Annotated in this window: 45 protein-coding genes and 1 tRNA gene (1 of these 46 running past the window's edge); 27 read left to right on the forward strand and 19 right to left on the reverse strand. The window is 65.5% G+C overall.

From position 1 onward, the window contains the following. Positions 1-209 precede the first annotated feature (209 nt). Complete coding sequence (locus GM910_RS01765) at positions 210-1,157, forward strand: IS110 family transposase (protein WP_201285390.1); 948 nt, start codon at positions 210-212, stop codon at positions 1,155-1,157. Between the two features lie 183 nt (positions 1,158-1,340). On the opposite strand, the gene GM910_RS01770 is transcribed toward GM910_RS01765, so the two are convergent. Next, positions 1,341-3,941: an Rne/Rng family ribonuclease gene (locus GM910_RS01770; RefSeq protein ID WP_159585785.1), complete on the reverse strand. Its 2,601-nt coding sequence runs from the start codon at positions 3,939-3,941 to the stop codon at positions 1,341-1,343. A 673-nt stretch (positions 3,942-4,614) separates the two neighbouring features. Between GM910_RS01770 and GM910_RS01775 the strand changes: the two genes are divergently transcribed. The 5 genes from GM910_RS01775 (at position 4,615) to GM910_RS01795 (ending at position 12,559) form a co-directional block, all read left to right on the forward strand. Beyond that, complete coding sequence (locus GM910_RS01775; RefSeq protein ID WP_246225831.1) at positions 4,615-5,814, forward strand: N-acetylmuramoyl-L-alanine amidase; 1,200 nt, start codon at positions 4,615-4,617, stop codon at positions 5,812-5,814. Positions 5,815-6,021: 207 nt separating this feature from the next. Next, the gene (locus GM910_RS01780) at positions 6,022-8,475 is read left to right on the forward strand and encodes a penicillin-binding protein 1A (RefSeq protein WP_159585786.1); all 2,454 of its coding nucleotides are present in this window, start codon (positions 6,022-6,024) and stop codon (positions 8,473-8,475) included. A 132-nt stretch (positions 8,476-8,607) separates the two neighbouring features. Then, positions 8,608-9,736 (forward strand): peptide chain release factor 2 gene (gene prfB, locus GM910_RS01785; RefSeq protein ID WP_159585787.1). Its coding sequence is split into 2 segments (ribosomal slippage): positions 8,608-8,673 and positions 8,675-9,736, totalling 1,128 coding nucleotides; the frame shifts between segments, so codons are not numbered across the junction. Positions 9,737-9,935: 199 nt separating this feature from the next. Next, positions 9,936-11,759, forward strand: coding sequence for a glutamine--fructose-6-phosphate transaminase (isomerizing) (gene glmS / locus GM910_RS01790; RefSeq protein WP_159585788.1), 1,824 nt, complete (start codon positions 9,936-9,938; stop codon positions 11,757-11,759). A gap of 101 nt (positions 11,760-11,860) precedes the next feature. After that, a complete protein-coding gene (locus GM910_RS01795; RefSeq protein ID WP_159586031.1) occupies positions 11,861-12,559 on the forward strand; it encodes a DUF502 domain-containing protein in 699 nt (232 codons plus the stop codon). On the opposite strand, the gene recG is transcribed toward GM910_RS01795, so the two are convergent. Continuing rightward, positions 12,511-14,619 carry an ATP-dependent DNA helicase RecG gene (recG, locus tag GM910_RS01800; protein ID WP_159585789.1) on the reverse strand — a complete coding sequence of 703 codons (2,109 nt, stop codon included), beginning with the start codon at positions 14,617-14,619 and terminating at the stop codon, positions 12,511-12,513. The genes GM910_RS01795 and recG overlap by 49 nt on opposite strands. Before the next feature lie 92 nt (positions 14,620-14,711). On the opposite strand from recG, the gene GM910_RS01805 reads away from it, so the two are divergent. Further along, the gene (locus GM910_RS01805) at positions 14,712-15,005 is read left to right on the forward strand and encodes an FAD assembly factor SdhE (RefSeq protein WP_159585790.1); all 294 of its coding nucleotides are present in this window, start codon (positions 14,712-14,714) and stop codon (positions 15,003-15,005) included. Between the two features lie 13 nt (positions 15,006-15,018). Beyond that, positions 15,019-18,525, forward strand: a complete 3,507-nt coding sequence (gene mfd, locus GM910_RS01810; protein WP_159585791.1) for a transcription-repair coupling factor — start codon at positions 15,019-15,021, stop codon at positions 18,523-18,525. Between the two features lie 1,321 nt (positions 18,526-19,846). On the opposite strand, the gene GM910_RS01815 is transcribed toward mfd, so the two are convergent. Next, positions 19,847-20,530, reverse strand: a complete 684-nt coding sequence (locus GM910_RS01815) for a DsbA family oxidoreductase (RefSeq protein ID WP_159585792.1) — start codon at positions 20,528-20,530, stop codon at positions 19,847-19,849. A 10-nt stretch (positions 20,531-20,540) separates the two neighbouring features. Then, entirely contained in the window at positions 20,541-22,376 is a 1,836-nt protein-coding gene (locus GM910_RS01820) for an extracellular solute-binding protein (protein ID WP_201285391.1), read from the reverse strand. A gap of 266 nt (positions 22,377-22,642) precedes the next feature. Between GM910_RS01820 and GM910_RS01825 the strand changes: the two genes are divergently transcribed. Next, a complete protein-coding gene (locus GM910_RS01825; protein WP_159585793.1) occupies positions 22,643-23,272 on the forward strand; it encodes an invasion associated locus B family protein in 630 nt (209 codons plus the stop codon). A gap of 329 nt (positions 23,273-23,601) precedes the next feature. On the opposite strand, the gene hspQ is transcribed toward GM910_RS01825, so the two are convergent. Then, entirely contained in the window at positions 23,602-23,934 is a 333-nt protein-coding gene (gene hspQ, locus GM910_RS01830; protein WP_159585794.1) for a heat shock protein HspQ, read from the reverse strand. Positions 23,935-24,039: 105 nt separating this feature from the next. Between hspQ and GM910_RS01835 the strand changes: the two genes are divergently transcribed. Continuing rightward, entirely contained in the window at positions 24,040-25,002 is a 963-nt protein-coding gene (locus GM910_RS01835) for an AEC family transporter (protein WP_159585795.1), read from the forward strand. Positions 25,003-25,116: 114 nt separating this feature from the next. Here GM910_RS01835 and GM910_RS01840 read toward each other — a convergent pair whose 3' ends face one another. Beyond that, a complete protein-coding gene (locus GM910_RS01840) occupies positions 25,117-26,334 on the reverse strand; it encodes a UbiH/UbiF family hydroxylase (RefSeq protein WP_159585796.1) in 1,218 nt (405 codons plus the stop codon). A gap of 488 nt (positions 26,335-26,822) precedes the next feature. Here GM910_RS01840 and pcsA point away from each other — a divergent pair, with 488 nt between their 5' ends. The 7 genes from pcsA to GM910_RS01875 all read left to right on the forward strand — a co-directional run bounded on the left by pcsA (position 26,823) and on the right by GM910_RS01875 (position 34,689). Next, the gene (pcsA, locus tag GM910_RS01845) at positions 26,823-27,572 is read left to right on the forward strand and encodes a phosphatidylcholine synthase (protein ID WP_159585797.1); all 750 of its coding nucleotides are present in this window, start codon (positions 26,823-26,825) and stop codon (positions 27,570-27,572) included. Between the two features lie 2 nt (positions 27,573-27,574). Continuing rightward, positions 27,575-28,546, forward strand: coding sequence for a quinone oxidoreductase family protein (locus GM910_RS01850; protein WP_159585798.1), 972 nt, complete (start codon positions 27,575-27,577; stop codon positions 28,544-28,546). Positions 28,547-28,949: 403 nt separating this feature from the next. Next, positions 28,950-30,527 carry an ABC transporter ATP-binding protein gene (locus tag GM910_RS01855; RefSeq protein ID WP_159585799.1) on the forward strand — a complete coding sequence of 526 codons (1,578 nt, stop codon included), beginning with the start codon at positions 28,950-28,952 and terminating at the stop codon, positions 30,525-30,527. Continuing rightward, the gene (locus GM910_RS01860; RefSeq protein WP_159585800.1) at positions 30,524-31,633 is read left to right on the forward strand and encodes an ABC transporter permease; all 1,110 of its coding nucleotides are present in this window, start codon (positions 30,524-30,526) and stop codon (positions 31,631-31,633) included. The genes GM910_RS01855 and GM910_RS01860 overlap by 4 nt, the downstream gene beginning before the upstream one ends. Continuing rightward, entirely contained in the window at positions 31,626-32,540 is a 915-nt protein-coding gene (locus GM910_RS01865; protein ID WP_159585801.1) for an ABC transporter permease, read from the forward strand. The genes GM910_RS01860 and GM910_RS01865 overlap by 8 nt, the downstream gene beginning before the upstream one ends. Before the next feature lie 144 nt (positions 32,541-32,684). After that, positions 32,685-33,770, forward strand: a complete 1,086-nt coding sequence (locus GM910_RS01870) for a BMP family ABC transporter substrate-binding protein (protein ID WP_159585802.1) — start codon at positions 32,685-32,687, stop codon at positions 33,768-33,770. Between the two features lie 271 nt (positions 33,771-34,041). Continuing rightward, complete coding sequence (locus GM910_RS01875; protein WP_159585803.1) at positions 34,042-34,689, forward strand: glutathione S-transferase family protein; 648 nt, start codon at positions 34,042-34,044, stop codon at positions 34,687-34,689. 24 nt (positions 34,690-34,713) lie between these two features. On the opposite strand, the gene GM910_RS01880 is transcribed toward GM910_RS01875, so the two are convergent. The 3 genes from GM910_RS01880 to GM910_RS01890 all read right to left on the reverse strand — a co-directional run bounded on the left by GM910_RS01880 (position 34,714) and on the right by GM910_RS01890 (position 35,713). Further along, a complete protein-coding gene (locus GM910_RS01880) occupies positions 34,714-34,977 on the reverse strand; it encodes a hypothetical protein (RefSeq protein ID WP_159585804.1) in 264 nt (87 codons plus the stop codon). Between the two features lie 174 nt (positions 34,978-35,151). Then, entirely contained in the window at positions 35,152-35,466 is a 315-nt protein-coding gene (locus GM910_RS01885) for a DUF1236 domain-containing protein (RefSeq protein WP_159585805.1), read from the reverse strand. 157 nt (positions 35,467-35,623) lie between these two features. Further along, positions 35,624-35,713 (reverse strand) — tRNA-Ser (locus tag GM910_RS01890). A 257-nt stretch (positions 35,714-35,970) separates the two neighbouring features. Between GM910_RS01890 and GM910_RS01895 the strand changes: the two genes are divergently transcribed. The 8 genes from GM910_RS01895 to GM910_RS01930 all read left to right on the forward strand — a co-directional run bounded on the left by GM910_RS01895 (position 35,971) and on the right by GM910_RS01930 (position 44,139). Further along, positions 35,971-37,170 (forward strand): septal ring lytic transglycosylase RlpA family protein, encoded by a 1,200-nt coding sequence (locus GM910_RS01895; protein ID WP_159585806.1) that lies wholly within the window; start codon positions 35,971-35,973, stop codon positions 37,168-37,170. A gap of 202 nt (positions 37,171-37,372) precedes the next feature. After that, the gene (locus GM910_RS01900; RefSeq protein ID WP_159585807.1) at positions 37,373-38,530 is read left to right on the forward strand and encodes a D-alanyl-D-alanine carboxypeptidase family protein; all 1,158 of its coding nucleotides are present in this window, start codon (positions 37,373-37,375) and stop codon (positions 38,528-38,530) included. 130 nt (positions 38,531-38,660) lie between these two features. Next, complete coding sequence (gene tmk / locus GM910_RS01905; RefSeq protein WP_159585808.1) at positions 38,661-39,335, forward strand: dTMP kinase; 675 nt, start codon at positions 38,661-38,663, stop codon at positions 39,333-39,335. Continuing rightward, positions 39,328-40,392 carry a DNA polymerase III subunit delta' gene (locus GM910_RS01910; protein WP_159585809.1) on the forward strand — a complete coding sequence of 355 codons (1,065 nt, stop codon included), beginning with the start codon at positions 39,328-39,330 and terminating at the stop codon, positions 40,390-40,392. Before tmk ends, GM910_RS01910 begins: the two co-directional genes overlap by 8 nt. 31 nt (positions 40,393-40,423) lie before the next feature. After that, positions 40,424-42,031 (forward strand): methionine--tRNA ligase, encoded by a 1,608-nt coding sequence (metG, locus tag GM910_RS01915; protein WP_159586033.1) that lies wholly within the window; start codon positions 40,424-40,426, stop codon positions 42,029-42,031. Positions 42,032-42,035: 4 nt separating this feature from the next. After that, a complete protein-coding gene (locus GM910_RS01920; protein ID WP_159585810.1) occupies positions 42,036-42,830 on the forward strand; it encodes a TatD family hydrolase in 795 nt (264 codons plus the stop codon). Positions 42,831-42,832: 2 nt separating this feature from the next. Beyond that, positions 42,833-43,651, forward strand: coding sequence for an MBL fold metallo-hydrolase (locus GM910_RS01925; RefSeq protein WP_159585811.1), 819 nt, complete (start codon positions 42,833-42,835; stop codon positions 43,649-43,651). 17 nt (positions 43,652-43,668) lie between these two features. Continuing rightward, the gene (locus tag GM910_RS01930) at positions 43,669-44,139 is read left to right on the forward strand and encodes a YbaK/EbsC family protein (protein WP_159585812.1); all 471 of its coding nucleotides are present in this window, start codon (positions 43,669-43,671) and stop codon (positions 44,137-44,139) included. A gap of 217 nt (positions 44,140-44,356) precedes the next feature. Here GM910_RS01930 and GM910_RS01935 read toward each other — a convergent pair whose 3' ends face one another. Beyond that, positions 44,357-44,635, reverse strand: coding sequence for a hypothetical protein (locus GM910_RS01935; protein WP_159585813.1), 279 nt, complete (start codon positions 44,633-44,635; stop codon positions 44,357-44,359). Between the two features lie 205 nt (positions 44,636-44,840). On the opposite strand from GM910_RS01935, the gene mazG reads away from it, so the two are divergent. Then, positions 44,841-45,653, forward strand: a complete 813-nt coding sequence (gene mazG / locus GM910_RS01940) for a nucleoside triphosphate pyrophosphohydrolase (protein WP_159585814.1) — start codon at positions 44,841-44,843, stop codon at positions 45,651-45,653. Positions 45,654-45,733: 80 nt separating this feature from the next. On the opposite strand, the gene hflX is transcribed toward mazG, so the two are convergent. The 9 genes from hflX to dusB form a co-directional block, all read right to left on the reverse strand. Beyond that, positions 45,734-47,110: a GTPase HflX gene (hflX, locus tag GM910_RS01945; RefSeq protein WP_159585815.1), complete on the reverse strand. Its 1,377-nt coding sequence runs from the start codon at positions 47,108-47,110 to the stop codon at positions 45,734-45,736. Beyond that, positions 47,111-47,359, reverse strand: coding sequence for an RNA chaperone Hfq (gene hfq, locus GM910_RS01950; protein ID WP_159585816.1), 249 nt, complete (start codon positions 47,357-47,359; stop codon positions 47,111-47,113). 133 nt (positions 47,360-47,492) lie between these two features. Next, positions 47,493-48,359 (reverse strand): D-amino-acid transaminase, encoded by an 867-nt coding sequence (locus GM910_RS01955; RefSeq protein ID WP_159585817.1) that lies wholly within the window; start codon positions 48,357-48,359, stop codon positions 47,493-47,495. Positions 48,360-48,403: 44 nt separating this feature from the next. Next, positions 48,404-49,780 carry a Trk system potassium transporter TrkA gene (trkA, locus tag GM910_RS01960; RefSeq protein ID WP_159585818.1) on the reverse strand — a complete coding sequence of 459 codons (1,377 nt, stop codon included), beginning with the start codon at positions 49,778-49,780 and terminating at the stop codon, positions 48,404-48,406. A 162-nt stretch (positions 49,781-49,942) separates the two neighbouring features. Then, the gene (gene ntrX, locus GM910_RS01965; protein ID WP_159585819.1) at positions 49,943-51,304 is read right to left on the reverse strand and encodes a nitrogen assimilation response regulator NtrX; all 1,362 of its coding nucleotides are present in this window, start codon (positions 51,302-51,304) and stop codon (positions 49,943-49,945) included. Then, positions 51,294-53,582, reverse strand: coding sequence for a sensor histidine kinase NtrY-like (locus tag GM910_RS01970; protein ID WP_159585820.1), 2,289 nt, complete (start codon positions 53,580-53,582; stop codon positions 51,294-51,296). Before GM910_RS01970 ends, ntrX begins: the two co-directional genes overlap by 11 nt. A 109-nt stretch (positions 53,583-53,691) precedes the next feature. Beyond that, on the reverse strand, positions 53,692-55,173 hold the full coding sequence (gene ntrC, locus GM910_RS01975; RefSeq protein ID WP_159585821.1) for a nitrogen regulation protein NR(I): 1,482 nt from the start codon (positions 55,171-55,173) through the stop codon (positions 53,692-53,694). Continuing rightward, positions 55,170-56,315, reverse strand: a complete 1,146-nt coding sequence (locus GM910_RS01980) for a two-component system sensor histidine kinase NtrB (RefSeq protein ID WP_159585822.1) — start codon at positions 56,313-56,315, stop codon at positions 55,170-55,172. Before GM910_RS01980 ends, ntrC begins: the two co-directional genes overlap by 4 nt. Further along, positions 56,312-57,358 carry a tRNA dihydrouridine synthase DusB gene (dusB, locus tag GM910_RS01985; protein WP_159586034.1) on the reverse strand — a complete coding sequence of 349 codons (1,047 nt, stop codon included), beginning with the start codon at positions 57,356-57,358 and terminating at the stop codon, positions 56,312-56,314. The genes GM910_RS01980 and dusB overlap by 4 nt, the downstream gene beginning before the upstream one ends. Before the next feature lie 144 nt (positions 57,359-57,502). Between dusB and GM910_RS01990 the strand changes: the two genes are divergently transcribed. Continuing rightward, a protein-coding gene (locus tag GM910_RS01990) for a bifunctional 2-C-methyl-D-erythritol 4-phosphate cytidylyltransferase/2-C-methyl-D-erythritol 2,4-cyclodiphosphate synthase (RefSeq protein WP_159585823.1) crosses the window boundary here: on the forward strand, positions 57,503-57,671 show its 5' end (the start). The gene runs 1,058 nt beyond the window's last position; 169 of the gene's 1,227 nt are visible here — the first part of the coding sequence; its start codon is at positions 57,503-57,505; its stop codon lies off the right edge, out of view.

The following is a 57,671-nucleotide window of genomic DNA, read 5'->3' on the forward strand; positions in this document are numbered from 1 at the left end:
TGCTTGTCTTATGACTTTTTCCGCCGAACGGGCGAATAAGGGACCGCTGGGAGAGGGTAGCCGCCCTCCCTCAGCGGCGAGGGTCGGATCGTTGAAATGCGGACCGTTCGACGGGTCGAGCTAGAGTGAGATCGCCCTCGTCTTTCCCTTGAGGCCTGAACGGATACCCGCAGTTCGGCTGCGGACGACAAGCACAGGACAAGCGAAAGATGACCAATGATACCATCGGCGTCGACATCTCGAAAGACCATCTCGACGCCCACCGCGTGAGCGACGGCGCAAGCCGGCGTTTTGCCAATGACAGCGCCGGACATCAGGCCTTTGTGGATTGGCAGGGCGGCCTCGAAGGCGTTCATGGCGTGCGCGCCGTCTACGAGCCGACGGGCCCCTATCACAGGGCCTTCGAGCGCAGGTTGGCGGCGGCGGGCTTCGCGCTGGTCAAGGTCAACCCGCGCCAGGCAAGACGCTTCGCCGAAGCCACGGGCACGCTCGCCAAGACCGACCGGCTGGACGCCGCCATGCTGGCCCGCATGGGCGCCCTGCTTGACCTTGAGGCACGGCCGGTGCGCAGTCCGGTCCTCAGCGATCTCAAGGACCTGCACATGGCCCGCCAGGCGCTGGTGAAGAACCGCACAGCGGCGAAGAACAGGGCAAAGAACCTGACCCTTCCCATCCTCAAACGCCACAACGCCGAGCAGCTCAGGCAGATCGAGCGCCAGATGGCGGCGATCGACAAGGAGATCATGGCGCTCATCCGGGCCGACCCGGACCTCGCCCGCCGCTTCGCCATCCTCGTCTCGATCCCGGGCATCTCGGCAATCACCGCCTTCGCCCTTCTCATCGACATGCCCGAACTCGGCACGCTCTCAAATGGTCAGGCAGCTTCACTCGCCGGTCTTGCTCCCATCGCACGACAGTCCGGGACATGGACCGGCCGCGCCTTCATCCGCGGCGGCCGGGCCAATGTCCGCCAGGCGCTCTACATGCCCGCCCTCGTCGCCATGCGCTTCAATCCGGACCTCAAGGCAAAATACGACCAGCTCAAAGCGGCCGGCAAAGCCCAAAAAGTCGCCATCACAGCAATCATGCGAAAGCTCGTCCTGCTCGCAAACGCCCTGCTCAGAGACAGCCGAAAATGGACGCCTGCCCTTCCTTGACCAACACGGATACTCTAGACGAAAGCTCGTCCTGCTCGCAAACGCCCTGCTCAGAGACAGCCGAAAATGGACGCCTGCCCTTCCTTGACCAACACGGATACTCTAGAAAGTCAGCCCACAAGCTACTGATCTAGTGGGGCGATTTGTCCCGACAGATGGGTACCATCTGTCAGGATCGCACCACTAGAAGAAGCTCCTCCGCTGCCACCACCCCGTCTTGCGGGGCGCGTCCTTGCCCGTCTCTTCCGTCGAGGACACCACCGGCTCCTGGCTTTCCTGAGATGGCTCGGCGGCCTTGCGACGGGAACGGCGCGGTTTCTTGGCAGGCTCCTCGGCATCGGCCTGGCCGTTGGCCTCGGGAGCCGCTGCAGCGGTATCCGCCTGCGGGGCAGGTTCGGCAGCCGGTACCGTCTCCGCTTCGTCCTCCACCTTCTGCTTGGTGCGGCGCTGGCGCGGCTTCTTGGCCGGCTTCTCCTCGGCCACCTCCTCGCTTACCTCGGCTTGCGGGGAGGCCGCGGCTGCGACGGCGCCGGACTGAGCTTCCACGGGTTCGGCAGCGGGTTCGGCCGATGCAGTGTCGGCTTCCTCCGCCGCCGCTTCACCGGGTTCCTGCGCTTCGCGGCGGCGGCGTCCGCCTCGCTTGCCGCGGTGCCGCTTCTTGCGCTCCCCTTCGCCGTCCTCGTCCGTCGGCTCTTGCACCGCGCCATCCGGAGTTTCCTCCGGCTCCGCGCTTGTGCTCGCCTCCGCAACTGTCTCGGCGACCGGCTCTTCCCCGCCGCGGTCGCGGCCGCCACGCCGCCGGCGCCTGCGTTTGCGCTTGCGCGCCGGCGCATCGCCTTCCTCGCTGGCGGCGGAGGGCCGCTCCTCGGTCTCTTCAGGCTCCTCGCTCTCCTCCTCCACGTCCATCTCCTCAGGCTCCAGAACTGGAGGCGGCACGACGTTCAGATCCGGCAGGATCGGGCGCGTGGCGGCTTGTCCCTTGACGATCGCGTAGTGCTGGCCACCCAGTTCCTCGTCGGTTTCGACGGTGATCGTCACGCCGAAGCGGTTTTCCAGCTCGATCAGGTTGGAACGCTTGTGGTTGAGAAGGTAGAGCGCCGTGGAAGACGGCGTGCGCACGGTGATGTCGTTGCGCGCATCCTTCAGGAGAAACTCCTCGATGGAGCGCACCACCAGAAGCGCGACCGAGGATTCGGAGCGCACATGGCCGGTGCCGCCACAGTGAGGGCAGGGCTGCATGGTGCTTTCCAGCACGCTGGCCCGGATGCGCTGGCGCGACATTTCCAGGAGGCCGAAATGCGAGATGCGGCCCACCTGAATGCGGGCGCGGTCGTTCTTCAGGCACTCCTTGAGGCGTTTTTCCACCGCGCGGTTGTTGCGGTTCTCCTCCATGTCGATGAAGTCGATGACGATGAGGCCCGCAAGGTCGCGCAGGCGCAGCTGGCGCGCCACCTCTTCGGCGGCCTCCAGATTCGTCTGCAGCGCGGTGTCCTCGATGGAGTGCTCCTTGGTGGAGCGGCCCGAGTTGACGTCGATGGCGACCAGCGCTTCGGTCTGGTTGATGATGACGTAGCCGCCGGATTTCAGCGTCACCTGAGGCTGCAGCATCTTGTCGAGCTGCCCTTCGATGCCGTTGCGGGCGAAGATGGGAACCGTGTCGCGATAGGGCTGCACCACCTTGGCGTGGCTCGGCATCAGCATGCGCATGAAGTCCTTGGCCTCGCGATAGCCCTCCTCGCCGGAAACCAGGATCTCGTCGATGTCCTTGTTATAGAGGTCGCGCACGGAGCGCTTGATGAGGCTTCCCTCCTCGTAGACGAGGGCAGGGGCGATGGACTCCAGCGTCAGGCTGCGCACCTTTTCCCAAAGGCGCATGAGATAGTCGTAATCGCGCTTGACCTCCGCCTTTGTGCGGTTGGCGCCGGCGGTGCGCAGGATGACGCCCATGCCCTCCGGCACCTCGAGGTTCTTCACCACGTCCTTCAGGCGCTTGCGGTCCTGCGCATTGGTGATCTTGCGCGAGATGCCGCCGCCGCGTGCCGTATTGGGCATCAGCACGGAATAGCGGCCGGCCAGCGACAGATAGGTGGTGAGTGCCGCTCCCTTGTTGCCGCGCTCTTCCTTGACCACCTGCACGAGCAGTATCTGCCGCCGCTTGATGACTTCCTGGATCTTGTAGTTCCGGCGCACCGGGCGCCGGCGGTTCTGCGCCTCGTCGATCGCGTCCTCGGCGCCGACCGTGTCGACCTCCTCGTCGTCGTTCGTCTCATCGTGGCCGTTGGCGGACGGCGGCACCTCTTCCGAGATCGCCTCGCCCTGCACGGCTTCGGCCTGGGCCGGAACGTCGGCGGCAGCTTCCACCTCTTCCGCTGAGGCAGGCCCATTGTCCTGCGCCTCCGCCTTGGTGCCGCGACGGCCGCTGCGGCGGCGTTTCTTGCCGCGGCCGCTGGAAGCCTGGGCTTCCTTTTCCTCGGCTTCGTCGTCGGCCTTGGCCTCGTCGGCCTCCGCCTTCAGCAACGCCTGCCGGTCGGCAACCGGAATCTGGTAGTAGTCGGGATGTATCTCGCTGAAAGCGAGGAAGCCGTGGCGGTTTCCGCCATATTCGACGAACGCAGCCTGGAGCGAGGGTTCGACGCGGGTGACCCGCGCCAGATAGATGTTTCCTCGAAGCTGCTTCTTGTCCTGTGATTCGAAATCGAACTCTTCGATACGGCTACCGCGTACGACGACGACGCGCGTTTCCTCCTGATGGGAGGCGTCTATCAGCATCTTGTTGTTGGGCATAAAGTCTTGTCTCCCCGACACGATCCGGTTGCCGGGCGGGAGGGTAATGCCTTGGTGCCGCGCCGCATCGGATTGTCATGCCGGATAATTTGAGGGCTGCCGGCCCTGGCCTCCAAGCGACAGGAAGCCCGGCCGCCGCATCCTCGCTGCGGGAGATTCGGGGACAATTCCTGAGTGCGCTTAAAGCCATCGCATTGCCTGGCAGCACCGTTTCAACCAGGATCCGACTATCGGACCCGCTACTTTGCTCTGTTTCAAGAGCCGGCGCAGGATCTCGTCCCGGCCGTTTTCCTCACGTTAAGGGTTTCGGCATCGCCGCAAACACCTTGAAGAAATCCTTTTGAACCATCGTCTTCGCCCGCGTCGCGTCGGCTTCCGAAGCATTTGCCGGGAGCCCGCGCCTCTGGTGCCAAACGGCATCCGGAGACGGGCACTGTGACGGTTCAATGCCGCTTTTATGATTTGACACGAACCATGGCAACCCTGATTCCTTCGTCGGAAGATCATGCCGACGTTGCCTTGAAGCGGTCGAAAGGTTGGGGTAACCGCGCCCTGGCAACCGTGATCAAGGGGGCTCAAGGCAGGAGTGCGCGTGTCGAACCGGCAGAACGCAGGGCGGATCGGATGGCTCCGCTTCCCTTCATATAAGGGCGGCGGGGCCAAGTTGCCACCTATGTGGCTGCTGATGCGCCTCGCGCTGGCGCTTTTCGCTGCCTTTGTGCTGGCCGATTCGGCGGCGGCAGAGGAAAATCAGCAGCCCTTCAGCGCCTATGAGTACAAGATGGCGGGCGACCAGCAGCGCACGCGCATCGTGATGCACTTCGACCGCGAACCGGACGTCAACTGGTTCCTCCTGCGCGCGCCGCACCGGCTTGTCGTCGACCTGCCGGAGACGAAATTCGCCATCGACGAGGCGGAGCTCGCCCCGCGCGGTCTCGTGGCCAAAGTGCGCTACGGCAAGATGGGCGATGGTCATTCGCGCATGATCTTCACTCTGGAAGGCTCTTTCCTGCTCGACAATCTCGCCGTGCTCAAGAACGAAACCTCGCATGGCTACCGGCTTATCGTCGACCTGGTCTCGGCCTCGGAGGAAGCCTTCGAGACGGCGATGCGCGAGCGAATCACCGCCGCACCCGATGCCGGCACGGCTACCGGCACGCCAAGACCGCGACGTGACGACGACCGCTTCACCGTTGCGATCGACCCGGGGCACGGCGGCATCGACGCCGGCGCCAACGGCGCCAACGGCACCTTGGAGAAAACGATCACGCTGGCCTTCGGCCTGGAGCTCAAGAACAAGCTCGAGGAGACGGGGGAGTACAATGTCGTTTTGACGCGCGACACGGACATCTTCCTGCGCCTCGACGAGCGCGTGCGCATTGCTCGCGAGAACGATGCCGATCTCCTGATTTCCATCCACGCCGATTCGATCCGGCTGCGCGGCTTCGGCGGCGCCACCGTCTACACCCTGTCGGACAAGGCCTCGGATGCGGAAGCGGCGGCAACGGCGGCGCGCGAGAATTTCTCGGACGCGCTCGCCGGTATCGTGATGAAGGAGGAAAAGGACGATGTTACCGACATCCTCGCCGACCTGATTCGGCGCGAAACACATGCCTTCTCCATTCACTTCGCCCGCTCGCTGATCGGAGAGCTGACGGACACGGTCAACCTGGTCAACAACCCGTTGCGTTCGGCCGGGTTCCGCGTCCTTCGCGCGCCGGACATGCCTTCGGTGCTGCTGGAACTTGGTTATCTGACCAACCCGAAGGAAGAGGAGCAGATGCGCGACGCGGACTGGCGCGCGAGGGCGGCGGCCAACATCGTCGACGCAGTCGCCGTCTTTGCGGCGGTCAAAGCCAAGGCCGGAGGGTAGCGGACACGGCGCAAGCGTGGCAAAGACACCACGCCGGCTGCTTTTTTGCCGAGAACCGGCGTTTTGATTTTGCGATCGCCCAATTTTACCCACAAGAGGCGGGCAGAGACGAGAAATGGTGATACTTTTCCTCTCCGAGACAGTGACGCAGTCATTGCAGGGGCGGAGGTGTTTGGGTCGGACCTATTCGGCCACACTGGAGCGGGCATGGTACGTCTTCTAGGATATTTCTTCGGCATCGGCGTGGTTCTGGCGCTGCTGGCGGCGGCCGGCGTCGCCATCTATGTGGGCGACATCACCAAGGACCTTCCCGACTACGAGGTGCTGGCGCGCTACGAACCGCCGGTCACGACGCGGATTCATTCTTCCGATGGCGCGCTGATGGCGGAATTTGCCCGTGAGCGGCGCCTTTATCTGCCCATCCAGGCCGTTCCCGACCGGGTGAAGGCGGCTTTCCTTTCGGCCGAGGACAAGAATTTCTACAAGCATCCCGGCATCGACCCGATCGGCCTTACGCGCGCCATCGCCACCAATATCCAGAATATCGGCTCGGGGCGCCGCCCCGTCGGCGCCTCGACCATCACCCAGCAGGTGGCCAAGAACTTCCTTCTGACGTCGGACCAGACCGTCGAGCGCAAGATCCGCGAGATGATTCTCGCCTTCCGCATCGAGCAGGCCTACTCCAAGGACCGCATTTTCGAGCTTTATCTGAACGAAATCTTCCTCGGCCTCGGCTCCTATGGCATCGCCGGCGCCGCACTCACCTACTACGACAAGTCGGTCAGCGAACTGACCATTGCCGAGGCGGCATATCTCGCCGCGCTGCCCAAGGGGCCGTCCAACTATCATCCGTTCCGCAACACGGAGCGCGCCATCGAGCGCCGGAACTGGGTGATCGATCAGATGCGGGAGAATGGCTACATCACCGCGGAAGAGGCCGAGAAGGCCAAGGCGACGGACCTTGACGTCAAGCCGCGCCAGCGAGGCAGCTACCTCTTCGCCGCCGACTACTTCACCGAAGAAGCGCGGCGCGAGATCATTGCCCGCTACGGCGAGGACGCGCTCTACGAGGGCGGGCTTTCCGTGCGTACGACGCTCGACCCCGAGCTCCAGCTTTACGCCCGCAAGGCGCTGCAGAACGGCCTCATGCGTTACGACACGCTGCGCGGCTTCCGCGGCCCGGTCGACCATATCGACATCTCCGGCGACTGGGGCGCGCCGTTGGGCGAGATGAAGTCGCTGAGCGACGTCCCCGAGTGGCGCCTGGCCGTAGTGATCGAGGCTTCCGACAGCGCAGTAACGGTCGGCCTGAAGCCCGGCCGCGAGGTCTCCGGCGCACTGTCCAAGGAGCGCGAGACCGGCACGATCGAGCTCGAGGACATGACGTGGGCGCTGCGCCACGTTGTGGATGGCACGCGGGTCAAGGCGAGTTCACCCGCCGAGGTGTTGCAACCCGGCGATGTCGTCTATGTCGAGCCGAAAGGCGGAGACGAGCCCGGCTGGATGCTGCGGCAGGTCCCGGAGATCGGCGGCGCGGTTGTTGCCATGGACCCGCATACCGGCCGTGTGCTGGCCTTGGCCGGCGGCTTCTCCTTCGCGGCATCGGAGTTCAATCGCGCCACCCAGGCGCAGCGCCAGCCGGGCTCCGCCTTCAAGCCGATCATCTATGCCGCAGCGCTCGACAATGGCTATACGCCGGCCTCGGTGGTGCTCGACGCGCCCATCACCATCCAGATCGGCAACGAGATCTGGGAGCCGAAGAACTATGGCGGCAAGTTCGCCGGGCCGTCGACCCTGCGCGCCGGCATCGAGCGCTCGCGCAACCTGATGACGGTGCGGCTGGCCAACGACATGGGCATGAACCTGGTGGCCGAATATGCCGAGCGCTTCGGCCTCTACGATAAGATGCCGCAGCATCTGGCCATGTCGCTCGGCTCCGGCGAGACCACGGTGATGCGCATGGTCTCGGCCTATGCGGTGATGGCCAACGGCGGCAAATATATCGAGCCGTCGCTGATCGACCGCATTCAGGACCGCTACGGCAAGACCGTCTACAAGCATGACCGCCGCGAGTGCGACGGCTGTAATGCCGAGACTTGGGACGGGCAGGCGGAGCCGGAACTTGCCGACAACCGCGAGCAGGTGCTCGATCCCATGACGGCCTACCAGATCACCTCCATGATGGAGGGCGTGGTCACGCGCGGCACGGCGACGACCGTTTCCGAGCTCGGCTATCCCATCGCCGGCAAGACCGGCACCACCAATGACGAGAAGGACGCCTGGTTCATCGGCTTCACTCCCGATCTCGTGGTCGGTGTCTTCATGGGCTACGACCAGCCGCGCCCGATGGGCAAGGGCTCGACCGGCGGTGGCCTGGCCGCGCCGATCTTCAAGGAGTTCATGGCCTCCGCGCTCAAGGATGCCCGCAAGGTGGAATTCCGCGTTCCCGAAGGCATGAAGGTCATTCCCATCGACCGCAAGACCGGCATGCGCGCCCAGGCCGGGCAACCGGGCGTCATCATGGAGGCCTTCAAGCCGGGCACCGGTCCTGCCGATACCTATTGGGTCATCGACATGGAGGGTGCCGGCGGTGGACCTGCCAGAACCACCTCTCCCCAGGCAAACCGCGCCATCAATACAGGGGCCGGCGGGCTCTTCTGACGCAAAACACCAGCCCTCACGGCCGTTGGCGGCGGCGCGCTCGATGGGCGCGGCCGTCGGCGCTTTACAGCCCGCGCCCGCGCCCATAAGTTCCGCTCCGATTCAAAGATCACTTCCAGGAAAGAAGAAAGCATGCGTACCGAAACGGCAAATCTGGTCGACGAAATCAGGCAGGCCATAAGCCTGCTGAGGAGGTATCTTTGACTGGGACGAGGCGGTAAAGCGGCTCGACTATCTCAACACGCGCGCCGAGGAAGCCGACCTGTGGAACGATCCGCAGGAAGCCCAGAAGCTGATGCGCGAACGCCAGTCCCTGGAAGAAAATATCAATGCTATAAACGGGTTGTCGCAATCTCTTGACGACAACATCGAGCTGATCGAGCTCGGCGAGGAAGAGGGCGACCAGGCGGTCGTTGAAGAGGCGGAAACGGCCATTCGCTCGCTGCGCGGGGAAATCTCGGCGCGGCAGATGGAGACGCTGCTTTCCGGCGAGGCGGACGGCAACGACACCTATCTGGAGGTGCACGCCGGCGCCGGCGGCACGGAAAGCCAGGACTGGGCGTCGATGCTTTTGCGCATGTACACGCGCTGGGCCGAACGCCGGAAGATGAAGGTCGAGGTCCTGGAGGTCCACGGCGGCGAGGAGGCGGGTATCAAATCCGCCACCATCCTGGTGAAGGGCCGCAACGCCTATGGCTGGCTGAAAACCGAATCGGGCGTGCACCGCCTGGTGCGCATCTCGCCTTTCGACAGCAACGCCCGCCGTCACACTTCGTTCGCCAGCGTGTGGGTCTATCCGATGATCGACGAATCGATCGAGATCGACGTCTCCGAATCCGATGTGCGTATCGACACCTACCGCGCCTCAGGCGCCGGCGGCCAGCATGTCAACACCACCGATTCGGCCGTCCGCATCACGCACCTGCCTACCGGCATCGTGGTGCAGTGCCAGAAGGAGCGCTCGCAGCACAAGAACAGGGCCACCGCCTGGGATATGCTGCGCGCGCGCCTTTACGAGGAGGAGCTGAAAAGGCGCGAGGAGGCAGCGAGCGCTACCGAGGCCTCCAAGAGCGAGATCGGCTGGGGCCACCAGATCCGCTCCTATGTGCTGCAGCCCTACCAGCTCGTGAAGGACCTGCGCACCGGCACGGAAAGCACCAATCCGCAAGAAGTGCTCGATGGCGATCTCGACGGGTTCATGAAGGCTTCGCTGTCCCAGCGCGTCAGCGGCGAGGCTGGGGAGATCGCCGACCTTGAGTAGCGCCAGCGATGAAGGCATGAAACCAAAATTGCATTTGGATGATGCGGGCGACGCGGTAGCGCGGTATAGAGCCGGATAACGTCGATGGTGGGGTGCCGAACAGCATCACGTGGTCTGACCCAAACGGATGGTACCCATCCGTTTGGAAAAATCGCACCACTAGGACACAAACGCGTCCGAAAGAGGAGGCGGGGAAGAAATGTGTGGAATCGTTGGCATCGTGGGGCACACGCCGGTCGCGCCCCTGATCGTTGATGCGCTGAAGCGGCTGGAATACCGCGGCTACGATTCGGCGGGCGTGGCGACCATCGAAGACGGCCGGCTCGACCGTAGGCGGGCGGAAGGCAAGCTGGTCAATCTGGAAAAGCTGCTTAACGGGGAGCCGCTCGGCGGGCTGATCGGCATCGGCCACACGCGCTGGGCCACCCATGGCGTTCCCAACGAGACCAACGCCCACCCGCATTTTTCCGAGGACGTCGCGATCGTCCACAACGGCATCATCGAGAATTTCGCCGAGTTGCGCGGTGAGCTCGAGGCCGAAGGCTTTCACTTCACCTCCCAGACCGACACGGAGGTGGTTGCACACCTGGTAGCGCGCGAGATGCGGCGGGGAGGCAGTCCGCAGGAGGCGGCCTTTGCCGCCTTGAAGCGCCTGAATGGCGCCTTTGCTCTGGCCATCATGTTCCGTGGCGACGAGGATCTGATCGTCGGCGCGCGCAACGGTCCGCCGCTGGCTGTCGGTCATGGCGACGGCGAGATGTATCTCGGCTCCGATGCCATAGCACTCGCGCCTTTCACCGATTCCATCACCTATCTGGAAGACGGCGACTGGGTGGTGGTGCGGCGCTCCGGCATGGAAATCTTCAACATGTCCGGCAGCAAGGTCGAACGCCTGCGCCAGCAGTCGATCGGCACAAGCCTTCTGGTCGACAAGGGCAACCACCGCCACTTCATGGAGAAGGAAATCCATGAGCAGCCGGAGGTGATCGCGCACACGCTGGCGCATTACCTGGATTTCGCCGGCGGCGGTGTAAAGGCCTTCGCCACGCCCATCGACTTCGCCAGGATCGACCGTCTGGCCATCTCGGCCTGCGGCACGGCTTATCTCGCCGGCCTCGTCGGCAAGTACTGGTTCGAACGCTACGCGCGCCTGCCGGTGGACATCGACATCGCCTCCGAGTTCCGCTACCGCGAAATGCCGCTGTCGAAAGCGAGCGCGGCGCTTTTCGTCTCGCAGTCGGGCGAAACCGCCGACACGCTGGCCTCGCTGCGCTATTGCCGTAGGGAGGGCGTGCCGATCGCGACGATCGTCAATGTGCGCGATTCCACCATGGCGCGCGAGAGCGACGGTATTTTCCCGACCCTTGCCGGGCCGGAGATCGGCGTCGCCTCGACGAAGGCCTTCACCTGCCAGCTTTCTATCTTCGCCGCCCTCGCCGTGCGTGCAGGGCTGGAGCGGGGAACGCTTTCACCGGAGGAGGCCAGAGGCCTCATACGCGCGCTGTCGGAAACGCCGCGGTATGCCGCGCAAGCGCTCAAGCTCGAAGAGCGTATCGAGAAGGTGGCGCGCGAACTCTCGCAGGTGCGCCATGTGCTTTATCTCGGCCGCGATACCAACTATCCGCTGGCCATGGAGGGGGCACTGAAGCTCAAGGAGCTTTCCTACATTCACGCCGAGGGCTATGCGGCGGGCGAACTGAAGCACGGGCCGATCGCCCTTATCGACAAGCAGATGCCGGTGATCGTCGTCGCTCCGTGCGACCGCATCTTCGAGAAGACGGTTTCCAACATGCAGGAGGTGGCCGCGCGCGGCGGGCGCATCGTCCTGATCACGGACGAGGAGGGGGCGGCCCGCGCCTCCCTCGACAGTTTCGAGACCATCATCATGCCGACGGTGCCGGAACTTATCGCGCCGATCGTCTATGCGCTGCCGGTGCAGATGCTGGCCTACCACACAGCCGTAGCCATGGGCACGGATGTTGACCAGCCGCGCAACCTTGCCAAGTCGGTGACGGTGGAATAGGAAGCGCAAACTGTCTGGACGAGAGTAGTCTTCCTCGGGTAGTCTCCGCCAGTGCCGCACCTTCCCTTCCAATCACTCGTCGTTCGAGGTCCTGCCCGGTGATTACCCGCGTGCGCAACTACTTTTTGACGGGCTTCGTCGTCACCGCGCCGCTGGCGATCACGGCGTATCTCGCCTGGTCCTTCGTCGGCTGGGTGGATTCCTGGGTGAAGCCCCTTATCCCCGCCCGCTACAATCCCGACAGCTATCTGCCCTTTGCCGTGCCGGGCTTCGGGCTGATCGTCGCGTTGGCGCTCATCACGCTTGTCGGTTTCCTGACCGCCAACATCATCGGCCGCACCATCGTCTCCTACGGAGAATATTTCCTCGGCCGCATGCCGCTCGTGCGCAACATCTACCGGGCGCTGAAGCAGATTTTGGAAACGGTGTTTTCCGAGCGCGCCCAGACCTTCAAGAAGGTCGGCCTCGTCGAATATCCGCGCAAGGGTCTATGGGCGCTGGTGTTCGTCGCAACGGAGGCGCGCGGCGAGGTGCGGCACCTCACCAATGGCGACGACAGCCCGACCATCGCCGTTTTCCTGCCGACGACGCCCAACCCCACCTCCGGCTATCTTCTTTACGTGCCGAAGGACGACATCATCGAATTGGAGATGTCGGTGGAGGACGGCGCGAAGCTGGTGATCTCGGCCGGTCTCGTCGCCCCCGAATACCAGGCGCAGACCAAGGCGCTGGCGGAGGAGGCGCTGGCCGCTCAGCCGGCGCGCAAGAGGCGCACCGCCTCGTCCTTGCCGAAAAGATAGAGCAGCACCCGCAGCGCCTTGCCACGCTCGGAAGCCAGCTCCGGATCGCGCGAAAGCACCAGCCGCGCGTCGTCGCGCGCCGTCGCCAGAAGCTCGGCATGGAACTCCAGGCGCGCCACCTGGAAACCCGGGGAACCGGATTGCCGCGTGCCCAGAAGGTCGCCTTCGCCGCGCAACCGCAGATCTTCCTCGGCAATGAGAAAGCCGTCCTCCGTCTCCCGCAGAATGGCGAGCCGGCGCTTGGCGGTCTCGCTGAGCGGCGGCTTGTAGAGGAGCACGCAGGAGGACGGCTTTTCGCCGCGCCCGACGCGGCCGCGCAGCTGATGAATCTGTGCGAGGCCAAAGCGTTCGGCGTGCTCGATGACGATGATGGTGGCGTCGGGCACGTCGACACCCACCTCGACCACCGTGGTGCCGACGAGAATGCGCGTGTCGCCTTCCCTGAAGGCGCGCATGGCTTCGTCCTTCTCACGCGCTCCCAAACGGCCGTGGACGAGGCCCACCGCCTCACCAAAGGTGCGCTTTAGGGCTGTGAAGCGGTCTTCGGCGGAAGTGAGCTCCACGGCGTCGGACTCTTCCACCAACGGGCATATCCAATAGACCTTCTGGCCCTCCGCGATGGCGCTCCGCAATCGCTCCACCAATTCGTCCAGCCGGTCCGTCGGCATGGTAACCGTGCGGATGGGTTTGCGGCCGGCGGGTTTTTCCGTGAGGCGGGAGACGTCCATGTCGCCGAACGCCGAAAGCACCAGCGTGCGCGGGATGGGGGTCGCCGTCATCACCAGCATGTCCGGCGCGTCTCCCTTGGCGCTGATGGCGAGCCGCTGGTGGACGCCGAAGCGGTGCTGCTCGTCGATCACCGCTAAGACGAGGTCGCGGAAGCGCACCGTTTCCTGGAACAGCGCATGCGTGCCGACGACGAAGGCGATCTCGCCCGAGGCAAGGCCGTCGAGCACGGCCTGCCTCTCGCGGCCTTTCTCGCGGCCGGTCAGGAGCGCGACCTTCAGCCCGGCCGCCTCGGCCAGCGGTGTGATGGTCGCAAAGTGCTGGCGGGCGAGCAGCTCCGTCGGCGCCATCAGCGCCGACTGGCCGCCGGCCTCGGCCGCCCGCGCCATGGCGATGAGGGCGACCACGGTCTTGCCGGCGCCGACGTCGCCCTGAAGCAGACGCAGCATGCGCTGCTCACGCGCCAGGTCGGCATGGATGTCGGCGACCGCCTGTTCCTGGGACGGGGTGAGCGTATAGGGCAGGGCCGCTTTGATGCGCGCGGTGATCGCGCCGTCGCCGGTGAGCGGCCTGCCGGCGAGCTTGTGCGTGCGGGCGCGCACCAGCGCCAGCGAGAGCTGGCTGGCCAGGAACTCGTCGTAGGCGATGCGGCGCCAGGGCGGGCCCTCTGGCGAGATGTTGTCGATGCGTTGCGGGTTGTGCAGGGTCTCCAGCGCCGCACCGAGCGACGGCAGGCCGAGGCGCTCCCGCAGCGACGGGTCCTGCCATTCCGGCAGGTCCGGCAGGCGGGCAAGCGCTCTGCCAATGGCGCGGCGCAAGACCTTGGCCGACAGTCCCGCCGTGAGCGGGTAGACCGGCTCCAGCGGGGGCAGGGCCTCGGCCTCCGCCGCCGGCACGATATAATCCGGGTGGACCATGGAAGGCCGGCCGTTGAACCATTCCATGCGGCCGGAGACCAGCACCTCCGCGCCCACCGGTAGCTGCCGCTCCAGATAGGCCTGGTGAGCGTGGAAGAAGGTGAGCGCGATCTCTCCCGTATCGTCGAAGGCGAAGACGCGGTAGGGCACGTTCTTCTTGCCGCGCGGGGCGGGCTGGTGGCGGTCGACCGTGAGCGCCAGCGTGACGACCGCCCCCTGCGGCGCAAGAGCAACGCCTGGCCTGTTCGTGCGGTCGATAAGCGAATGCGGCAGTACGAACAAAAGGTCGCCGACGCGCAACGGACGCGCGGTAAGATCGGCCGGCACGACATTGGCGATGAGGCCGGCGACCTTGTCGCCGACGCCTTCCAGGCTCGTTGCCGGCGCGAACAGCGGATCGAGAAGCGAGGGGCGCATGAATGTCAGCTTATGGAACAAAAGGAGCTGTGCAAGGCTGACAGCGCCGTTGTCACACGCTATATGCGCCTCGCAGACCGAAAGGCACGACGATGACCGGAACCACCCGCTCCAGCGCCGACCTCGAGCCACGCAGGCGCCGCGCGCTCGTTCGCGCATGGCGGCGCGGCATGCGCGAGATGGATCTGGTGCTGGGCGGCTTCGCCGACCGGCACATCGGCGCGCTGTCGGACGCCGAGCTTGAGGCGTTCGAGGCGCTTCTGGAGGTTCCGGACAACACGCTGCTGCCCTGGGTGACGGGGGAGAAGACCGTGCCCACGCCTTACGACACCGAGCTTTTCGCGCGGCTGCGTGCCTCCTGCGCGGTCCCCCCGCCCACCACCTGATACGGCGCGAAAAATGACAGACCTGATCGATCCCATCGGCGTTGCCCGCGGCCGAAACGGTCCCCTGACCGTCGACGGCGTTGCCGACGGCTTTGAAGCTTTCGCGCTGGCGCAGATATCGGCCGAGATCGCCCCTGAAGGGCCGCTCGTCTTCGTGCTGCGCGACGGGCAGCGCTTGCCGGCGGTCGCCGAGGCGCTGCGCTTTGCCGCCCCCGGCCTGCCGCTGCTCGAGCTGCCGGCCTGGGACTGCCTGCCCTATGACCGCGTCTCGCCAGGCACGGACACCGCCGCGCGCCGGCTCGATGCGCTGGCGGCCATGGCCGCGCTCAGGCAAAAGCCGCACCGCGCCGTGGTGCTGGTCAGCGCCAACGCGCTTTTGCAGCGCATGCCGCCGGCCGAGCACATTGAGGCGCAGGGGTTTCGTGCCAGGCCCGGCAACCAGGTGGACATGGAGGTGCTGATCGGGCGGCTCGAAAAGGGCGGCTTCGAGCGCGTGCCGACGGTGCGCGATGTCGGCCAGTTCGCCGTGCGCGGCGGCATCCTTGATCTCTTCGCGCCGGGCTGGGAGGAGGCGCTCAGGCTCGATTTCTTCGGCGATACGCTGGAATCGGTGCGCGCCTTCGACGTGGCGAGCCAGCGCACCACGGGGCAGCGCAACGGTATGTCGCTGCAGGCGATGAGCGAGGTGACGCTGACGGCCGAGACCATCAGCCGCTTCCGCCGCAACTATATCGAGGCCTTCGGCGCGCCCTCGCGCGACGACGCGCTTTATGCCGCCGTTTCCGAGGGCCGGCGCTTTGCCGGGATGGAGCACTGGCTGCCGCTCTTCCACGACCGGCTGGAGACCCTGTTCGACTATCTGCCGGAGGCGCCGGTCGTCTTCGACCATCTGGCGAAAGAGGCGCTCGGCGAGCGCCACGCGCTGATCCTCGACCACTACGAGGCGCGCCTGCGGCAAGCCTCGGGGGAGGGACTTGGCGAGGCGGTGCCCTATAAGCCGGTGGAGCCGCAAAGGCTCTATCTCGACACCGAGGAGGTGGCGCAGGGATCGCGAGAGCGCGGCCTTATCCGCCTCACTCCGTTTGCCACGCCCGATGAGGGAAGCGGCATCGTCAAGCATGCGGGCTCGCATGCCGGGCACAACTTCGCCGAGGAGCGCGCCGACCCCAACGCCAATGTGTTCGACCATGTGGTGAAGCACATCGGCGGCCTGAGGGCAGGGGGCAAGCATGTGCTGATCGCCGGCTGGAGCGAGGGCTCGGCGGAGAGGCTCGGCCAGATCCTCGCCGAGCACGGGCTGGGCAACGTCGTCCGCGTCGACAACCTGAGCGGGCTTGCCGGGCTGCGCGAGGGGCAGGCGGGGCTCGGCGTCCTGCCGTTGGAGACGGGTTTCGAGACGCAGCGCTTCGCCGTCGTCGCCGAGCAGGATATTCTGGGCGACCGCCTCGTGCGGCGCTCCACCCGCCGCAAGAAGGCGGCCGACTTCATCTCCGAGGTCAACGCGCTTTCGGCGGGCGACATTGTCGTTCACGCCGACCACGGCATAGGCCGCTTCATCGGTCTCAGGACTATTCTAGCGGCAGGCGCCCCGCACGAATGCCTGGAACTGCGCTATGCGGGCGAGGACCGGCTGTTCCTGCCGGTCGAGAATATCGAACTTCTGTCGCGCTACGGCTCCGACGCGGCGGAGACGGTGCTCGACAAGCTGGGCGGCGTCGCCTGGCAGTCGCGCAAGGCGAAGCTCAAGAAGCGCCTGCTCGAGATGGCGGGCCAGCTCATCCAGCTTGCCGCCGAGCGGCAGATGCGGCCGGGCGCCAAACTCCTGCCGCCGGACGGGCTTTACGGCGAGTTCGCCGCCCGCTTCCCCTATGACGAGACCGACGATCAGCAGGGCGCCATCGATGCCATCCTGGAGGACCTGAGCTCCGGCAGGCCGATGGACCGGCTGGTGTGCGGCGATGTCGGCTTCGGCAAGACCGAAGTCGCGCTGAGGGCAGCGTTCATTGCCGCGATGGAGGGGTTCCAGGTGGCCGTGGTCGTGCCGACGACGCTTTTGGCGCGCCAGCACTACAAGACCTTCCGCGAACGCTTCGCCGGGCTGCCGGTGCGCGTGCGGCAAGCTTCGCGGCTGGTCGGCTCGAAGGAGCTGGCGGAGACCAAGAAAGGCATTGCCGACGGTACGGTGGACATCGTGGTGGGCACGCACGCGCTGCTCGGCGCCTCGGTCAGCTTCAAGAACCTCGGCCTTCTCATCGTCGACGAGGAGCAGCATTTCGGCGTCAAGCACAAGGAGCGGCTGAAGGAGCTGAAGTCGGACGTGCACGTGCTGACACTGTCGGCAACGCCCATCCCGCGCACCTTGCAGCTTGCGCTGACGGGGGTGCGCGAACTTTCGCTGATCGCCACGCCGCCGGTCGACCGCATGGCCGTGCGCACCTTCATCTCGCCCTTCGATCCGCTGGTCATCCGCGAGACGCTTTTGCGCGAACGCTATCGCGGCGGGCAGAGCTTCTACGTGGTGCCGCGCATCTCAGACCTTGCGGAGGTGCGCGAGTTCCTGGCCGCCGAGGTGCCGGAACTGAAGGTGGCGACCGCCCATGGGCAGCTTGCGCCGGGCGAACTCGACGACATCATGAACGCCTTCTACGACGGGCAGTACGACGTGCTTCTGTCCACCACCATCGTCGAATCCGGGCTCGACATCCCGACCGCCAACACGCTGATCGTCCACCGTTCCGACATGTTCGGCCTGGCGCAGCTCTATCAGCTGCGCGGCCGCGTCGGCCGCTCCAAGGTGCGCGCCTATGCGCTGTTCACGCTGCCGGCCAACAAGACGCTGACGCCGACGGCGGAGCGGCGGCTGAAGGTGCTTCAGTCGCTCGACACGCTGGGCGCCGGCTTCCAGCTCGCCAGCCACGACCTCGACATCCGCGGCGCCGGCAACCTTCTGGGCGAGGAGCAGTCGGGGCACATCAAGGAGGTGGGTTACGAGCTCTACCAGCAGATGCTGGAGGAGGCGGTGGCCGAACTGCGCGGCACGGGCGAGGCGGCCGACACCGGCTGGTCGCCGCAGATCACCGTCGGCACGGCGGTCATGATCCCCGAACACTACGTGCCCGACCTGCAGCTTCGCCTCGGGCTCTACCGGCGGCTCGGCGAATTGGAGACGCCGGAGGAGATCGACGGTTTCGGCGCCGAACTGATCGACCGCTTCGGGACGCTGCCGGAAGAGGTGCAGCACCTCCTGAAGATCGTCTTCATCAAGGCGCTGTGCCGGCGCGCCAATGTGGAAAAGCTCGATGCCGGGCCGAAGGGCGTGGTCATCGCCTTCCGCAACCAGAATTTCGCCGAGCCGACCGAACTGGTGCGCTTCATCGGCGAGCAGGGGCAGCTTGCCAAGATCCGGCCGGACCAGAGCGTGCTCTTCGTGCGCGACTGGCCGACGGCGGCAAAGCGGCTCGCCGGGGCGGCGACGATCATGACACAGCTCGTGCGGCTGGCGGAGAAGAAGGCGGCTTGAGCAACGGCGGGAGTGTTTGCCGACCTTTTCAGCGCTCGCCGCAACGACCTTGCCCCTTGAGGGTGGGGCTATCGCATGGACGGAGTCTTTGTTCGGCTTCGCCGGACCCCCACCCTCAATCCCTCCCCTCAAGGGGGAGGGAAGCCCGGTCGAGCACGACATGATCCCCTCCCCCTTGCGGGGAGGGTTAGGGGTGGGGGTGGACGCGCTCGCGTGCCGTCGATTGGTGATTGGCCTGTCCCCGCCGCCAGGGATGCGCCGGCGCGCGTCGCCACGACCCCCAACCCCTTACCCCTCCCCATCCTGAGCTTGTCGAAGGGGGGAGGGGAGGCGCGAGCGTTGGGCCTTTCCTGGCGAAGGACGTGCCTATCCGTTGCCGCGCTTCATCCGAAGCCGGGCTATGTCAAAGAACGTGGGAAGCGGGGCGCGTTGTCCGAGCCACTCAATTTTTTTTTAGGCGCGTCCAACGCGCCCCGCCGGAGTCTGTCCCGACAGTTGGCCGATCACTCGGGCTCCCCGTCCTTCCCGGCTGCACCCAATTGGGGGCTTTGCCGGGCCGGACGAGAAGCCCTGGCGGCTTCTCCGCAATGCCGGCAACGCTGTCACCCAGCGCTCCCGGCACCGCCGGCCTGTCGCGGGCCCTCAGGCCTCCGGGTGCCGAGCCCGAAGGGAGAGGTCTCCGCCGCTCTCCCGAACACCCGGTGCGCATCCGGTTCCCGTAAGAGCGATGGGGAGGATTGTACGGGCGGCTTGGGCAGGGGGGAGTATTTTCCTGCGAAAAAAGTTGGAGAAATTATTCCGAAGCGAGGGAAACCAATGGGTTGGTGGGGAAGAAAAAATCTTTGTCGCCACATTTTATCCCCGCGCAGGCAAGGCACTGCCGGCTGAGGTGAAGGGCGCCCGCCGCCTTTCCAACGCGCGTCATCCCACCCGCGCGCGTCATCCCCACCCGCGCGCGTCATCCCGGAAAGCCGAAGGCTTGTCCGGGACCCATTCCGTGACTCGTCCACCCTCCGGCGCGCTTCGCCGGAGCTTCAGCGAGGTGAGAATGGGTCCCGGACAGTCTCCGCTTCGCTCCGACTTCCGGGATGACGCGCGCGCGGGTGGGGTGGGGTGGGGATGGGCACGTAGTACGCGCATGTCGTCGCGGCGGGGATGACGCGCGGGTGGTGGGTTTCCTTGAAATGCCGGTGCCCCTTCGCGCCCCGTGTGGGGGAGATGTCCGGCCCTTCGACAAAGCGCAGGACAGAGGGGGGCGTGAAGGGGCTGCGGGCTTGGCCGCTAGACCAGTTCATCGTTTCATGGACGGAAAACCGATTTTCTAGCTTTTCCCGGAATCCAGCTCACCGCGTGCCTTGGCCTCGGAAACCTTGCCGATCGCGTCAGCCAGCGTCTCCGGCGGCTGCGCGCCCATGAGGGCGTAGCGGCCTTCGAGGAGGAAGCAGGGGACGCCGGTTACGCCCATGCGGGAGGCGGTGGCGATCTCGGCTTCGACTTCCGTGCGGTCGGCGGGCGTGGGGAGCAACGTCTCGACCAGCGCGGCGTCCATGCCCGCCTCGCGCGCGGCCTCCAGAAGCACCGCGTGATCGCCGATATTGGCTCCTTCCTCAAAATAGAGGCGGAAGAGCCGGCGCACGATCTGGTTCTGCACATCTTCGCCGGCGGTCGCCGCCCAGCGGACGAGGCGGTGGGCGTCGAGCGTGTTGGGCGAGACCTTTATCGCCGCGAAGTCAAAGGCGATGCCGGCCGCCGCGCCGATTTCCCTGAGGCGGTCGTGCATGGCCTCGATGCGGGCCGGATCGCCGAATTTGTTGATGAGGTAATCCTGCCGGTCGCGGCCTTCGGGCGGGATGGTCGGGTCGAGCTGATAGGGGCGCCAGCGGACCGACACGCTGACCCCTTGCAGCCGGTCGAGCGCGGCTTGCAGGTTGCGCTGGCCGACATAACACCACGGGCAGACGACGTCGGAGACAACGTCGACGGCGATATCACTCGTCTCACTCATGTTCGTCGGCCTATTCCGGTTTGCGCCACCAGGCGAAAAGGTCATAGCCATTGTTCGGCGCCGTTTCGGGATGTTCCAGATAATTCCAGTAGGCGATCCACTTGTCGGTGTAGTGCTGCATGGGCACCATATAGGCGCCGGAAATGAGCAGGCGGTCGAGGGCGCGCACGGCGGCGATATAGGTTTCCTCGTCGCCCGCGTTCAGCATGGCCTTGATCATCGCATCCACCGCCGGATCGGCGACGCCGGCAAGGTTGAACGAACCTTCGGCATCGGCGGAGGATGAGCCCCAGCGGCCGATCTGCTCGATGCCCGGCGACAGCGAGCCGGAAAAGCCGACCCCGGAGATGATCATGTCGAAATCGAAGGTCTGCTTGCGCTGCTGGATCTGCGAATCGTCGAGCATGCGCAGCGATACCTCGATGCCCAACCGGCCGAGCGTGCGCTGGAACACGGCGGCGAAGCGCTCCTGCTCGGCGGAGACGATGAGGATTTCGAAGGAAAGCGGCGCGCCGTCCGCATTCCTCAGGACGCCGCCTTCCAGCCTGTAGCCGGCTTCCTGCAGCATGCCCAGCGCTTGGCGCATGGTATCGCGGTCGATCCCGGCTGCATCGTCCGCGCCCTTGCCGTAGGTGCCGTCCATCACCGCCGGCAAGACCTTGTCGGCATAGGGTTCGAGCAGGTCCTTCTCGACGCCGTTCGCCGGATTGCCCAGTGCCGAAAGCTGCGAGCCCTGCCAGTAGCTCAGCGTGCGCCGATACTCGCCGTCGAACATGTTGGTATTGACCCAGCCGAAATCATAGAGCATCGACAGCGCCCGCCGGACGGCGGGATCGGCGAATTTCCCGCGCCGCGTGTTGAAGACGAAGCCGGTGACGACCGGCGGGATCCTCGTTTCGAAGGACTTGACGACGACAGCGCCGCTGGCGGCGGCGGGAAAGTCGAAATCGCGATCGATCCGGCTTGGCTCGAGGCCGGTATACTGGGCACCGGCATAGGCCGAGCACAGCCCTTTCTTGAAGGCCTCGAACTGGGCGTTGCCGTTGAGGAAATAATCGATGTCGATGCGGTCGTAGTTGGCGAAGCCGCGCATCGAGGGCACGTCCTTGCCCCAATAGTCGGGGTTGCGCTGAAAGACGATGCGCTCGCCGGGCTTTACCGTTTCGATGGTGTAGGGGCCGCTGCCGATCACCGGCTCGAGCGTCGCCTGGTCGAAGGTCTCGCGGTCGAAAGCATGCGCCGGGGCGACCGGCGTCAAGGCGACGATGAGCGGAAACTCGCGGTCGGCCTCTTCGTTGAAGGTGAAGCGCACGCTGCGCTCGCCGGTCTTCTCGATCTTCTCGATGCGGGCCATGCGGTCGCTGTAGGGCGGGCGGCCTTTCTCGGCGAAGGTCTCGTAGGTGAAGATCACGTCCTCGGGCGTCACCGGCTGGCCGTCGGACCATTTGGCATCCGGGTTCAGATAAAATTCCGCATAGGTGCGCTCGTCGTCCATCTCGACGGATTCGGCCAAAAGCCCGTAGAGCGAGAAGGGCTCGGCATCGCTGCGGCGCATCAGCGGCTCGAAGACGAGATTGCCGAAGATGGAATCGATGACGCCGCGCGCCGTGGTGCGCATGCTCTTGAGGATGAAGGGGTTGAGATTGTCGAAGGAGCCGACCACGCAATAGGTGATCGCGCCGCCCTTCGGCGCTTGCGGGTTGGCATAGGGAAAATGCGTGAAATCGGTGGGAAGCGCCGGCTCGCCGTTCATGGCGATGCCGTGGGCGGGGGCCTCCTCGGCATGCGCGGCACCGCTGAGCGCCAGGACGGTGACGAGCGCCGGGATCAGATTTGCGCGAAACATCGTCAAAACCTCGTTCTGGGAATATGGATCGACTCGATTGCCGGAGCCGGCGCATCCTCGCGCCGAGGATGCCGTTTGTCCACGCCGGTAAGCGGATTCGCCGATGATATCGCCAATGATATCGATTGCAGGCAAGAGCGAAGCACTGGATTCGCCGGCACAGGCGTTGTAACAGGCGGGCAGGCCTTGCTGTCGCCGCATTCGGCCAACAGTTACGGTAACCAGCGCAGCCCGACGGCTGTAAATTCGAAAGGAACGGGAAAACGATGATGAGCCTGAAAGCGAGAGCGAGCTGCTTGGCGGCCGCTTTTTCCGGTACGCTCGGTCTGGCCGCCGTCGGCTACGGCAGCGCCGCATTCGCCCAGCAGGAGCCGCCCCAGGGCTGGTTCAAGGCTTGCACCAAGCAGGAGGAAGTGGATGTCTGCAACGTGCAGTTCATGCTGCGCGCGAACTCCGGCCAGCTTCTGACGAGCGTGAACCTGATCGAGGTCACGGGAAAGGTGAACCGGCGCGTGCTGCAGATCGCCGTGCCGACAGGCCGCCTCGTCCCGCCCGGCGTCGGTCTTCAGATCGATGCCGGCAACACACAGAAGGTCGACTATGCCATTTGCGTGCCGGACCGCTGCGTGGCCGAGGCCCAGCTGACCGACGAAATGGTCAATTCCTTCAAGCGCGGCTCCGAATTGACCCTGACCTCCGTCAACTTCCAGAACCAGCCGAACCCGGTCAAGGTGACCCTGCAGGGCTTCACCGGCGCCTATGACGGCGAGCCGCTGGAGCAGAGCGACCTCGACGAGCGGCAGAAGAAGCTCGAAGAGTTCGTCAGCAAGAACAACGAGGAGTTCGCCGAGAGGCTCAAGAAGGCCCAGGAGAACGCCAAGCAGCAGTCGCAGTAGGGCGATTTTCTCATCGAATGAGAGCAGGGCCCTCGGGGCCCTGTTTTCGTTTGTTTCCTGGGTGCTGGCGCCGACGCGAGGCGGCTCTGGGCCGTATCATTCCGCTCTCCTGGCGCCGCGCCCTGTCGCGCCCCCCTCTGTCCTGCCGGACATCTCCCCCACACGGGGGGAGATTGGCCGTCGCGGACGGCTTCGCCAATCGCCAGCGTTACAGGAAAGGCGCCGGAGCAAGCGGCAAGGCAATCTCCCCCCGTGTGGGGGAGATGTCCGGCCCCTTCGACAAGCTCAGGACAGAGGGGGGCGCGACGGGGCGCCGACCGCGAATGAGCCTAATGATGCTGCCGGGTGCGCGGCTCGTAGCGGCCGTCGGCGGTCTCGACGAAGAGCTCGGCAAGCTGGGGATGGCGGACCGGCTCGCCCGACTCGTCTTCAAGGAGGTTCTGTTCGGAAACGTAGGCGACGTATTCCGTCTCCTCGTTCTCGGCGAGGAGATGGTAGAACGGCTGGTTCCTGGCCGGCCGCACCTCGGCGGGAATGGCTTCGTACCACTCCTCGGTGTTGGCGAATTCCGGGTCGACGTCGAAGATGACGCCGCGAAAGGGAAATAGCCGGTGGCGAACCACCTGGCCTATTGAAAACTTCGCTGTCTTTATGTTCTGCATTTCATTCAGCCTTTGCCCCTATGTGGCGCAGCTTCAGGCACAATTCAATCCCGTACCCGTTTCCGGGGCCGCACCGCACCGATAGGCGGAAAAAAAGGGGCTTCCATGGCACATGTTGCTGGTCTCGTCCTGCCGTTTTTCGGCCTGATCTTCATCGGCTATGTTGCCGCCAGGCTCATCCGCCAGCCGATCGAGGCGCTTGGATGGATGAACATCTTCGTCGTCTACGTGGCCTTGCCGGCGCTTTTCTTCCAGCTGATCGCCGAGACGCCGGTCGAGCGTCTCACCGAGTGGCGGTACGTTGCCGGCGTGGTGCTGGCCACGTACACGGTGTTCTCGATCATGTTCCTCGTATCGGTCGCAGCGAGCCGCGGGGCGATTGCGGAGGGCACGATCAAGGGACTGGCGGCCTCCTACGGCAATATCGGCTATATGGGGCCGGGCCTGGTGCTGCTCGCCTTCGGGCCGGAGGCGGCCGTGCCCGTGGCGCTCATCTTTTCCTTCGAGAATATCGTTCACTTCACCGTCGCGCCGATGATGATGGCGATCGCCGGCGGCCAGAAGGAGGGTATGCGCAAGCTCGTCCTCGGCGTGATCAGGAGCATCGTGCTGCATCCCTTCATTCTCGCCACCGCGGCAGGTGTCGCGGCGGCATTCTTCGATTTGCAACCGCCGCTGCCGCTCGACCGCCTGCTTGAATACCTGGCGGGCGCGGCAGCCCCTTGCGCGCTCTTCGCGATGGGCGTGACGCTGGCGCTGAGGCCGATCCGGCGCGTGCCGCGCGAACTCGGCGCCATCAGCCTCTTGAAGCTCGTCGTTCATCCGCTGCTTTGCTATGTCCTGCTCAGCCTCATCGGCGACTTCCCGGAGACCTGGCTTTACACCGCCGTCCTCATGGCGGCGCTGCCGACGGCGACCAATGTCTACGTCATCGCCCAGCATTACGGGGTGTGGGTGGAGCGCGCCTCGGCGAGCGTGCTCATAACGACGGGCCTTTCGGTGCTCACCGTTACCGGGCTGCTTTATGCGATCACCAACGGCTATATTCCGCCCGACCTTTTTCCCTAGACCAGTTCATCGTTTCACGGAATCGATGAACTGGTCTAACTCTTTGTTTTGTCGCAATTTCGGACGGAAAACCAGTTTCCACTTTTCCTGGAATTGCTCTAACAACCCCCTGCCTCAGGCGCGGCGTCCGGCCGACAGAAGCGCGGAAAAGCCGCTGCCGGGGCGCATGCCCTCGCGCATGAAGAAGCCGCGCAGGAAGGGCGCGCTGCCGAGGAGGCCGAGACCTGCGCTTCTGGCAAGCTGGGCGGGAATGAGGGAGGAGAGCAGCGAGGCGTTGAAGAGGTTGACGGCGCTCGAGCGCGCCAGGATATCGGGGCGGCGGCGCATGTCGTAGAGGGCGAGGGCGGCGAGCGCGCCGGGATCGGCCGGGTGCGTTTTCACCACCCCGGCAAGGTCCACGACGTCGCGGATGCTGAGATTGAGGCCTTGCGCGGTGATCGGCGGGAAGACGTGGGCGGCCTCGCCGACAAGGGCGATGCGCCTTGCCGCAAAGCGCGCCGGCAGGGCGGAGGAGAGGGGATAGACCTGGCGGCCGGGCTCCACCGTCACCTTGCCGAGGAAGGACTGCAGGCGCCTCTCCAGGCGCTCGGACAGCGCCGCCTCGTCGAGGGCCGCCAGTTCCTCGGCCTCTTCGGGCCGCGTCACCCAGACGAGGCTCGAGCGGAAGCCGCCGGGGAGCGGCACCTGCGTGCACGGGCCGTGCTCGGTGTGGAACTCGGTCGAGGTGAATTCGTGATGCCGTGCATGGCCGAAATTGAGCACCAGCGCGCTCTGCGGCAGGCGCCGCGTGTGGGCGGAGATGCCGGCGGCCGCGCGGGCGGGGGAGTTGCGCCCGTCGGCGGCGACGACAAGCGCGGCGTTGACGCTCGTGCCGTCGGCGAGCCGCGCGGAGACGGTTTGCGGACCGGGCCGCCATTCCTCCACCAGGCTCTCGTGCCAGGAGATGCGGGTGTTCCCGCGCGCCGCGTCGGCCAGCGCCGCGTTGAGACGGGCGTTGGGGATGTTGAGGCCGAACGCCTCCTCGCCGATCTCGGCGGCGCGGAAGGTGACGGTCGGGCTGCGGATCAGCCTTTGCGTGGCGTCGACCACGCGCATGGTGGCAAGGGGGGCGGCATCTTCGCGCAGCATATCGCCGAGACCGAGCCCCTCTAGGAACTCCACCGCCGGGCGCATCAGCGCCGTCGTGCGCTGGTCCGTCAGGACGGGCGGCGGGCCCGCCAGCACAACGTGCTGGTCGAGCGCGGCAAGCGCCAGGGCCGCGGCAAGGCCCGCCGGGCCGGTGCCCGCCACAAGTATCGTCCCGTCCCGCTCGTCGTTCGCATCCTTGCTCAACAGGGGCTTTCCTCTCGATGATCCGTCCGCACATATAAGACAGGCACGGGAAGACGATCAACGTGCGAAGGCGCCGCAGCCGCTGCGGCCGTGGCATTTGGTTTTCCACACGGTTTGCCGGCATGATACTGCATGCGGCGGCATGAGCCGTGCTAGTGGTCTGCCCCAAACAGATGGTACCCATCCGTTTGGAAAAGCCGGCCCACAAGCTATTAATCTGGTGGGGCGATTTGTCCTGACAGATGGGTACCATCTGTCAGGATCGCGCCACTAGTGCGTTTGCCAGACGGCGAAACTTGCGCCGGAAAGGGGCAGAGGATGACCGGGCACGGCTTTGCCATTCAAGGATGGGCCATTCAAGGACGGGCCATTCAAGGACGGGCCATTCAGGGACGGGCCATTCAGGGACGGGCCATTCAGGGACGGGCCATTCAGGGACGGTCGGCGAGGGCGACGCGCACATGCGCTCGCCCGGATGGGCGCCGGCCATGAAGAAGCCCGCCATGAGGAAGCCCGCCATGAGGAAGAAAGTAACGGCGCCGCAGGCGAAGGCCTTTTCCGTCCATCTTTTGACCGCCTCCGGCTCGTTCCTCGCCTTCCTGTCGCTGGTGGCGGCGAGCGAGGAGCGCTGGACGGCGATGTTCTGGTGGCTGGGGCTGGCGCTTCTGGTCGACGGCATCGACGGGCCGATCGCCCGCAAGCTCGAGGTCAAGGACGTGCTGCCGACCTGGTCCGGCGACATGCTGGACAACATCATCGACTACGTGACCTACGTCCTCATCCCGGCCTTCGCGCTCTACCAGAGCGGCTTCATGGGCGAGGGGCTTTCCTTCCTGTCGGCCGCCATCATCGTGGTGTCGAGCGCCATCTACTATGCCGACACGGGCATCAAGACGACGGAGAACTTCTTCAAGGGCTTTCCGGTCGTCTGGAACATGATCGTCTTCACTCTGTTCGTCATCGGAACGGGCGAATATCTTTCCTTTGCGGTGGTGGTGGTGTCGGCGGTGCTGACCTTCGTGCCGATCCACTTCCTGCATCCGGTGCGGGTGCGGCGGCTCAGGCCGCTGAACCTCGGCATCTTCCTGGCCTGGTGCGCCTTCGGCGCCGCCGCCCTGTTGCAGGACATGCAGGCCACCCTCATCGTGAAGGTCGGTATCGGACTGACGGGCATCTATCTCTACGTCATCGGCGCGGTGATGCAGGCAATGCCGCAGCTTGGAAAAAAGGAGGCTTGACGATGGTTAAGGCAATCCGTGTGCATGAGACGGGCGGGCCGCAGGTTCTGCGCTTCGAGGACTACGATCCCGGAAAACCGGGCGCCGGCGAGGTGCTGATCGAGCACAAGGCGATCGGCCTCAACTTCATCGACATCTACTTCCGCACCGGGCTCTACAAGGCGGAAACGCCCTTCGTTCCCGGCGGGGAGGGGGCGGGCGTGGTGATCGAGACGGGCGAGGGCGTCGACGATCTGAAGCCGGGAGACCGCGTCGCCTACTTAACGAGGGGCGGCGGCTATGCGGAGCGGCGGCTGATGCCGGCCGACCGGCTGGTGCGTGTGCCCGACGGCATCTCCGACGAGCAGGCGGCGGCGATGATGCTGAAGGGCATGACCGCGTGGTATCTCCTGCGCCGCACCTACAAGGTCGGGGCCGGCGACACGATCCTCTACCACGCGGCGGCCGGTGGCGTCGGGCTCTTCCTCGGCCAGTGGGCCAAGCATCTGGGCGCGACGGTCATCGGCACGGCGAGCTCGCATGAAAAAGCGGAGCTTGCGCGCGCCCACGGCTTCGACCATGTGATCGATTATACGAAAGAGGATTTCGTGGCGGCCGTGCGGGAGATCACCGATGGGCGCATGTGCGACGTCGTCTACGATTCGGTCGGCAAGGACACGTTTCCCGCCTCCCTCGATTGCCTGAGGCCGCTCGGCATGTTCGTCAGCTTCGGCCAGTCCTCCGGTCCCATTCCCCCTTTCGACATCGCTCTTTTAGGCCAGAAAGGCTCGCTCTTCGCCACGCGGCCAAGCATCTTCAACTACGTCGCGGCAAAGAAGGATCTTAAGGATGCGGCCGGCGAGCTGTTTTCAGTCGTCGGCTCGGGCGCGGTGAAGGTGACGATCAACCAGCGCTACAAGCTGTCGGAGGCGGCACTGGCGCATGAAGACCTGGAGGGGCGGCGCACGACGGGCGCGAGCGTGCTTGTACCTTAAGGGAGGGAGCTGGCGCCTAGCGCCCTCGTGGTTCGACAAGCTCACCATGAGGGCTACTGAAACCTCCTCACCATTGAGGACTACTGCAGCCTACTCACCATTGAGGGCTATTGCTGCCTCCTCACCACGCTACTGCAGCCTCGGCGCGCTTCGGTGCTGAAGCCGAGTGGCTGCCAATACAGGCATACACGCTGACTTGGCCACAAGCGGCGAGGTTCAGCAGCCCTCATGGTGAGCTTGTCGAACCACGAGGGCGCTTGGCGCCAGCAGCGCCGCAGCTGTAAGCGATGCCATGAGGTGTGGAAAAACTTGAAGCTGTTTCAATCGGGCCAAGCCTATTGCAACGCAATCTTGCGCGCCTACGATGGCTGTGGGAACTAAGAACAAAATAATGAACGGCTGAATGGGAGGTGTTGTGTCGGCAACACGCGAGAACCGGGCCGGCAACCTGCTCGACGTCCGGGGCCTGACGAAGCTCTTCGGATCGCTGAAGGCGTGCGACGGTATCGATCTGACGATCGACCGCGGCGAGATTCATGCGCTTCTGGGCGAGAACGGGGCCGGCAAGTCCACCTTCGTGAAAATGCTGTTCGGTGCGCTGGAGCCGGCGGCGGGCACCATCCGGTGGAAGGGCGAAGAGGTGAGGATCGCCAGCCCGGGCGACGCGCGCAAGCTCGGCATCGGCATGGTGTTCCAGCACTTTTCGCTGTTCGACGCCCTGACGGCGGCGGAGAACATCATGCTGTCGCTGGACGATCCGGCGCCCGCGGGCGCCGTTGCGGCCCGCGCGCGCGAGCTTTCCGAGGCCTACGGCCTGCCGCTCGATCCGAACGCGCATGTCGGCGATCTTTCCGTGGGCGAGCGGCAGCGCATCGAGATCATCCGCTGCCTCCTGCAGAACCCGGAGCTCATCATCCTCGACGAGCCAACGTCGGTGCTGACGCCGCAGGAGGCGGACAGGCTGTTCGACACGCTTGCGAGGCTGAAGGCAGAGGGGCGCTCCATCCTCTACATCTCGCACCGGCTCGAGGAGGTGAAGCGCATCTGCGACCGGGCGACGGTGCTGCGCCAGGGCCGGGTGATCGCCCATTGCGACCCGCGCCGCGAGACCGCCTCCTCGCTGGCGCGCATGATGGTGGGCGACGAGGTGCAGGCCGTCGTGCGCGAGAAGCCTTCGGCTGCGCGCGAGGCGCTCCTGGAAGTGCGGGCACTGAGCCGCAAGGCCGGCCATCCCTTTGCCGTCTCGCTTTCCGATATCGATCTTGCCGTGCATGCGGGAGAGGTGCTCGGGATCGCCGGCGTGGCCGGCAACGGGCAGGGCGAGTTCTTCGAGGCGGTTTCCGGCGAGGTGCTGCAGGAAAAGGCCGACGCCGTGCGCATCCGCGGCAAGGATGCCGGAAGGCAGGACATTTCCGGCCGCCGGCTGATGGGAGCGGCCTTCGTGCCGGAGGAGCGCCTCGGCCACGCCGCCGCCCCGCTGATGACGCTTTCCCAAAACCTTCTGCTCTCGCGCTGCCGCACGGACGCCCGCGCCTTCCTGTCGCGCCTGGGCATCATTCGACAAGGCGCGGTGGCCAAGGCCGCCAAGCGCATCGCCGATGCGATGGACGTGCGCAAGGCCGGCGAGGACCCGGAAGCGGCAGCGCTTTCGGGCGGCAACCTGCAGAAATTCGTCATCGGGCGCGAGCTCGACCGCGCGCCCATGGTCATGGTCGTCAACCAGCCGACCTGGGGGGTGGACGCCGGGGCGGCGGCGCGCATCCGCCAGGCGCTCATCGACCTTTCGAAGGGCGGCTCGGCGGTCCTCGTCATCAGCCAGGACCTCGATGAGCTGTTCGAGATCTGCGATGCTATCGCCGTCATGCATCACGGGCGGCTTTCGGCGCCCATTCCGATAGGCGAGGCGACCTATGAGAAGGTGGGGCTGCTGATGGGCGGCGCGAGGCCGGAGGCCGCCGAGCCGATGCTGGAGGCGGTGTGATGCGCGTCGAACTCGTCAAGCGGCCGCAGCAGTCGGCGCTCTTCAGCGCGCTTTCGCCCTTCATCGCGCTGCTTCTCACGCTTTTGGCCGGCGCCGTCATGTTCCTGTTCCTCGGCAAGAATCCGGCCGATGCGCTGTACTATTTCTTCATCGAGCCGCTTCTGGAGACGTGGTCGCTGCACGAGCTGGCGGTCAAGGCGGCACCGTTGATCCTGATCGGGGTGGGGCTTTCCATCTGCTACCTCTCCAACAACTGGAACATCGGCGCGGAGGGCCAGTTCATCATCGGCGCCATCGCCGGCTCCATCCTGCCGGTCGCCTTTCCCGGCTTCCAATCGCCGATCGTGCTGCCGTTGATGCTCCTGATGGGGATCGTCGGCGGGGCCGCCTATGCCGGCATACCGGCATGGCTCAAGGCACGCTTCGGCACCAACGAGATCCTCACCAGCCTGATGCTGGTCTATGTGGCGCAGCTTTTCCTCGACTGGCTGGTGCGCGGGCCGTGGCGCAACCCGGAAGGCTTCAACTTTCCCGAGACGCGCAATTTCCACGCTTACGCCGTCCTGCCGGAGATCTGGCCGGCCTCGGGCCGCGCCCACTGGGGCTTCGTCTTCGCGATCCTCGCGGCACTCGTGCTGTGGTTCGTCCTGTCGCGCACGTTGAAGGGGTTCGAGGTGAAGCTGATCGGCCAGAGCCCGCGCGCGGGGCGGTTTGCCGGATTCTCGCGGTCGCGCATGATCATCTTCGCCTTCCTGGTCTCCGGCGCGCTCGCCGGGCTTGCCGGCATCAGCGAGGTTTCCGGCGCCATCGGCCAGCTGCGCCCGGCGATCTCGCCGGGCTACGGCTTCACGGCGATCATCGTCGCCTTCCTGGGACGGCTGAACCCGCTCGGCATCATCGCGGCCGGCCTTGTGCTGGCGCTGTCCTATCTGGGCGGCGAGGCGGCGCAGATTTCCATCGGCGTGTCCGACAAGGTGGCGCGCGCCTTCCAGGGCATGCTTTTGTTCTTCGTGCTCGCCTGCGACACGCTCATCCACTATCGCATCCGCATTTCCCGCCGCGTGGTGGCGGCGAAGCCGATAAAGGCGCCGGCCGGCCATGCTTGAATCGATCCTGATCACCATCGCGACAGCCGCCACACCGCTTCTCATCGCCGCCATGGGCGAACTGGTCGTGGAACGCTCCGGCGTGCTCAATCTCGGTGTCGAGGGCATGATGATCATGGGTGCGATCACCGGCTTTGCCGTGGCGCTCACCACCGGCTCGGTCTGGCTCGGCGTGTTCGCGGCGATCTTGGTGGGGGCGGCCTTCGCGCTCATCTTCGGCTTCCTCACGCTTTCGCTCGTCACCAACCAGGTGGCGACGGGCCTGGCGCTGACGCTGTTCGGTCTCGGATTGTCGGGCATGCTGGGGGAGGGGTTCGTCGGCCGGCCGGGCTTGCGGCTCGGCCGCATCGACATCCCCTTCCTTTCCGATCTGCCGTTCGTCGGGCGGCTCCTGTTCGGCCAGGACCCGCTTTTCTACCTCTCGCTTCTCCTGACGGCGGCGGTCGCCTATTTCCTCTTCGCCACGCGCGCCGGGCTGATGCTGCGGGCGGTCGGCGACAACCACACGTCGGCCCATGCGCAAGGCATCAACGTCGTCGCCGTGCGCTATCTGGCGGTGATGTTCGGCGGGGCGTGCGCGGGTCTTGCCGGCGCCTATCTGTCGCTCGTCTATACGCCGCAGTGGGTGGAGAACATGACCGCGGGGCGCGGCTGGATCGCGCTGGCGCTGGTGGTCTTCGCTTCGTGGCGGCCATGGCGGGTGGTGGCCGGCGCCTATCTTTTCGGCGGCGTGACTATCGGCCAGCTGCATGCCCAGGCGCTGGGCGTGGCCATCCCATCGCAGCTATTATCTTCGCTTCCCTATCTGGCGACGATTGCCGTTCTTGTCATAATCTCACGCAACCGGAGACTGACCATGATGAACACGCCGGCATCGCTGGGGCGCCCATTCGTGCCGGAACGCTAAAGCAATTCCAGGAAAAGTGGATACCGGTTTTCCGTCCGGAATTGCGAAGAGACAAAGAGTTGGAGCGGATCATCGATTCCGTGAAGCGATGATCCGCTCTAGAAACGGAAAGGCGCCACAGGCAACAGGAAGAGGACAACCCGAATGAGAACGAAAAAGACATTTCTGGCACTGACGGCCGCCGCCGCGTTGGGGCTTGCGGCCGCCGGCGCGGCCGAGGCGCAGGACGACCCGACGAAGGCCTGCTTCATCTATGTCGGGCCGATCGGCGATTTCGGCTGGAGCTACCAGCATCACCAGGGCCTGCTGCAGGTCGAGGAGGAGCTGGGAGACGCGGTCGAGACGGCATATCTTGAAAGCGTGCCGGAGGGCGCGGACGCGGAGCGCGCCATCGAGCGCTTCGCGCGCTCGGGCTGCGACATCATCTTCACCACCTCCTTCGGCTATATGGACCCCACCAACAAGGTGGCGGCGAAGTTTCCCGATGTGAAGTTCGAGCATGCGACCGGCTACAAGCGCGAGCATCCGAACGTCGCCACCTACAATTCGCGCTTCCACGAGGGCCGCTACATCCAGGGCGTGATCGCCGCCAGAATGTCGGAGGCGGGCGTTGCCGGCTACATCGGCTCCTTCCCGATCCCCGAGGTGGTGATGGGCATCAACGCCTTCGTGCTCGGCGCGCAGTCGGTGAACCCGGACTTCAAGGTGAAGGTGGTGTGGGCCAACACCTGGTTCGACCCAGGCAAGGAAGCCGACGCCGCCAAGGCGCTGATCGACCAGGGTGTCGACATCATGACCCAGCACACCGATTCCACCGCGCCGATGCAGGTCGCCGCCGAGCGCGGCATCAAAGCCTTCGGCCAGGCCTCCGACATGATCGAATTCGGCCCCGAGACCCAGCTGACGGCCATCGTCGACGACTGGGGCCCGTACTATGTCGAGCGCGTGAAGGCGGTGCGTGAGGGAACGTGGGAGCAGATCGACATCTGGGCAGGGCTTGCCGAGGGCCACGTCGTGATGGCGCCCTACACCAACATGCCCGACGACGTGAAGGCGCTGGCCGAGGAAACCGAGGAGAAGATCCGCTCCGGCGCGTTCAACCCCTTCACCGGCCCCATCAACAAGCAGGACGGCACGCCCTGGCTCGCCGAAGGCAAGGTCGCCGACGACGGGACGCTGCTCGGCATGAACTTCTATGTCGAGGGCGTGGACGACCAATTGCCGAACTGACGGTTCGCGCTGCAGAGAGCGACGGGGAAGGGCGGTCCCGCGGGGCCGCCCTTTTTCATGCCTCCACCCTCGTCATCCCGGAAGTCGGAGCGAAGCGGAGGCTGTCCGGGACCCATTCCGGAAGGTGGACGAGTCACGGAATGGGTCCCGGACAAGCCTTCGGCTTTCCGGGATGACGCCGCGGGTGGGTGGATGGGTATGACATCCTCCTGACAGATAGTTGTCAGGAGCGCTTTGATAGGATGCAGTCATCCAACGAAGGGAGAAGAAGATGCTCAAGTTCTACCACGCGCCATGGTCCCGCTCCTCCACCGTCTTCTGGCTGCTCGAGGAACTGGGGGTCGACTACGAGATGGAACTGGTCGATATCCGCGGCGAGGGCGGCGCTCCCGAGGAATACAGGAAAATCCAGCCCAACAAGAAAGTCCCGGCGATCGAGCATGATGGCACCGTCGTCACGGAGCGGGCGGCGATCACCATCTATCTGGGCGACACGTTTCCCGAGAAGGGCCTTGCGCCGGCTGTGGGCGATCCGGACCGCGCGGCCTATCTCAGCACGCTCGTCTACCACGACGCGGTGTTCGATCCCGTCGTCTGCGCCAAGGTGCACGGGCTCTCCTATGTCAGCAACGACTATCCGTTCGGGCTCTACGACGACATGGTGGCCAATCTGGAACGCAAGCTGTCGAACCAGCCGTGGGCGGCGGGCGAGCGCTTCACGCTGGCCGACGTGATCCTCGGCGGCGGCATCAACTACGTCATGAACATGCTGAAGGCGCTGCCGGAACGGCCGGTCTTCCGCGACTACGTGGCACGGACGACGGACCGCCCGGCCTACAGGTCGAGCGCCGAGAGGGACGCGGCCATGGCGGCGCAGATCCCGTTCTTCCAGAAGATGATGGCGGGCGGAAAAGCGTAAGCCTCGGCGCCTGGCCTCGCCCCCTCAGTCGCGCTTCCTGACGACGACCGGGCGGTAGATCACCGTCGGCCGCTGCCAAAGGTCCATCTCGATCCTGCGCGCCCGCCACTCGGCCCGGCGGTCGAGGTCGATGCGCTGCAGGCATTCGGCGAAAGCGTTGGTGCCGGAGGTAAAGCCATAGGAGCGGCACTTCGCCTCGTCGGCGGCGCGCTGCTCTTCAGGGGTCAGGGTGGCGCATCCCGAAAGAAGCGCAAGGGCGCCAAAGGCGAGTACCAACCGCGAATACATCCAATAACTCTCCGACAATAACCGGAGCCCGTGCCATGCCACCGCAACGGGGCGCATTTTAGGCAGGTTTCGCGGCCCGCTCTATACGGCAGAGCGGCCGTCACCGGAAGCCGAAAAGCATAAGTTGACGAGCCCGTGACCTTTTGCAGCGCGGTTGCGCGCGCTCCCGTGACCTTATTGGATAATGTGGACGATCTCCCGGGTCTGCGGTTCGACGAGGACGGTCCGGTTGTCCACGACGACGTAGCGATATTCCACTTCAGCTTCCGGAACCTCCACGGGATAGAGTTCGACGGTTTCCGGCAGCGTGGCGCCCACTTCTATCGTCACGTTGGGCGGTGGTGCGACGGGCTGCACCTCCTGGGTCGTCACATACTCACGGATCACCGTCTCCTGCTCCGGCGAAATCACGACGTCCTGCGCCGATACCGCACCGGCACCCGCTGCGAACAAGAGGCCGGACAGAGCGATGGTTGTCAGCGTTTTCATGTCTGCTTGTCTCCGTTGTGCTCGTGACGACCCAAACTTTTGAGTTCGGAACTCGTTCCCTCCAGTGGAACGGAGCACGCAGGGCTTCAGCGGCCTCGACAGAGATTCAAGTGAGAGCCAATCAGGTGCGATAAACATTTAAAATCAGAAAGATAAATGGCGGAGGGAGTGGGATTCGAACCCACGGTGGGCTTGCACCCACGCCGGTTTTCAAGACCGGTGCCTTAAACCGCTCGGCCATCCCTCCGGTGCGTTTCGTGTAGGCGTGAAATTCCGTTATTTCAAGCGCCGGCAGGCGTGCGGGGCGTGTTGGTATCGGGAGAAGTATATGTCATACTTATTTTTGCCGTTTTCCTGCCACATGTGATTCACATCTCGCTAATGATTTCTTGCGCATGAGTGGGGTTACCTGCGGCAGGGGCGTGCGTGGTTTTTGGCCAGCGGTTTGGCCGGCGTGAAGGCGGTTGACGGTAAAAAGCAAATAATTGCCAGGGGAAGGCATTTATGGGAATACGAAATAAGGGGGCAGGGGCGTCGGTGCATTGGGGAACGGTCAGCGTTGGCGCGCTGGCGGTGCTTGTCTCGGCCTGTAGCAGCCAGACGCCGAAGGCCGCGCTCAAGGATACCGGCAGCAAGGAATATTTCGCCGAATCCGAATATGGCGTGAAGGCAAGTCCGCGCGTGGCCTATGGCGCGTCCGGCCTGAAGCGCGGCGGCGGGCGTTATCACGTCGGCAAGCCCTACAGCGTGAAGGGCAAGTGGTACCGCCCCAAGGAAGAGCCCGATTACGTCGCCCAGGGCGCGGCCTCCTGGTACGGCGAGGCGTTCCACGGCCGGCTGACCGCCAACGGCGAAGTCTACGACATGACCAATCTGACGGCGGCGCACCCGACCATGCCGCTGCCGAGCTACGCCCGCGTCACCAACCTGAAGAACGGCAGTTCCGTCCTCGTGCGCGTCAACGACCGCGGCCCCTTCGCCGGCGGTCGCGTCATCGACCTGTCGAAGCGGGCGGCCGAGATGCTGGACTACAAGCATTCGGGCGTGGCCAAGGTGCGCGTGGAATATGTCGGCCCGGCGCCGCTGCACGGCCAGGACGACAGCTACCTCATGGCCTCGTACCGGCCGGGCGGCCGTGCCCCCGATCCTTCGAATGGCCTGCCTTCCGGCGTGATGATCGCCATGAACGGGCCGACGCCCTCGCAGCCGGTGCCCGGCATGGTGACCGCCTTTGCCAGCCAGCCGGCCCTCGCCGCGACGGCGCGCGGCATCGAGCTGCCGGCGGTCGGGCCGATCGTGCCGGACAGGCCGCAAGCGGCGCCCGGCCTGCCGCCCGCCACCGAGGCGCTCGCACTTCTGTCCTATGCGGACCAGCGGGTGCAGGCCGCCTCGCAGGCTTTCGACGCCATCCTCGAGCCTGAATTCGACGGCGAGGCGCTCGCGGCATGGTGGGGGCGGAAACAAGGGAACCGGCCGCAGGAGACCGCCGTCGTCAATCTCGGCACCTGGGCTTCGCGCCGTGAGGCGGAGGGCGTGGTCGATGCGCTTTCGGAGCATGGGCGGATCCGCGCCGAGGAGGCGGAGAGGGAGGGAGCCACGTTCTACGCGCTCTCGCTGGTGCCCGGCGGCGATGCCGATCTGAACGAGGTCCTCCGCGCCGCGTGGGCGGCGGGGGCCGTCGATGCCTTTACCGTCCGCGACTGACCGCCCGCCAGGCCGGTCGTCGCTTCTCCGCCGCCGGTACGGTTGGATCGGCAGTCCATCGCGCCTATAAGCCTATTGGGGGCCTTTGGACCAGTTCGATGAACTGGTCTAACGCGTTGATTGTCGCAATTTCGGACGGAAAGCCGGGTTTCCACTTTTCCTGGAATTGCTTCTAGCGAGGGTCGACTGGCGGGAGGATGACGTGTTTCGATCGGTCGCGACGGCAACAGCGTTGCTTCTTGCCATCCTCGTGCTTGCGGGGCTTGTCAGGGCGGAGCCCTACGAATCCAAGGCGCCCCGGGCCTTCATGGTCGACGCCGAGACGGGCGCCGTCCTTTATTCGAGGAATGCCGACGAGCCTTTTCCGCCCGCCTCGCTGGCCAAGCTGATGACGATGGAAGTCGTCTTCGACGCGCTGAAGAACGGGCGGGTTGCGCTCGATGAAACGTTCTTCGTGAGCGAATATGCCTGGCGCACGGGCGGCGCGCCCTCGGGTACGGCGACGATGTTCGCCGCTGTAAAGTCTTCGGTACCGCTGGAAGCCTTGATCAAGGGCGCCATCGTGCAGTCGGCCAACGATGCCTGCATCATCATCGCCGAGGGGATGGCGGGATCGGAGGAGAATTTCGCTCAGACGATGACGGAGCGGGCACGCGCGGTCGGCCTCGAAGAATCGACCTTCGTCAACCCGACCGGCCTGCCGGCCGAGGGCCAAAAGGTGACGGCGCGCGAGATGACGCTGCTGGCGCGGCACCTGTGGCGTGAATATCCCGAATACTATGGATATTTCTCGCAACCCGACTTCGAGTGGAACGGCATCTTCCAGCGCAACCGCAACCCGCTCCTGCCGCTGGAGATCGGCGCCGACGGGCTGGGGACCGGTTTTGCGGAGGCATCCGGCTACGCCATCACCGCATCGGCGACGCGCCAGCGGCGGCGTGTGTTCGTCACGCTCGGCGGGCTGACGAGTGAGGACGAGCGGGTGGAGGAGGCGCGCAAGATCATCGACTGGGGCATGCGCGCCTTTGCAAAGCGCGCGCTTTTCGCCGCCGGCGAGGCCATCGGCGAGGTGCGTGTGTATGGCGGCGAGAAGAGCCGCCTGGCGGTGCGGGCGGCGGAGAGCCTCTCCGTCCTCGTGCCGCTCGGCGAACCCGGGCGCCTGTCGGCGCGCATCGTCTATCAGGGGCCGGTGCCGGCACCGGTCGAGGAGGGGGCCGAGGTCGGGACGTTGCAGATTTGGCTCGGCGACACGCTGAGCCAGGAAGCGCCGCTCTATGCCGCCGAATCGGTGGCGAAAGGCACGCTGCGCCAACGGGCCGTCGGCGCCATGGGTGAGCTTCTGATTGGCTGGATGCGTTGACTTCGGTCCCGAAGGGTATGGCAACGACGCGTTGCGTTTCCGCTTTTCGCATGGTTTCAACAGAAAGTTGGACCTTCAACTTTTGGGTGACTATGAAGGGCCGACAAAGCCGATGCAGGACGGGAAGCGATTGCCGCGCGGGTTCTTCATAACGTTCGAGGGGGGTGAGGGTGCGGGCAAGTCCACGCATATCCGGCTCCTTGCCGAGCATCTCGCCGAGGAGGGCCGCGAGGTGCTGGTGACGCGCGAGCCAGGCGGCTCTCCGGGGGCGGAAGCCGTGCGCCACGTGCTCTTGTCGGGTGCGGCAGAGCCCTTCGGGCCAACGCTGGAGGCAATCCTCTTCGCCGCCGCACGGCTCGACCATGTGGAGCAGGTCATCCGGCCGGGTATCGCCCGCGGCGCCGTAGTGCTTTGCGACCGCTTCGTCGATTCCTCGCGCGTCTATCAGGGCGTGACCGGCGGGCTCGATGCCGACTTCATGGCGACGCTGGAGCGCGTGACGGTGAACGGGGTGATGCCGGACCTGACGATCATCCTCGATATCGACCCGGAGGAGGGCCTGCGCCGCGCAACGGAGCGGCGCGGCGGGGAGGGCGCCGACCGGTTCGAGAAGGAGACCCTGCAGATCCACCGCCGGCGGCGCAAGGCCTTCCTCGATATCGCCAAGAAGGAGCCGCAACGCTGCGTCGTCATCGACGCAGCGGCGCCGCGCGCCGAGGTCGCCGCGGCGGTGGCGCGGGCGGTCGACAAGGCGATGCCGAAGGAGACGAGAGACGAGGCGAAGCACGGGGCGGGCGATGTTTGAGCGTACGGCACCGGAACAGCACGATACGCTGCCGGATATCCCGGAGTCGGCGGAAAACCCGCTGCTCGTCGGCCACGAGGAAGCGCGCGCCATGCTCGCCGGCGCCCATCGCGCAGGCAAGCTGCACCATGCGCTGCTTCTCGCCGGGCCGCGCGGAACGGGCAAGGCGACGCTCGCCTTCCACCTGGCGCACCATCTCTTCACCCACCCGAAAAGCGAAGAAGCGCCGGGAAGCTTTGGAGAAGCGGACGCGGGCTCTCAGGCATTTCGGCTTGCAGCGCAGGGCGCGCATCCGGGCCTCCTGCATCTGACGCGGCCCTACGGGGAGCGGGAGAAGAAGTTCAAGACCGTGATCACGGTGGACGAGATCCGCCGTGTCAGCCGTTTCCTTTCCATGACGGCGTCGGACGGGGGCTATCGTGTCGTCATCGTCGATCCGGCCGACGACATGAACACCAGTGCCGCCAACGCGCTTCTGAAGAACCTGGAGGAGCCGCCGTCGCGCACGCTGTTCGTGCTGATCGCCCATTCGCCCGGCCGGCTCTTGCCGACCATCCGCTCGCGCTGCCAGGTCATTAAACTTCAGCCCTTGGGGGCAGGGCCGCTGGAGGACCTCCTGCTGCGCCTCGGCGCGGACCTGCCCGAGAGCGCGGAGGAAAGGCGCCTGCTCGTCGAGCGCGCCGGCGGCAGCGTGCGCAACGCAATTCTGCTCACCCAGTTCGGCGGGCTGGAGATTGCGCAAGCCATCGAGCGGGTTGCCGGCGGGCGCCGTTTCGACGTCACGGAGACCTACCGGCTGGCCGAGGCGGTGGCGGCAAGGGACGCGCAGGTGCAGTTCGACATCTTCAACCGATCAGTGCTTGGCCGCGTGGCCGGGGCCGCGGCGCGCGCGGCTGAGGCCGGCGACGTGGAACAGGCAGCGCGGCTGGCGGCTTCCTGGGAGGAGATGGCCGAGACCGTGCGCCAAGCGGAGATCTTCAATCTCGAGCGCAAGCAGCACGTTGTGGGCCTGATGCGGCGGCTTCACGAGGCCGAACACGAAATGCCCGCCAACTGAAGCGCTTCCATGCATGGCGTTCGCCGCCGCGATGCGCTATCTGGGCGCGAGCCAATATCGATCCTGGACATCTTCCCATATGACGCGTGAGACCTTCTACATAACGACGGCGATTTCCTATCCCAACGGCAGCCCGCATATCGGCCATGCCTACGAGCTGATCGCGACGGACGCGCTGGCGCGCTTCCAGCGCTGCGACGGCAAGGACGTCATGTTCCTCACCGGCACCGACGAACACGGCATCAAGATGCTGCAGACGGCACGCAAGGAAGGCATTTCGGCGCGTGAGCTGGCGAACCGCAACACGCCGGAATTCCAGCGCATGGCGAAGGCGCTGAATGCCTCCAACGACGATTTCATCCGCACCACGGAAGAGCGCCACCGCATCGCCAGCCAGGCGATCTGGAAGGCGATGGCGGACAACGGCGACATCTATCTCGGCAGCTATTCCGGCTGGTATTCGGTGCGCGACGAGGCCTATTACGGCGAGGAAGAGACGGAAGTGCGCGAGGACGGCGTGCGCTACGGCCCTCAAGGGACGCCCGTGGAGTGGGTCGAGGAGGAAAGCTATTTCTTCCGTCTCTCGGCCTATCAGGAGCCGCTCCTGAAGCTCTACGAGGAGCATCCGGGCTTCATCGGCCCAGTCGAGCGGAAGAACGAGATCGCAAGCTTCGTGCGCTCTGGCCTGCGCGACCTTTCCATCTCGCGCACCACCTTCGACTGGGGCGTGCCGGTGCCGGGCGACGAAAGGCACGTGATGTATGTGTGGGTCGACGCGCTGACCAACTACATCACCGCCGCCGGCTACCCCGACCAAGAGGCCGAGCGCTGGCGCTACTGGCCGGCCGACGTGCACGTGATCGGCAAGGACATCACGCGCTTCCACGCCATCTACTGGCCGGCCTTCCTGATGTCGGCAGGCATGCCGCTGCCCAAGCGCATCTTCAGCCACGGCTTCCTGTTCAACCGCGGGGAGAAGATGTCGAAGTCGGTCGGCAACGTCATCGATCCTTTCGCGCTCATCGAGCATTACGGGCTCGACCAGGTACGCTATTTCTTCCTGCGCGAGGTGCCCTTCGGCCAGGACGGCAGCTACAGCCACGACGCCATCGTCAACCGCACCAATGCCGACCTTGCCAACGACCTCGGCAATCTGGCGCAGCGCTCGCTGTCGATGATCGCCAAGAACTGCGATGGCAAGGTGCCGGAGCGCGGCGCGCTGGCCGAGGCCGACGCAACCATCCTCGACCGGGCGGAGAAAGCGCTTGAGACGGCCCGCGAGGCGATGGGCCGGCAGGCGATCCACGCCGCACTCGCGGCCGTGTTCGAGGTGGTGGCGGAGGCGAACCGCTATTTCGCCGGCCAAGAACCCTGGGCGCTGCGCAAGAGCGACCCGGCGCGCATGGAGACGGTGCTCTATACCACCGCGGAGGTGCTGCGCCGCGTGGGCATCCTGTGCCAGCCCTACATTCCGGCCTCGGCGGAAAAGCTTCTCGACCTTCTCGCCGTGCCGGCGGACAAGCGGCTCTTTGCCGATATTGGGGAAGCTGGCGCGCTCCAGCCCGGAACGCCGCTGCCGGCGCCGCAGCCGGTCTTCCCGCGCTATGTGGAGGCCGAGGACAAAGGGCAGGGGGCTTAGCGCCATGCTGATCGACAGCCATTGCCATCTCGACTTCCCCGATTTCGAAGCAGAGCGGGACGATGTGGTGGCGCGCGCCGGGGCGGCGGGGGTAGGCCTCATGGTCACCATCTCCACGCGCGTTGCGAAGTTCGACGGCGTCAAGGCCATCGCCGAGCGCTACGACAATGTCTTCTGCACCGTCGGCACGCATCCGCACAACGCGGGCGAGGAAACCGACGTGACGGCGGACCTGATCGTCGCGCTTTGCGAGCATCCGAAAGTGGTCGGCATCGGCGAGGCTGGCCTCGACTACTTTTACGACAAGGCGCCGCGCGACCTGCAGGCCAAGGGCTTTCGCACCCATATCGAGGCAGCGCGGCGCACGGGCCTGCCGCTCGTCATCCACGCGCGCGAGGCCGACGACGACATCGCGGCGATCCTCAGGGACGAGGCAGGGAAGGGGGCCTTCCCCTTCATCCTGCACTGCTTCTCCTCCGGGCCGGCTCTGGCGCGCACCGGCGTTGCACTGGGCGGCTATATCTCCTTCTCCGGCATCCTGACGTTCAAGAAGTCCGAAGCGCTGCGCGAGATCGCCAGAAGCGTGCCGCGCGACCGGCTTCTGGTGGAGACGGACGCGCCGTATCTGGCGCCGGTGCCATTCCGCGGCAAGCGCAACGAGCCGGCCTATGTGGCGCACACGGCGGCGGTGCTGGCCGAGACGGCGGGCGTTTCCGCCGAGGAGATGGCGGCACTCACGACGGAGAACTTCTTCCGTCTCTTCGCCAAGGTGCCGCGCCCGGCCGGGAAAGGCGCGTAGCCTTGGGGGACCGGCTGCGGCTCACCATTCTCGGCTGTGCGTCCTCGCCTGGCGTGCCGCGGATCAACGGCGACTGGGGCGCCTGCGATCCCTCGAACCCGCGCAACCGGCGTTTGCGGGCCGCCGCCCTGGTGGAGCGCATCAAGCCTGACGGGCGCGCCACGCGCATTGCCATCGACACGGGGCCGGATTTCCGCGAGCAGATGATCGCAGCAAAGGTGCCGCGCCTCGACGGCGTCGTCTACAGCCACCCGCACGCCGACCATATCCACGGCATCGACGACCTGCGCGGCTACGTGCAGGTGCAGGGCCGCCGCATCGACATCCATGCAGACCGGCCGACCATGGAGCGCCTGCGCGGCGCCTTCGCCTATTGCTTCGAGACGCCGCCGGGAAGCAGCTATCCGCCGATCGTGACGCCGCACCTCATCCGCCACGAGGAGCCTTTCACGATCACCGGCGAGGGCGGAGCGCTGACCTTCACGCCGCTGCCGCAGATCCACGGCGATATCCGCTCGCTCGGCTTCCGCGTCGGTTCGTTCGCCTATTGTTCCGATGTGAGCGACTACCCGCCGGAGACCGTGCCGCTGTTGGCCGACCTTGAGGTGCTGGTGATCGACGCGCTGCAGCACCGGCCGCACCCCAGCCACTTTTCCCTCGGGCAAGCGCTGGAATGGATCGAGCGGCTGAAGCCGAAGCGCGCCATCCTGACACACATGCATACACCGCTCGACTACGAGGCCGTACGGCGGGAGGCGCCGGACCACGTGGAGCCGGCCTATGATGGAATGGTGGTTGAGGAAGATATTTCAGGCGATTGAAATAACGAGGGTTTTCGATGTCGAAGAGCGTCAATCGGGTGGCTGCGGCGGCGGCGGAAGCCGGCCTTGAGATCGAAATCAGGCGCATGGGAGAATCGACCCGCACCGCCGAGGAAGCGGCAACGCAATGCGGCTGTGCGGTCGACCAGATCGTCAAGTCGCTGATCTTTGCCGGCGAGATGTCCGGAAAGCTCTATCTGTTCCTGGTGTCCGGCGGCCATCACCTCGATCTGGGAAAAGCCGGCCGGCTTGCCGGCGAGAACCTGACACGCGCCGATCCGCGCAAGGTGCGCGAGGAAACCGGCTTCGCCATCGGCGGCGTTTCGCCGCTCGGCCATCCGGCGAGCGTGCGCCGCTACGCCGATGAGACGCTGCTGGGCTTCACGACCGTCTGGGCGGCGGCCGGGGCGCACGACGCCGTCTTTGCAGCCGAGCCCAAGGCGCTGGTGGCCTCGGCGCGCGCCGAGGTGGCTGATATCGTGGCGTGACGAGACGCTCGAGCCGTATTCTTGGGCTTGATCCGAGGACCCATCAACACCACCGCAGCGCTCAATCCTAGCACCGCTGGCCCTAGCACCGCTGGCCTAGCACGCTAGTTCCATAATCTATCTTATGCGATAATGCTGTATCGGCGGGTGGGTTCAAGTTTGAAGTGCGACTCCGGAGCGATGTCAGCGGCGATGGTCCCCTCGACGAGAACTCACACTATTCGCGCTTGTCGATCTTGCTTGCTCTTGCTTCCGCACTTCGTTGCGGAATGCAGAAGACTTTCGGATAGGTGTCTGCCATGACCAATCCGGATCGGGCGGCGTAAAGCAAACCCTCACGGAGGCAGCCAGCGAGATCAGGCTTCGGATCGGGGGCGTAGAAGCCGTGAATTGCGGTGCTTCGCTGGCAGTCGGGTGCTGCGACAGCCAGAGCACAAACCAACACAAGAACATCCATTGACGCGCCCCCTTTTCTCACGCCGTAGAAGAAGAACATCTCATGGCCTGGCTGTTTGCACACCTCACCAATTTGGGCGAGATATTATTTGAAACATAAGCCTCTTGGCTCGATCTACGACCGCGCGCTCGATCCGGACCGAACGGAGGATGGTCCCTCACGCTCACCGCGCGGTAATCGAACCGCTTGAGAATACGGCCGATGCGCGCTACGGCTTCGCCGCCAGTGAACGGAGCCGCCGCCCATGAAGCCGTCCAAGGACATCTCCCGCCTGATCGAGATCATGGCTGCGCTGCGCGACCCGGAGACGGGTTGCCCGTGGGACGTGAAGCAGGATTTCTCGACCATTGCGCCCTACACGATCGAGGAAGCCTACGAGGTGCTCGATGCGATCCAGCGCGGCGACATGCACGACCTGCGCGAGGAGTTGGGCGACCTTCTGCTTCAGGTGGTTTTCCATGCGCGGATGGCGGAGGAAGCCGGTACCTTCGATTTCGGCGATGTGGTCGAGGCGATCACCACCAAGATGATCCGCCGCCACCCCCATGTCTTCGGCGACGAGGACGCGCGCGAGGCAGGCATGGCCAAGGGTATGTGGGAGCGCATCAAGGCGGAGGAAAAGGCGGAGCGCCGGGCGGAGCGTAACGATGCCGGCGACGAGCGCGCGGGCTATCTCGACGACGTGACGGTCGCCCTGCCCGCGCTGACGCGCGCCCTGAAGCTGCAGGAAAAAGCCGCCCGCGTCGGCTTCGACTGGGGTGCGCCGCGGCCGATCCTCGACAAGATCGAGGAGGAGATCGGCGAACTGCGTGAGGCCATGGACGAAGGGCGGCGCGAGGCGGTGGCGGAGGAATTCGGCGACCTCCTGTTCGCGCTGGTCAATCTCGGGCGCCATATGGGGCTTGATCCGGAAGCGGCGCTGCGCGGCACCAACGAAAAATTCCGCCACCGCTTCCATGCCGTGGAACGCGGGCTGGAGGCCGATGGAAAGACGCTTGGCGCGGCTTCGCTGGAAGAGATGGAGGGTCTTTGGCAGCGCGCGAAGAGGGGAAGGTAGCGCGTTGGGAACCTGCTGTCGGAGAGCGTTCGGAAACGCCTCCACGAAGCATACTGCCAAACCCCATTAAAACCCCTACCCTACCCCCTGTTATTGCTCGATAATCTCCGCCTTATCTCGTCGCGCGCCGCGTCGGTGGCGCGGAGGCGGATGGTGATGCTGCCGTCTTCGTGATTCTCGCGGTCGGTGACCTCGCCATGCCGGTACACCCAGTCCATGAGCGCCATCTGGTCCGGCGAAAGGGTGACGGACGTCTCCGCGACACGGCCGGCGACGCGCTCTTCGATCAGCGCCATGAGGTCGTCGATCCCCTCCCCGGTCACCGCGGAGATGGCAACCGGCGGCGACCTGTTGGCTTCGTCCCTGAAGAGCCTTTCGCGATCGCTTTCGCCGAGGCGGTCGATCTTGTTCCACACCTCGATGATGTGGCTGGTATCGGCGGCATCGACGCCGAGGCTCGCCAGCACGTCCTCCACATCGGTGGCGTGGGCGGCAGTGTCGGGGTCCGAGATGTCGCGCAGGTGGATGACGAGATCGGCCTCCACCACCTCTTCGAGCGTGGCACGGAAGGCGGCGACAAGATGGGTCGGCAGGTCGGAGATGAAGCCGACCGTGTCGGACAGGATGACGACCGTGCCGTGCGGGAACCGCACGCGCCTCAGCGTCGGGTCGAGCGTGGCGAACAGCATGTCCTCGGCCATGACGGAGGCGCCCGTCAGCCGGTTGAAGAGCGTCGACTTGCCGGCATTGGTGTAGCCGACGATGGCGACCACCGGGAACGGCACCTTGCGGCGCTTGGCCCGGTGCAGGTCGCGCGTGCGCCGCACGGTCTCCAGCTCCCGCTTGATGCGGATGATGCGCTCCTGCAGAAGCCTGCGGTCAGCCTCGATCTGCGTCTCGCCGGGGCCGCCCATGAAGCCGCCGCCGCCGCGCTGGCGTTCAAGGTGCGTCCAGCTTCTGACGAGCCGGCCGCGCTGATATTCGAGGTGCGCGAGATCGACCTGCAGCCGGCCTTCCTTGGTGCGGGCGCGGCGACCGAAGATTTCCAGGATGAGGCCGGTGCGGTCGAGCACCTTGGCCTTGAGCTCGCGCTCGAGGTTGCGCTGCTGCACGGGGGAAAGCTGGTGATCGACGACGACCAGCTCGGCCTCGCGCTCGGCGACGATGCCGGCGAGCGCGCTCACCTTGCCGGCGCCGATCAGCGTCGCCGGGCGCGGCGCCGAGACGGGAAACGTCTCGCTGTGGACAATTTCGAGGTCGATCGCCTCGGCAAGGCCCACCGCCTCTTCAAGCCTTGCCTGCGGCGACAGGGACATGCGCGCACGCGCACCCCCCTCCTCGCCTTGCGCGCGAGCGGAGGTCAGCACCGGCGTTACGACGACGGCCTTCGTGATCTCGCCGGCGAACGCGCCGTCGTCGGCGCGCGGATCGCCGGCAGCCTTCGGTTTATCTGCCAATCAGCCTTCCCGACTGTTTTCCTCGGCATCGAACAACTGCACCGGCTGGCTCGGCATGATCGTGGAGATGGCATGCTTGTAGACGAGCTGCGAGTGGCCGTCGCGGCGCAGAAGAACACAGAAATTGTCGAATGAGGTTACCACGCCGGTCAATTTCACGCCGTTGATCAGGAAGATCGTCAGCGGGTTCTTGCTCTTGCGAACGGTGTTCAGGAACAGGTCCTGCAGATTTTGCGAACGTTCCGCCATTGTTTTTTTCTTTCACCATCCCTGCGCATTGCGCGGCAGTAGCGCAAATGTCACCCCGCCCTGTCAAGCGCGGCGACTGCCCTCCTGCCACGCTCCCGCCAGCACCGTCACCTTAAGCCGACTGCCCGAGTGGTTAACAGGCAGGACTTTTTTCCGCAACGTCAAAAAACGAGTGCCGCAGAGACAGGGTGAGCGAGCCGGGGTGGCCGTTGGCCACCGGTCGGCCATCGATTTCCACAACCGGCATGACGACCGTCGAAGCGGCGGTGATGAAGGCCTCGCGCGCCGATTGCGCCTCCTCCACGGAAAACGCCCTTTCCTCGACCGTGAGGCCCATTTTCGCGGCCAGGTCGAGCACGGTCGCCCGCGTGATGCCGCGCAGTATGCCGAAATCGGCCGGCCGTGTCACCAGCTTGCCATCGGCGGTGACGATCCAGGCATTGGTGGCGGCCCCCTCCTTCACCATGCCGTCGGTGTCGAGGAACCAGGCTTCCGCCGCACCCGCCTCGCGCGCCTTCTGCCGCGCCAGCACGTTGGGCAGGAGCCCCACCGTCTTGATGTCGACGCGCTCCCAGCGGTTTTCCGGCACGGTGATGACTTTGACGCCCTTTTCCGCGCGCTTCGCAGCCGCCTTCGGGTCAAGGCGCTTGGCGGTCACGACGACGGCCGGTCTCGTATCTAGCGCCGGGAAGACGTGATCGCGCGGGGCCACGCCGCGGGTGACCTGGAGATAGACCAGCCCGTTCCTTACGCCGTTGCGGCGGATCACCTCGCGCATGACGATCTCCAGCGCCTTGCGATGCATCGGCCAATCGATGGAAAGCTCGGAGAGCGAACGGCCAAGCCGGTCGAGATGGCGGGTCATGTCGATGACATAGCCGCGCGCCACCTCGCAGACCTCGTAGACGCCGTCGGCGAACTGGTAGCCCCGGTCCTCGATATGCACTCCAGCCTCGGCATGGCGGACGTAGCGGCCGTTCACATAGGCAATGCGCGGCATGGTTCTCCCCTCAAAAAAATGAAGTTCCTGCGAATCGGGCGGTCTCAGAAAAATTCCAGGCTGACGCGAAAGAGCTGCTCGACCTGGCGCACCGCACTCTCCAGCGCGAAGATGACGACCCGGTCCTTCGGCTTGATACGCAGTGAACCACTCGGCTTGAGGACCGTGCCGTCGCGATAGACGGCGCCGATGCGCATCCCGTCCGGCAGTTCCTGCTCGCTGAGCGGCGGGCCGACCAGCGGCGAGGTCTCCAGGGCCTCGGCCTCGAGGATCTCGGCTGCCCCCTTCTGGACGTTGTGGACGGCACGGATGCGGCCGCGGCGCACGTGCTGCAGAACCTTGGAGATGGTCACAGCGCGCGGGTTCACATGGGCATCGATGCCCAGCGTCTTGGCGAATTCGTGATAGGTGGGGTTGTTGATGAGCACCAGGTTCGACTTGCAGCCGAGCCGCTTGGCGATCACGCTCGAAAGGATGTTGACCTGATCATCGTTGGTGAGGGCCACCATCAGGTCTGCATGGTCGATGTCAGCCTCCAGAAGCAGCTTCTGCTCGAGCGCGCTGCCGTTGAGCACGACCGTGCGGCGCAAATCGTCGGCGATGGCGACGGCGCGCTCGCGGTTGCTCTCGATGATCTTCACCTTGGTGCGGCTGCGCTTGCGCTCCAGCGAGCGGGCGACGTAGCGACCGATATTGCCGCCGCCGGCAATGACGATGCGGGTGGCCTCGGCCTCCTCATGCCCGAACAGGCCCAAGGTGCGGCGGACCTGGTCCTTTGTGGTGACGACATAGGCCATGTCGCCGGCCATCAGCTGATCGCCGGAATGCGGGACGAACAGGTTGCCGTTGCGCGACACGCCCACCACGGTAGAGGGCAGATCGGGGAAAAGCTCGGTCAGCTGCGCCAGCGGCGTGTTGATGACCGGGCACTCCTCCTGGCATTCGATCGCCACCATGGCCACGCGCCCGTCGGCGAAGGCCACCACGTCGGTGGCGCCGGGAAGAGCGATGCGCCTGAGCACCATTTCGCCCACCTCGAGTTCCGGCGAGATGATGACGTCGATCGGCAGGTGATCGCGCGAGAAAAGGTCCATGTAGTGGGACTGCAGATAGGACTGCGAGCGGATGCGCGCGACCTTGGTCGGCACGTTGAAGAGCGAGTGCGCAACCTGGCAGGCCACCATGTTGACCTCGTCGTAGAGCGTGACGGCGATGATCATGTCGGCCTGCTGGGCGCCGGCGGCTTCCAAGACCTCCGGATGCGCGCCATGGCCGACGAAGCCGCGCACATCGAGCGCGTCGCGCACGCCGCGGATGAGCTCGGCCGAGGTGTCGATGACCGAGACGTCGTTTTGCTCCGCCGCCAGCCGCTCGGCAATGCCATAGCCGACCTGGCCGGCGCCGCAGATGATGACCTTCATGGGTTCATTGCCTTGTCATGAGTGAGTAGTGAGTAGTGAATAGTGAGTAGAGAACCCACGCCGCGCTTGTCACCGGCTGCCATTCGCTATCTCGCCACTCTTTTCTATTCACTACTCACTACTCACTACTCACTATTCACCACTCACTATTCACTGCTCCCCCTACACCCCAAGCGACTTCAGCTTCCTGTGCAGCGCCGAGCGCTCCATGCCGATGAACTCGGCGGTGCGCGAGATGTTGCCGCCGAATCGGTTGATCTGCGCCAGAAGGTACTCCTTCTCGAAGAGTTCGCGCGCCTCGCGCAGCGGCAGTGCCATGATATGCTGGTCGCCTTGTGTCGGCACACGCGGCATGACGTCGCCGATCTCGGCGGGCAACAGGTCGGCGGTTATCGGCGCGTCGCCGTCGTCGCCGCGCGTCAGGATCAGAAGCCGCTCGACGTTGTTGCGCAGTTGGCGAACATTGCCCGGCCAGTCGTGCGCCTGCAGAACGGCCAGCGCGTCCTCGCCGAGGCGGCGCGGCTTGATGCCCACCTGAGTGACGATCTGCTGCATGAAATGCTCGATCAGGACCGGGATATCCTCGCGCCGCTCCGACAGCGGTGGAACCGCGACCGGCACAACGGCCAGGCGGTGGTAGAGATCCTCGCGGAAGCGGCCCTCGGCGATCAAGGCCTCCAGGTTCCGCGCCGTGGAGGAGACGATGCGTACGTCGACCTTGACCCGCTTGGTGCCGCCTACCCGCTCGAACTGCTGATCCACCAGAACGCGCAGGATCTTGGCTTGCGTCTCGCTCGGCATGTCGGCGACTTCGTCGAGGAAGAGCGTGCCGCGATGGGCCTCCTCCAGGGCGCCCACCTTGCGCTCGCTGCCATTTGATTCGGTGCCGAACAGCTCGATCTCCATGCGCTCGGGCGTGATCGAGGCGGCGTTCACGGAAACGAAGGGACCGGTGCTGCGGCTGGAAACGGCATGGATGGCACGCGCGGCCAGCTCCTTGCCGGAACCCGACGGGCCGATCAGCATGATGCGACTGTTGCTGGGGGCGATGCGCTCGATCGTCTGACGCAGGTGGTTGATCGCCGGCGAGTTGCCGACGAGGTCGAAGCTCTCGCCGCTGCGCTTCTTCAGGTCCAGGACCTCGCGCTTGAGCTTGGACGTCTCCAGCGCCCGCTCGCAGATGAGGATCAGCCGGTCGGCCTTGAAGGGCTTTTCGATGAAATCATAGGCGCCGCGCTTGATGGCCGACACCGCCGTCTCGATGGTGCCGTGGCCGGAGATCATCACCACCGGCAAATCGGGATGCATCTCCTTGATCTTGTCGAGCAGCGCCAGCCCGTCGAGGGTGGAGCCCTGCAGCCAGATATCGAGCAGCACCAGCCGCGGCACGCGCTCGGTGATGGCCGCCAAGGCGCCATCGCTGTCGCCGGCGGTGCGCGCCTCGTGCCCCTCGTCGCTCAAGATGCCGGCGACAAGCTCGCGGATATCTTCCTCGTCGTCGATGACCAGTATGTCAGACGCCATTATCGACCTTTTCCGTCTCTCCAGCAGAATTGCCCGCCCCTTCCCCGGAAGCGCCGCCGGCCGGTGCACCCGGCAGGATCATGCGGATCATCGCCCCTACACCACCATGGAAGTTCGCCGGCGCGTCGTTGAGCTCCAGCCGCCCCCCATGGTCTTCGATTATCTTCTTGACGATGGCAAGGCCAAGGCCGGTGCCTTTCTCGCGCGTCGTCATGTACGGCTCGAGCAGCCGCTGGCGGTTTTCCCGCGGCAGGCCCTTGCCGTTGTCGATAACCGCCACCTCGATGGTCTTGCCCACCTGCCGTGCGACTATGCGGATCACACCCTGGCGCTCGCCTTCCTCGCGGATCGCAGCGTCGATGGCCTCCGACGCGTTCTTGATGACGTTGCCGAAGGCCTGGCTCATCAGGCGCGTGTCGAAACGGCCGATCAACGGCTTCTCGCCCAGCGCCCGTTCGACCCTGATGTCGGAGCGGCTGACCTCGACCAGGAAGGACGCCTCGCGCAGCGGCTCGCGCAGGTCGAGCCGCTGGATGTCGGGCTTGGGCATGCGCGCGAAGGTGGAGAACTCGTCCACCATGCGGCCGATGTCTCCCACCTGGCGGATGATCGTGTCCGTGCACTGGTCGAAGACCTCGCGGTCCTCGGTGATGACCTTGCCGTATCGCCGGCGGATGCGCTCGGCCGAAAGCTGGATCGGCGTGAGCGGGTTCTTGATCTCATGGGCGATGCGCCGGGCAACATCCGCCCAGGCCGAAGAGCGCTGCGCCTGCACGAGGTCGGTGATGTCGTCGACGGTGACGACGTAGGAGCGCTCGTCCGTCTCGCCGACGCTTTCCTCGGTGGTGATCTGAACGTTGAACGTGCGCTCCGCGCCGGCGCGGTAGAAGGTGAGCTGGTGGCGATAGACCTGGCGGCCGGACGTCCGCCCCATCTCGAACACGCGGCCGATCTGCGGCAGGACGGCGGAGAGATTCTGCCCCACGGCCCGGTCGGTGGAAATGGCCAGCATGGTTTCGGCCGAGCGGTTGACCATGGAGACCGTGCCCCGGGCGTCGACGCCTATAACACCCGCCGTGACGCCCGAAAGCACCGCCTCGGTGAAGCGGCGGCGCTCGTCGATGACGTCACGCGCGGAGATGAGCTCGTCGCGCTGGGTCTTGAGCTGCAGGGTCATCTTGTTGAAGGTGTCGCCCAGCGAGGCTACGTCGCCGTCCGAGGGACGGACGGGCACCGCCACGTCGAGATTGCCGGTCGAGACCGCGCCCGCCGCACCGATAAGCTGACGGATCGGCCGCACCAGCCGGTCGGCCACGGCGATGCCCGTCCAGATTGCCGCCAGCACGATGGCCAGCGTGACGACGAGGTAGAGCAGCGCGAAGGCGACCTGGGTGTTGATGCGGTTTTCCTCCAGCGAGCGGTACTCGCCGGTGTTCTCCGCGACGATGCGCTGCGCCTTGATGACCTGGGGGTCGAGCTCGCGCAGGGCGTAGAGATAGACGTCGGGGATCTCGCGCAGCTTGACGATTGCCGCGATCAGGTTGCCCGGCGGCAGGTCGAACAGCACCGGCCGCCCTTCGGCAGCCCGCTGCAAGGCGCCGTCGGGCGGAGCGGGAATCTCGATCGGCTCGGGCATGTCCGCGCCCATGATGACCTCCTCGTCCTCCCGCATGAGAACCGCGTGGGCAAGGCCGCGGACCACCGCCTGCTGGGTGAGGCGCTGGCGGAAGCCGATCCGGTCGAGATTGTAGAGGGAGCGGAGACGGTCGAGGTCGATCGCCATGGAGAGTGTCGTGCCCTGCAGATTACGGGCGTGATCGGATACGTAGGCCTCGGCGATGGACAGGGACGACTGCACGATGACACGGGTCCGCAGCTCGAACCAGCGGTCGAGGCCGACATCGAGCGTGATGGAAGCGACGATGGCGACGAGGATTGCGGGTATCGCCGCAACAAGCGAGAACATGGCGACGATGCGCACGTGCAGCCTGGATGCCGCCTTGCCTCCCTTGCGCGCCGTATAGATGCGGTGCGCCTCGCGTCCAATCAGCGCCAGAAGCAGGAGGACGAATGCGGCGTTGATGCCGATCAGCGCCAGCGTGGTGCCGGCATCGGGAGTGAACGGGGTGAGCCCCAGGAGAACGGCAAACGAGATGGCCGCCGTCACCAGCGCACCCGCAGCCGCCAGAATGCCCGGCAGCGCCATCAGGCGGCGGCCGTCATTCGGCGCGGAACGGTAAACCGGTTCTCCGGCCATGGCAGATGCCTGCGTACTCATCGATGCTCAACTCGGTGGCGCCAATGCCCAACGATCCATTGCGTTGCAGGTATGCAACGCAATGTGGCGACTTTGCAACGCCTACCTTCTCCAGGCCGAAGAAGGAAAACTAACTGGGGACGACTTCGCCCGGCGGCTGCTTCGAGGCGCGGTACACGTCGACCCCCAGCTCGCGTATCTTCTTGCGAAGCGTGTTGCGGTTCAAGCCCAAGAGTTCGGCGGCGCGAATCTGGTTCCCCTGGGTCGCCGCGAGTGCCGCCAGGATCAACGGATACTCCACCTCGGCCACGATCCGATGGTAGAGACCCGGCGGCGGCAGCGCCGCACCGAAGCTGCGGAAGTGACGCTGCAGATACTGCTCGACCGCCTGGCCAAGCGGCAGGTCCTCGGGCAGCCCCTCGCCCTGGCGCGGACCCTCGGCGACCGCGGCGCCGCGCAGCTCGTTGAGGATGATTTCCTCGGAGATCTCGTCCTGTGGATAGAGCGCGGCCAGCCGGCGCACGAGATTTTCCAGTTCCCGCACGTTGCCGGGCCAAGCGTATTGCATCATCGCATCGAGCCCGCCCCTGGCGATGCGCTTGGCGTGCAAGCCCTCCTGCTCGGCCTGGCCGAAGAAATGGCGCACCAGATCGGGGATGTCCTCGGCCCGCTCTCGCAGCGGCGGCAGGCGCAGCGGCACGACGTTGAGGCGGTAGAACAGGTCCTCGCGGAACAGGCCCTGGTTGATGAGGGCGCGCAGGTCCTTGTTTGTGGCGGCGACGATGCGCACGTCGGTCTTGATCGGCGTGCGCCCGCCGACGGTGGTGTATTCGCCCTGCTGGAGAACGCGGAGCAGCCGCGTCTGCGCCTCCATGGGCATATCGCCGATCTCGTCGAGGAAAAGCGTGCCGCCCTCGGCCTGCTCGAAACGGCCCGAGGAGCGCTGCTGGGCGCCGGTGAAAGCGCCCTTTTCGTGGCCGAAGAGTTCCGATTCGATCAGGTCGCGCGGGATCGCCGCCATGTTGATGGCCACGAAGGGCCCGTTGCGGCGGCGGCCGAACTCGTGCAGCGCACGCGCCACCAGCTCCTTGCCAGTGCCCGATTCGCCGCTGATCATGACGGTGAGGTCCGTCTGCATCATGCGGGCGAGCATGCGATAGATGTCCTGCATGGCCGGCGAGCGGCCGATGAGCGGCATGGAATCGGGCGCATCGTTGGCGCGGTTTTCGGCAGGCCGGCCCTTCGGCTCGGCGAGCGCCCGGCCGACAATGCCGAGAAGTTCAGTCAGGTCGAAAGGCTTCGGCAGATATTCGTAGGCGCCGACCTCGGAGGCACGGATCGCCGTCATGAAGGTGTTCTGCGCGCTCATGACGATGACAGGCAGGTCGGGCCTGGTCTTGCGGATGCGCGGCAGCATGTCGAAGGCGTTCTCGTCCGGCATCACCACATCGGTGATAACGAGATCGCCCTCGCCCGCCGACACCCAGCGCCACAGCGTTGCGGCGTTCGACGTCACGCGGACATGGTGGCCGACGCGCGACAGTGCCTGGTTCAGGACGGTGCGGATGGCCGCGTCGTCGTCGGCCACCAGGATGCTGCCTTGTACGCTCATGCCTTCGGTCCTGTTTTCTGCCGCCCGCCCCGTTCGCCGGCCTCTGCGCGCCAGGCCGGCATGAGGATGCGGAAGGTGGTGCCGCGCGAGGAGGAATCGCACTCGATGACGCCGCCATGGGCGCCGACGATCTTGGCTACCAGCGCCAGCCCTAGGCCGGAGCCGTTCTGCTTGGTGGTGATGAAGGGGTCGAAGATGATCGACCGGATGTCTTCGGAAACCCCGGGGCCGTTGTCGTGGACGCAGAACTCCATCGGCAACGACACGCGCTCGCGCGTGCCGGGCACGGAAAAGCGGATGCCGGGGCGAAAGGCGGTGGAAAGCTTTATCTCGCCACCGCTTGTGTTTCCAATGGCTTCCGCCGCGTTCTTGATAAGGTTCAGGAAGACCTGGACGAGCTGGTCGCGGTTGGCGAGGACCGGCGGCAGCGAGGGATCGTAGTCCTCGACGATGGATATATGGCGGGCAAACCCGTTCTGGGCGAGCGCCTTCACATGATCGAGGATGACATGGATGTTGGCCGGCTCGCGGTTCACCGGCCGCTCGTCGGAAAAGACCTCCATGCGGTCGACCAGGGCGACGATCCGGTCCGTTTCCTCGGTGATCAGGCGGGCGAGCGCACGGTCTTCGTCTGAGACCACGTTTTCCAGAAGCTGTGCCGCACCGCGGATGCCCGACAGCGGGTTCTTGATCTCATGCGCCAGCATCGCTGCAAGCCCCGTCACCGAGCGGGCCGCACCCCGGTGGGTCATCTGCCGGTCGATCTTTTCCGCCATCGAGCGTTCCTGGAACATGATGACGACGAAGCCCGGCAACTCCGAGACCGGGGCGACGTAGATGTCGACGATCTTGTCCGAGCCGAGGCGCGGCGAGGAGATATCGACGCGGTACTCGTTGACCGGTGCGCGGCGCTCGCGCACCTGGTCCACCAAGGTCAACAGCGGACTGCCGAAGGGCACGAAGTCCGAGAGCCGGTTGCGCGCCAGCATCGTCGCGCTCAGGCGGAAGAAGTCTTCGGCCTCGGCGTTGACGAATGGGATGAAGCCGTCGTCGTCGACCATGACGACGGGATGGCCGATGGCGTTGATCGCCAATTGCGCCACGTTCACGATGCTGCTGTCGGACAAGATATCGGTGCTCATGCGACCATCCTTTGAGGAGACGCGGGTCTTTGCGGAAATGCGGACATTCGCGAAGCGGCGGGCCCGGCGAACGCGACCGCCAGGTGGTTGAGCACCTTGGCAGGCTCCGTTTCCGTCATGATCGCCGGCCGCAGCGATGCCGCGGCTTCACCGCCATGGCGCTCCAGGTACCAGCCCAGATGCTTGCGGGCATGGCGCACGCCCTGCTGAAGCCCGTAATGGGCGAGCATGTCTTCATAGTGTACCGCAACGTAGCCGGCCATTTCGGCCGCATCGCGCGGCACGCCCGGGGCTTGCGCGCCGGCTGCGAAGTGGGCGAGCGCGCCTGCCGTCCACGGCGCACCGTAATGCGCCCTGCCGATCATGACGGCGTTCGCGCCCGACTGCGCCAGCATGGCGGCCGCCTCGGCCGGTCCGTCGCCGTCGCCGTTCGCGACGACCGGGATCGATACCGCCTGCCCGACGCGCGCGATCGCCCGCCAATCCGCCCTGCCCTTATAGAACTGACAGCGCGTGCGCCCGTGTATGGTCACCATGGCGATACCCGCTTCTTCGGCATGCCGCGCGATGGCGGGCGCATTGAGGCAATCCTCGTCCCAGCCGAGGCGCATCTTCAGCGTCACCGGGACGCGTACCGCCTTCACCACCGCCTCGATCAGCGACAATGCATGATCGGGCTCGCGCATCAGCGCCGAGCCCGAATAGCCACCCGTCACCTTCTTGGCCGGACATCCCATGTTGATGTCGACGATGTCGGCACCCTCGCCCGCGGCAATGCGCGCGGCTTCCGCCATCCAGCGCGCCTCGCGGCCGGCGATCTGCACCATGTGGACGTCGATCTCCGGCCGGCGGCGGATGCGGCGGGCGCTCTCCGCCCTACCCTTCGCCAATTCGCCGCTGGCAACCATCTCGGAGACGACGAGGCCGGCGCCGTGACGATGCGCGCGCAGGCGGAACGGCAAATCCGTGACACCCGACATGGGCGCCAGGAAGACCCGGTTGCGCAGCGCCACCGCTCCGACCCGCAGAGGGCATGCAAGCATCTCGACAGGATTTTTGCTCAAAAAGCATGCACCTTCGTTGTTTGCCTAATTCTTAGCCACAAACCGTTCGGTGCGCAACGGGTTTGGCAGCGCCTTAGCAGAAATCCGTTGGCATTTCACGATTGCCGTGATTATCCCTCCCGCATGAACGCGCTTCTTGAACAGGGCAAGGCGGCGGCCAAGCGTCGGATTGCCGCGGTGATCGTCGCCGCGGGCCGTGGCGAGCGTGCCGGGCAGAACGGCAACGGGCCGAAGCAATACCGCCCCATCGGCGGCAAGTCGGTGATCCGGTACACGCTGGAAACCTTTGCCG

Source organism: Chelativorans xinjiangensis (assembly GCF_009812055.1).
Taxonomy (GTDB): Bacteria; Pseudomonadota; Alphaproteobacteria; order Rhizobiales; family Rhizobiaceae; genus Chelativorans; species Chelativorans xinjiangense.

Bases quoted from the DNA above. Each gene is read 5' to 3' on its own strand.
- mazG (WP_159585814.1), top strand. From the start codon at position 44,841: ATGAAGCCGTCCAAGGACATCTCCCGCCTGATCGAGATCATGGCTGCG.
- GM910_RS01815 (WP_159585792.1), bottom strand. From the start codon at position 20,530: ATGAGTGAGACGAGTGATATCGCCGTCGACGTTGTCTCCGACGTCGTC.
- GM910_RS01935 (WP_159585813.1), bottom strand. From the start codon at position 44,635: ATGTTCTTCTTCTACGGCGTGAGAAAAGGGGGCGCGTCAATGGATGTT.
- ntrX (WP_159585819.1), bottom strand. From the start codon at position 51,304: ATGGCGTCTGACATACTGGTCATCGACGACGAGGAAGATATCCGCGAG.
- GM910_RS01855 (WP_159585799.1), top strand. From the start codon at position 28,950: ATGGGAGGTGTTGTGTCGGCAACACGCGAGAACCGGGCCGGCAACCTG.
- GM910_RS01880 (WP_159585804.1), bottom strand. From the start codon at position 34,977: ATGTATTCGCGGTTGGTACTCGCCTTTGGCGCCCTTGCGCTTCTTTCG.
- hfq (WP_159585816.1), bottom strand. From the start codon at position 47,359: ATGGCGGAACGTTCGCAAAATCTGCAGGACCTGTTCCTGAACACCGTT.
- GM910_RS01835 (WP_159585795.1), top strand. From the start codon at position 24,040: ATGGCACATGTTGCTGGTCTCGTCCTGCCGTTTTTCGGCCTGATCTTC.
- GM910_RS01805 (WP_159585790.1), top strand. From the start codon at position 14,712: ATGACCGGAACCACCCGCTCCAGCGCCGACCTCGAGCCACGCAGGCGC.
- GM910_RS01955 (WP_159585817.1), bottom strand. From the start codon at position 48,359: ATGCCGCGCATTGCCTATGTGAACGGCCGCTACGTCCGCCATGCCGAG.
- GM910_RS01820 (WP_201285391.1), bottom strand. From the start codon at position 22,376: ATGTTTCGCGCAAATCTGATCCCGGCGCTCGTCACCGTCCTGGCGCTC.
- hspQ (WP_159585794.1), bottom strand. From the start codon at position 23,934: ATGCAGAACATAAAGACAGCGAAGTTTTCAATAGGCCAGGTGGTTCGC.
- GM910_RS01895 (WP_159585806.1), top strand. From the start codon at position 35,971: ATGGGAATACGAAATAAGGGGGCAGGGGCGTCGGTGCATTGGGGAACG.
- recG (WP_159585789.1), bottom strand. From the start codon at position 14,619: ATGCGCCCCTCGCTTCTCGATCCGCTGTTCGCGCCGGCAACGAGCCTG.
- GM910_RS01910 (WP_159585809.1), top strand. From the start codon at position 39,328: ATGTTTGAGCGTACGGCACCGGAACAGCACGATACGCTGCCGGATATC.
- metG (WP_159586033.1), top strand. From the start codon at position 40,424: ATGCGCTATCTGGGCGCGAGCCAATATCGATCCTGGACATCTTCCCAT.
- GM910_RS01865 (WP_159585801.1), top strand. From the start codon at position 31,626: ATGCTTGAATCGATCCTGATCACCATCGCGACAGCCGCCACACCGCTT.
- GM910_RS01870 (WP_159585802.1), top strand. From the start codon at position 32,685: ATGAGAACGAAAAAGACATTTCTGGCACTGACGGCCGCCGCCGCGTTG.
- GM910_RS01980 (WP_159585822.1), bottom strand. From the start codon at position 56,315: ATGAGCACCGATATCTTGTCCGACAGCAGCATCGTGAACGTGGCGCAA.
- GM910_RS01770 (WP_159585785.1), bottom strand. From the start codon at position 3,941: ATGCCCAACAACAAGATGCTGATAGACGCCTCCCATCAGGAGGAAACG.
- GM910_RS01875 (WP_159585803.1), top strand. From the start codon at position 34,042: ATGCTCAAGTTCTACCACGCGCCATGGTCCCGCTCCTCCACCGTCTTC.
- GM910_RS01765 (WP_201285390.1), top strand. From the start codon at position 210: ATGACCAATGATACCATCGGCGTCGACATCTCGAAAGACCATCTCGAC.
- mfd (WP_159585791.1), top strand. From the start codon at position 15,019: ATGACAGACCTGATCGATCCCATCGGCGTTGCCCGCGGCCGAAACGGT.
- dusB (WP_159586034.1), bottom strand. From the start codon at position 57,358: ATGCTTGCATGCCCTCTGCGGGTCGGAGCGGTGGCGCTGCGCAACCGG.
- GM910_RS01825 (WP_159585793.1), top strand. From the start codon at position 22,643: ATGATGAGCCTGAAAGCGAGAGCGAGCTGCTTGGCGGCCGCTTTTTCC.
- GM910_RS01885 (WP_159585805.1), bottom strand. From the start codon at position 35,466: ATGAAAACGCTGACAACCATCGCTCTGTCCGGCCTCTTGTTCGCAGCG.
- trkA (WP_159585818.1), bottom strand. From the start codon at position 49,780: ATGAAGGTCATCATCTGCGGCGCCGGCCAGGTCGGCTATGGCATTGCC.
- GM910_RS01920 (WP_159585810.1), top strand. From the start codon at position 42,036: ATGCTGATCGACAGCCATTGCCATCTCGACTTCCCCGATTTCGAAGCA.
- GM910_RS01775 (WP_246225831.1), top strand. From the start codon at position 4,615: ATGTGGCTGCTGATGCGCCTCGCGCTGGCGCTTTTCGCTGCCTTTGTG.
- glmS (WP_159585788.1), top strand. From the start codon at position 9,936: ATGTGTGGAATCGTTGGCATCGTGGGGCACACGCCGGTCGCGCCCCTG.
- GM910_RS01780 (WP_159585786.1), top strand. From the start codon at position 6,022: ATGGTACGTCTTCTAGGATATTTCTTCGGCATCGGCGTGGTTCTGGCG.
- GM910_RS01970 (WP_159585820.1), bottom strand. From the start codon at position 53,582: ATGAGTACGCAGGCATCTGCCATGGCCGGAGAACCGGTTTACCGTTCC.
- ntrC (WP_159585821.1), bottom strand. From the start codon at position 55,173: ATGAGCGTACAAGGCAGCATCCTGGTGGCCGACGACGACGCGGCCATC.
- GM910_RS01930 (WP_159585812.1), top strand. From the start codon at position 43,669: ATGTCGAAGAGCGTCAATCGGGTGGCTGCGGCGGCGGCGGAAGCCGGC.
- GM910_RS01850 (WP_159585798.1), top strand. From the start codon at position 27,575: ATGGTTAAGGCAATCCGTGTGCATGAGACGGGCGGGCCGCAGGTTCTG.
- pcsA (WP_159585797.1), top strand. From the start codon at position 26,823: ATGAAGAAGCCCGCCATGAGGAAGCCCGCCATGAGGAAGAAAGTAACG.